We start from the raw sequence: 41,130 nt of genomic DNA on the forward strand, positions 1-41,130 counted from the left end.
TTCAGAAAAGAGCTTTTTACAAGCAGGCCGCAATCAAGTTGCTGCCGGATATGTGCTTTACGGCCCATCAACCATGTTGGCACTGACGACGGGTAAAGGGGTGCAGTTGTTTACCCTAAACCCAGACACTAACGAGTACCTGTTAACTGATCCAGCGATGAGCATCAGCAAAGACACGGCTGAGTTTGCTATTAATATGTCTAACCAGCGTTTCTGGGAAGCGCCAATGCAGACCTATATCAGCGATCTGCTATTAGGGACAATTGGACCGCGTGAAAAAGCCTTTAACATGCGCTGGATTGCCGCCATGGTCGGCGATGTTCACCGCGTGCTTTGTCGCGGCGGAATTTTTACTTACCCAACAGACAACAAGAACCCTGACAAGCCGTTTAAATTGCGCTTGATGTACGAAGCGAATCCAATGTCTTTTCTTGTTGAACAAGCAGGCGGTAAGGCTTCTACCGGTTATGAAACCATCATGGATATTCAGCCTACAGCGATCCATCAGCGTGTTGCCGTGATCTTAGGCTCAGCCAACGAAGTTGACGTTTGTCTTGAATATCACACTCAAGATTACAGCGAAGAGCCGACAATATAAGGTTCTAGAACCGAGGAAGAGCAAAGACGGTACAGGCTAAGATGGAATGGCCGGAAAATCTGAGACGGAAAAGATTAAAGAAGGTGCTAGCTGCTAGGAAGAGCTAAGACGGCACAAGTTAAGACGGAACGGCCGGAAAATCTGAGACGGTAAAGATTAAAGAAGGTTCTAGGCTTGAGCATTAGCAGCTTCTAGCAGCAACTCTAAATGAAAAAGCGCAGTTCCTTTTGGGGATTGCGCTTTTTTTGTGGCTTTAATTTGGACAAAGCTAAATTCTGCATATTGATAATTTGTCCTCATCCAATAACCTGCGGTCGGCCATGTGCAGACGCTGCTGAGACTCGCCGCAGCTCTTTATAAAGAGAGGGTCCATGTGGGCTCAACCAAAATATCTGACCTCCAGGAATGGGGGGAATGCCAAATTATGTCGGTAACATAATGTGCCTTGTTTCCGAAGGCCTCAGTCGCTTCTACACCGAGTTATAAAAGCACAATCATTCGGTATTTAGGTTTTCAATTTAAGAATACAAAAGTCACCGTCCCACAAAAATAACAGAAAACACCTATTCCCCATCGAAGTTGCCGAAGTACGCAGATGAAAATGCCGTGGAACCATCATGGTCTTTCCCGCGCATCCATGCACTTCAAGACATTCAGGCATCCTGCCTATCAGATGATGGTTCAGGCTCGGGGGTACATGGATGTACCATCTGAGCCGTTAGGCGATTTTTATTGGAGTATGAGGCCCGTATCTAATGCATGTAACTTCGTCGGGGCGGCACGGGCGATCCAAGAGGGGATTGCTGTTGATCCCCTTTTGGCCGAGTGTGAGCTGGAAGCTCGCGACTTTTATTAAGCGCAGCTTGATATCTCTAACCCCTTAAGCAACTTATGACAAAAGTTGCACATACAAAAAAGCCCTCATCTATACAGATGAAGGCTTCATATTAAGAGTAACTAAAAGTTAGTTTTTCTTAGAGTAAATCGCTGCGTTCTCACCAGCCATTCTACCGAAGGTGACGATGTCAGAGATTGCGTTACCACCTAGGCGGTTAGCACCATGAACACCACCAGTCACTTCACCAGCGCCGTATAGACCAGGGATAACTTGCTTCTTAGCGTCCATAATTTCAGACTTAGAATCAATCATCACGCCGCCCATAGTGTGGTGAACACCAGGAGTCACTTCAATTGCGTAGTAGTTACCTTCGTTCAATGCACGAGGTAGGTTTGGACGTGCAAAGTCAGTATCTTTACCACTAGTCACAAGGGTGTTGTAACGAGCGACAGTTTCAGTCAGTGCTTTTCCATCGATGTTCTCTAACTTGCCAAGCTTAACTAGCGAATCAGCACTTGGTACAACACCTAGACCGATATACTTATCAATCTTGCTTAGTGACTTACGGACTGAGTCATCAAAGATTAGGAACGCAGACTTACCAGTTTGGTTCAAGATAGCTGCTGAAGCCTTATCACGTGTAGTGATTTCGTTGACGAAGCGCTTACCTTCGCGGTTAACCAAGATTGCACCGTTACCACGTACAGCTTCAGTCACCATCACACCACCTTTAACAGAAAGTGTTGGGTGAGCTTGGATGTACTGAAGGTCAACCGTAGCTGCACCTGCATTTTCCGCAACATCGATACCGTCACCAGTAGCACCTGGTTGGTTAGTTGAAATAAAGCCTTTTAACTTAGGATCAAGTTTTGCTACACGCTCGTTGTTCTTAGCGAAACCACCAGTTGCTAATACAACAGCATCTGCTTTGATCCAGTAGTAGCCTTTATACATGCCTTTAACGAGTAGGCCTTTAACATTGCCTTCATCGTCTTTTAGGATTTCAATACCGCGAGTGTTCATGCGCATATCAATATCGCGCTTAACAGCATTATCGTAAAGCACTTGAACAACGTGAGCACCTACACCAGCGCCACCCGTTGGACGGTGAGAACGGTTAACTGATGCGCCACCCATGCGGCCAACGTCATCTAAATCAGCCCCCATGCCAGTCAACCAGTTAACTGAATCTTTAGAGTGAGATGCAAGTACATCAACCAGTGCTGGATTGTTTAAGTTACGGCCACCTTTCATGGTGTCTTTAACCATCAACTCAACGCTATCTTTAATGCCTTTGGCTTTTTGCTGATCAGTCCAAGCGGCGTTCATACCACCTGCGGCTAACTTAGCGTTACCACCGATGACTGGCTCTTTTTCAATAAGGATAACTTTAGCGCCGTTATCAACCGCAGAGACTGCAGCAGAGAAACCAGCACCACCAGAACCAACAATAACAACATCTACAGTATCACGCGGCGCTGCAGCGAGTGCTGCTTGACGCTCAGACTTGTCTTTCAACAACTCTTTGATGCTAGGTTCATTACGTTCCCATTTCTTTGTATACGGCATATCAAAATCGAAGCTATGGCAAGAATCACAGTAGACCATCGATTTTTCGTGAGCGCTGTGACAAGAGGTACAAGCCACTTCGCCTGGGAAATGAGAGTCATGGGCATTGTAGTGCTCATGTTTGGTTTCTTCAGCGACTTCTTCTAGCGTGCCGTGACAAGATACGCACTGAGCGTTCTCGAAAGTTAAGCTATCGTTTGATAGTTCACCATCTGGCATGTGGCAGCTATCACACTCTTGGTTTTCACCGTGGAATTCTGCCAAGTTGTCAGCGGCAATCGCACTTGCCATAAAGCCTGTTGAGCCGAGAAGTGTGGCAATACACACTGCTTTTTTAAAGTTTTTCATCTCAAATCCTCACCTTTACCCAACTGCATCGCAGCGAACAAAAGTCATCACTATAATTTCGACAATCAAAAGTGTTGTCGTTAATTTTTAAATTCATCACTATATTGCGGCTGATACAGGCGTTGCTCAACTGAATCCCGTGATAACAACGCTAAACTGAACACTTGATCACAGCCTGTAAATCACCTCATGCAAAGATGCATAACTGCATGGTCAGTTATGCAAAAATGCATAACTCTATGTTATCCCGCTCACACATCAATGCCGACAGCACCCAACTATTTTAGTTAATGATAGACAATAGAAACCTCTGCGTAGCTAAATAGAGTGCATAAAGCTGAACACCTAAGGTGATGTATAGCCAAACGATATGTAAATAGGTAGTTAAAGCGAGAATCTCAGCACAGTTATGCTCTATAAGCGCATGCTAAAATTGGCTTATGAAAATATTAGTTAACTTATTCTGCACTCTCAGTCTTTTGACTCTCCCTCTCATTGCACAGGCCGCAGCCCCCCATGAAAAGCAAAGTATTGTCTTTGGAGTTCACTCAAAAACAGCTCCGCTAGAGTGGCGTAATAATGGCGTCGAACAAGGCTTTAACCTGGAATTGATGGATAGGATTGGTCAACTAATAGGCAAGCGCATCGTCGTTAGACGTAAGACATTTCAGCAATTACTTGCCGATGTACACAATCCTGAATCATTGATTGATGTGATTGCCGTGGTGAGTCCGGTGACGATCGATCGCGATCTCAGCCAATCAGATCCCATTTATGCCACCCATGCAAAAGCCTACACCCTGCAAGGAAAGTCATTTATTGACGGCTGGAACGACCTAAAAGGGAAACGTGTCGCCATCAAAAAAGGCGCTTGTGTCGATGTGTACATATCAGGAAAACTGCAAAATTTTAAAAGAGTCGATGTCGATCTTTATGAAACGGGTTTTCAGCTATTAATAAAAGGCAAAGTCGATGTGGTGATTGCCGAAAACTTTGTCGCAAGACGATTAATGCCTTTATATCCCTCAATTCGAAGTTCTAGCGACCCACTCATTTACGGCGCGTTTAATTTTATAAGCAACCATAAAAATGCCGTGTTAATGGATAAAATTAATGATGCATTAAGGCAGCTAAAACTGTCAGGAGAATATGACCGTCTCGTCAATAAGTGGTTTGGTACTGGTCGTGAGAAAGTGGATCTTAACTCTGCCCAACAAAAAATACTGTCGTTGGCTATTTTCGTCAGCCTTATCTCTGCGATAGGCATGTTACTGACGGGTTACATCAGTCTGAACTTACGCAGACGCACCACAGCGCTAAACCTTGAGTTAGCACAGCGAAAAAAAGCAGAAACGGCTATATCTAATCTCTCTAAACAGTTCCAATCGGTGTTAGATGGTATTCCTCATGGGGTCACTCTATTTAATCGAGAGGGTGAGTGCTTATGGAGCAACGACAATAACCAGCTGCTGAGTAATCCTCTGTTTCACTATGAAGATGGTCAACCTTTTACACTTTACCCAACCTTGATTGAAGCACTCGATACGGATAAATCGACCATTGCAGATATGATGATTGAAAATCAGTATTGGCAGTTACAGCTGCATCCTATCGGTGATAATCAAGCGGTTATCTTGCTTGAAGAAACGACAGAACAGCAGCGGCTGCGCCAAGCCAATAACGAAGCCAGTAGGCTGGCCTCACTAGGCGAGCTATCTGCGGGTATCGCGCATGAAATTAATAATCCCACCGGTATTATCGTCCACTCCATTGCGTTTATTAATGATGCCCTTACCGACCTTTCAAGCGCCGCTGATAGCTATCAAAAACAAAATCCATTTTGGAATATTGCCGGCCTAGAACCTACATCCGCCATGGCAGAACTCAGTTTGAGTAGTCAGTCGATCCTTGAAGGCGCCGGACGAATTAGCCGCATCGTAAGTGACTTAAAGCGTTACGCTTTGCCAACGCTCACCGATGCATATCAAGCTATCGCACTTAATGAAGTGGTGCTGGTATCTTTACGCTTAACCGCTAACCAAATAAAACTCTTGAATGTCGCCACTGAACTGCACAATCCAAGCCCAATCATTAAAGGTGATGCACAGCAACTCAACCAAGTGCTGATCAATTTGATTCAAAATGCCTGCCATGCCATTGAACTTGATGCCGAGACTTATGAACATGACCAGCATATCTTGATAAAGACCAGCGTAGAGGAGCAATTTGCTTGCCTAACCGTGATAGATAAAGGCCAAGGAATGGACAGAGCGACACTGCAACGGATCACCGAGCCATTTTTCACCACCAGACGCTCCAATGGTGGCAGTGGTCTAGGTTTATCCGTTTGCAGCCGCATTATTAAAGAACATAAAGCCGATATGCAGATTGAATCACGTATTGGCCAAGGTACGGTCATTACCCTTCGTTTTCCATTGGAGTCTCAAACGTGAAACTTGCCAGAAATATCCTACTTGTCGACGATGAAGCATCTTGGTTGCGCACCTTATCAATTACGCTCAATCGGTTAGTGCCCGAAGCAAAAATTGATACCTGTGTTGACAGCAGACAAGTGATGAACCGTCTTGAGGTGAGTGACTACGCTTTGGTGTTACTGGATCTGACGATGCCATTTCACTCCGGTGAAGAACTGTTGGATATGATCCGCAATGCGTTCCCTAATACACGGGTCATCATTGTCACTGGCGTTAATGAAGTCGATACCGCAGTCCGCTGCATTAAACATGGCGCGTACGATTATTTTATTAAAACCGACAATGTTAATGATCTGGCCAGAACCGTTCGTCGTGCCTTAGAGGTTGTCGGTCTGGAACGCAACTATTTAAGAATAAAAGAGAGCTTTCTAAGTAAAACCTTAAGTCAGCCCGAAGCGTTCAATAATATTCTGACTTGCGAGCCCTCCTTGATCGACCAGTTCCGTTACTTTGAAGCCGTTGCACCCAGCCCAGAGCCAATCTTGATCCAAGGAGAAAGCGGCACCGGCAAGGATGAATTCGCCAAATCAGGCCATCTACTTTGTTGCCCTGACGCGCCATTTGTTAATGTGAACCTTGTAGGAATAAGCACCTCTGCGTTTGAACTGCAGCTATTTGGGCAGATCAAGACCCTCGAAAATGGCCAAGTCAGCGCGCAAGCGGGTGTATTACATCAAGTGCAATCAGGCTTACTGTATTTGAATGAGATTGGTGATTTACCGATAGAAGCACAAGCAAAGCTGGTCGATGTGATTGAGCATAAACAATACTATCCAATTGGCAGTGATAAAGCCTATCCCGTACTGTGTAAAATCATCACCTCGACACAGCATGATCTGCTCGCACTAAGCAAAGCCGGCAAGTTTCGAAACGATCTCCTATACCGGTTACGATCTCACACCATAAAGCTGCCACCATTAAGGCAACGTCGGCTCGACCTATTCATGTTGATTAATCACTTCATCACCCTGGCAGCGGATGAGATGAACTTGTCTAGACCACAACAACCCAGCAGCCTTGCCGCACAATTAGCCGAGTATGAGTTTCCTGGAAACTTACACGAACTTAAGGGAATGGTGTTTGATGCGGTCAGCAGAAGCGATGGTATTCAACTCAACATTACCCCCTTTATGGAAGCCATAAATCTCAATAAAGCCGCTCCCGATGATAAATGCCAGTTGGTTTTTCCAAAAGAGCTGCCGACATTAGCGCAGATGGGCGACGCACTGATAAATGAAGCCATGAGCCGCACAGCCAATAGCCAAACTGCAGCAGCAAGAATGCTCGGCATTAGCCAAAGCGCGTTAAGTCGACGACTTAAGCAAGATAAATAGACTTCACTATTATTGAACATTTATAGCTAATGCTCTCTACTTAGGTAGAGAGCTCTCCGCCTTGTCAGCATAGTAAAATCTGTCTCTAATCAGGTTCAATATCAATCCGTATAGATCCGAACACTCTGCTATAACTCAAACTTCTCAACATTACCCCGATGATTAAATCAACCGTAATTATCTTTTGAAAACACATAACCAATCGTAAAATCACTTCCGATTACTTTAAATATTTCGAGTTCTACGAGGCTAACTGCACATTAACTCTAGTGCTTCACTCAACAACGAGAATTAACAACACAACAACAAACAGCTTCTAAATTACAACGATAAGCCAACTTTCATTTGAATTAGTCATAATTTAAAGAGCTACCAATAAGATACTCACTTTATTTCGTCAAAAATACGACTAACGCCATTATTGTGACACCAACAGCTAGATAACATCTATAACAACTGATACAGTTGCGCCGTATCGTATTTAGCCGAAATTCTGAGTTCTCCTTGCAATATATATTTACCTAATAGGACATCATTTTGAAAACGTTTATGCTTTTACTTAGCTTGTTTATCGTGGTTCCCGCAAATGCAGCATTCTTTGGCGATTTCGTTTTAGAAAGTGATATCCAATCACACCATCTTCAAACGGTACAAAACGGTAATGTATTATTATTTCAATGTGATACAAATAATACAGAGATACAAACAATCTTAGATACTCAGAGTTTCTATGCTTACCATGACGATCCAAGTATTCTAATACTCGAACTCAATGGTTTAAGACGACAGTTGAGTGGTGAAGGTTCAGATTCAATGTTTAAATCCTGTTTTGACTGTGATAATGAACCCTTGCATACGATACTTGATGAAATCAATAGCTCTGTAGATGGCGTACTTAACCTCGAAGCTATATCACTAAGCTCAGGTATCAGCAGTAATGCGAGTTTTAACATTCATCAACTTGACAAAGCGATGCTCGAATTACGAAAAAACTGTCAACAACTTTCAATGAAAAGTTTAAACCGCTTTTAATCACGACTTCCTATATCTTCAAGCTAGATGAAATACAAATGGCATGATTCACCAACATTTTTTATAAAACTAGCGGTTTCTATCGCTTAACTATTCAAATTTATTTCTGCTGTGGTAATATGCGGCGGATTAGAACACGCTCATAGGATGGGCACTTTAAAAATCAAGGATGAATAGTGAAACCTCTCCATATATTAGTTTATATCTTAATCGCTATACCAAGCTTTATGACGCAAGCTGAACCCTATAGCAATTTAATGATTAGCTCATCTGCGTCAAATTCGTCTCTGCTTGTTTCACAAGAAAGTAACACTCTACTTCTTAGCTGCACTGCTATCGATACCACGATTAAAACAATTCTCACCACCAGCACTCCTTATGCTTACTACGCAGATGACAGTTTATTGATTGTTAATTTAAATGGTATTCACTGCCAAATGCGTGGACAAAGCTCAGCCTCTACGTTTGTATCTACCGAAGGCTGTGAGCCAGAGAAAAGTAAAATGCTGCGTAAAGAGTTCCAGTCAAATAACCCTCTACATCTAGGGTTAGAAGCTGTTTCCATGAGCTCAGGAAGGAGTTCGTTGGCAACATTTTATATTGATTCAGAAGCCGCTGAACTAAAAGCCTTTTTCAATCAGTGTCAAAATACCACCCTAGAAAATGCCAGCTAATTACTGACATTTCAAATGTAATAACCTTTAGTATTAAACCATCGCTAATGTCGCTTCAGTGCACTTTTCTGTCTCATCAATAATGGTCAGCACTGCGGTATCGCCAACCATGTGACATGAGTTAAGGACCATATCGATTAAGCGATCTAACACTGCTGTTATAGCAAATGCTTCAACAGGAAACACCAAGATTTAATGGTTAAAACAACTCTTACCATTAGCACTCCTTATGCCTACTACAAAGATGATAGTTTATTGATTGTTAATTTAAATGGTATTCACTGCCAAATGCGTGGACAAAGCTCAGCATCGACGTTTGTATCTAGCGAAGGCTGTGACCCAGAACAAGATAAAAATATGGGGCAAGAGCTTCACTAAAATCCCCCTCTACATCTTGGGTTAGAATCGGTTTCGATGAGTTATGGAAGAGGTACATTGGCAACATTTATATTGATGTTAGAGCCACTGAACTAAAATAGTTTTAAAAAAAAGTAAAAATTTAGCCAAAAAAATGCCAGCTAAATAGCTGACATTTCAAATGTAATAACCTTCAGCGTTAAACTGTCGCTAATTTAGCTTCAGCACGCTTTTCTGTCTCATCAACAATGGTCAGCACTGCGGTATCACCAACCACGTTACATGAGGTCAGTACCATATCGATTAAGCGGTCTAGCGCTGCAACAATAGCAAATGCTTCGACTGGTAAGCCCATCTGATGGATAAGCACACCAATCATCACCATTCCGCCTCCAGGAACGCCACCAGCGCCAACAGAGAGCAAGAAGATGCTAAACAGTAGTGCCGGAAGCTGATCCATGCCGATGGGAGCACCAAACGCGTTTGCGACAAAGAAAATAGCAATAGTGATGTAAATCGATACCCCGCCCATGTTCATGGTGGCACCGAGCGGAACGCCAAATCCGGCAACTGCACGATTAACGCCAAGCTTTTCAGTCAGGGTGCGCATCGTCACTGGGATTGTTGCATTTGAACTTGCCGTTGATAGTGAAAACAGGATCTGTTCACGGGTCTTACTGCGGAACTCTTTCGCCGATACAGGCGTAAACATGCTTACCGCAAATGGGTATACCACAAAAATCCAGAAGAGTAGCAAACTTAAAATCACCACTAGGTATTCAAGCACGCTACCAAATATGGCAGCTTCAAGTGTTGCACCGAGTTTAAGCATTAATGCAAACACACCGATTGGTGCAAGCTGCATCACCACGCTAATCAACTTCATCATAATGTTGTTAGCAACCTGAAAGCCACTGACTGCACTTTTAGCTGTCTCGCCAAGCGACTTAATCACCCCCCCCAGCAGCAGAGCCATAAAAATAACTTGCAGCATATTGCCTGACGTAAAGGCGGCGACTGGATTGCTCGGTACAATGCCGACGATAAGTTGAACTAAGTTTGGTAACTCAGTTGCGACAATATCGACGCCACCATTGCTAGACATATCAACCCCTTTACCCGGAGCCAATAACAAGGCTACCGTCAAAGCCGCAAAAATGGCCACTAACGTGTTGATGATATAGAAGCCAAAGGTTTTTCCGCCCAAGCGACCAAAACTGTTGAGATCTTTAAGCTCGCAAACCCCACATACAATGGAAACAAAAACCAGCGGTACAACTAACATCATGATCATGTTGACAAACATGGTGCCAGCGCCAGAGGCGATATCGACAACAGTGCCAGTAAAGAAGCTGATATCTGCGAGAGAATATTGAATAATCGATCCGAGGATCAGACCGGTAAACAGACCCATAAAGATCCGCGTTGAAAGTGATTTAGTCATTAACTTGCCTTATATTCGACATGTCTTATCGCATGTCTTCTATTGCCTTCAATCATGACGACTTAGTACTAGTCGCCTATTTGTGGTTAGGATAGTGAAACATGCTGGCAATAAATTCAATAAAAAACACCGAATTACTTTACAAAACAAACTTATAACAAATTAGAATACCTACACTAAAGCACTGTATAAAATCAAAAAAAACCCTCAAAAAATACAAGTAACCCAAGAAAATACCTACAGAGGCAACATTCACACAACACTGACTTATTTTTCTTTCAAAAAAAAGCAGTTTAAATCACCTGAAACAGCATAGATCGCAGAGCTAAAAACTACCAATACCATAGCAAGCAAACTAAGTCACTACCCTGTGGTGTTAGGCAGTTTTATATAAAGTGATTACCAGTCTATTTTATACTCGAGCAGCGACTTGGCGCACACTTTAGCGCCGATTACATCGCTAGCAAATGTTGCAGCTTAATACTGAGGTGATGCCGAACGATACAGCCCTATAACGCTAATCAATAATGATAACGTCTTTAAGGAGCCTTCAAGGAGAGGATAGTTATCGCAAGAACATCTCAACAAATAACGGTTAATAGACAACCTTCGTCTACAACGCAAATAGCTGCAACGGCAAATGATGACTTAGCATATGCTCCTGCTTCAGTGTTAGATGTTGCTGATTCATTAACAATAAAGCCAACTGACATTGAGCGGGTAACGGCTGTTGACGGCCCAAATAAAGACGTGCTTCGTTTTGGTTATGCCACTCTTGCTCAATTCCTTCTAACCCTACTGTAATCGCTATCGCCGCCTCACAATCTGCTGGTGACAACCAGTAATCCGCTTGGCTGGTGTAAGCGATCTCAATGCCCTTTGGGTCTAAATCGCTAAAACAGACCAGTTTATAGCTGGCGTTATGTTGCCAACGCCTAAAAAATTGATAGGCAGTTCCGGTTTGCTGGCTGGGCTTTACGTCACCACGGTATACCCACAATGCATCTTTTAAAGCCTCTGGTAGGATGAGCTGCGCCAAGTTAGCCATTAATGTCAGGTTCTCCACCAGCACGATGTATGGGTGTTCAATACTGTCGATTTCGTCAGCTTTTATTGACAGTCCCAATGAAGAAAATGGCGATTTAGCTATCAGTTGTTTGTTGATTTTCAAACCATTGATGCTGTTAATGAGAATAAAGTCACGGCTAACAGGGTAGCTATTTAACTTCTCATTTCTATCGGTCTTTGAATTGTCATGTCGACTTTGTGGTTCTGGATAGGGGTCAAACTCAAGATGCGCGTCCAACTGCTGTTTAACTTTATTAATGAGCCGTATTTTATCAGCGATGGCGTAAGTGAAATAGCCAGCTGAAAACACACCAAAATCATAGTCCGACTTTAGGCGTTTTAAATACTCTTTACTTGGAATCTTGTCACCTGCAGAATATTTACGCAGCAGTTTTTGGGTATCGTTAAACAAGCCTTTTTGCATACATAACCTATATTCAAAGCGCGATTTTCAAACGTTGTTTATTTAGCACTGCTGTCATTCATCGGCAAGGCCGCCGTAACCCCATCCCTGGGGCTTTGCCTTACATCCATGCTGATGAAGACCTACTTTATTCAGATGGATAAAATTCAAACTCTTACAAATTGAACAACCGCAATAGAGAGCACAGCGATTAATTTAAGCCGATCACCACATCGTGGTAGCTGAAGTTATCGGATGTCCCCGCAAGTTGGACCCCTTTCATATTGATGCTAAACGCGGCTTGTTGTTCATTGGTTAGCTTGCAATAGCAGCTAAACACCAATTCAATCCAGGCTTTTGGCTTGATGCTATGAGCATTTTCTTGCCAATCATTCTGTGACTGTCGCCAAAATACTAAGGCGGAGATGGGGGCATTAGTCGTAATGACTTGCTCAAACAGCAATTCAGCTTGCAGATCAAAAAAGTCACTTTGATAGCGCACTCGCTCTATCGGCTTAAGCTCAATGTCTGCAGTCTCTCGCTCCTTCATATCCTGAGCCATAGATTGCTTTCGCAAGGCTTGAACTAACTGAATAAGCGGTGCTTCTAACGCGGTATTACGCGTATCAACATAAGATTTAAGCGCCATCGCCGGGGCTAATTTTAAGCCCTCAGGCAATTCAGGGTGCTCATACAGATTATCGCTTAGATCAAACTCAGGGTGCTGACGTAAAAAACGCGCCATGCTGCGCAGTTGATTGGCCTTTTTCTCATCACGACGTAAGCGAAACAGGCTCAGACGCATGTTGTCGATAATGAAACGTAGCCTTGGCAACACTTGGTTAAACCAATAGACAAAACCGGTAATTTTACGAGCGAACTCATTTGGACACGGCCAGTTTATCCACTCATAACAAGCTTCTGGATCAATTTGTTGCAGCTCGGTCAGTAGATTCTGTGCATGGTTCAAGTAGCGCTCGTTTTGTCTTATCTTGTTCGCTAGGCTACTGACAAAACCAAACTGGCTCACAATACCGTAATGCATATTGTCGAGGTTATTGTTTAAACCATCTTTGGTTTCATATAACAGATCGTCAAGTTGTTCTAAAAACAGATCGGCATCTTCAGAATGATTAGCCTGTACCGACAGTTGATAGTCTTTCACCGTTTCGTCCAGCGCTTCAATCACCTTGCCCATGTCGGTTAACTGACGATAACTGCTTTGCTTGCGCATCAAACGATTAAGCATACGTTTAAAGTCTGTGGTGACCCTAAACTCACCAGCTTCATCATCAGGGCGCAGTAGACCCGCCTTGTGTAAGGTCGAAATGGTTTTGCCATCTTGACTGTCTGCCGCTATCGAGCCGTAGACATAAGCGTTAGCCAATAGCTCATCGTTAGCGCCTATTTTTCTCAGCAGCGCTGCAACCTGTCCTGCATCAAAGCCTGCCATTAGAACAATAACTCATCTTGTTGTTCGGTCTGCTCATCCGGCAATTCGACTTGCTCTGAATCATTTAAAAACTCAATTAAACAGTAAATAAGATCAAACCGCGCCGTGGCGAAATAACGACTACTACCGGGGTTTTTCCTAACGAAATAGTGCATATCTTCGAGCTTATTAAATAAGGTCGCAAGCTGCTCTCTGGTTTCTTCTTTATTGGTTTTAAACGGCTTAATCGAGGTCAACCGTCTAAGTTGATCGCGTAAGGTTTGATCTTGCTCGAACGGTTCGAATAGTGCGTTAATATTAACGACTGATTTTCCATGCAAGGGCAGATCGGCTTGGGTCGCAGTCAGCAGTAAATCTAAGAATTCAACTAACGGTCTAAACACACTGCGCATTTCATTAAACAGCGCTGACAACTCGGCAGAATTACTTTGATCCACTTGCATAAAGGTGCAGTAATAGGCATCCGCACTGTCGAGGTAAGTTAGGTTACGATCGAGATTTGACAAAAAATCACTGACTCGTTCAAACTCACTGTCGACTTTAAGGTAGGTAAACTCTTCAGCAAAAGCGGTTTCGCAAATCACTTCTCCAGTGAGCAGTTTTTGAATCGTCTGTTTAAACATTATAACTCCTGCTTAGCGGTCGCCGTTTGTTGCTGACTGGCTCGGTTTGCCAAAAGTTCATCGAGGCGCGACTGCGGTATTTCAGCATGATAAATTTTATTATCTTTCAACTTATAGTGTCTGTCGTATAAGGATAAAATATGACGATCGGTGGACGGCGAAGCCGATAAAATGTGAATGTCATTATCACTAAACATTTTCAATAACAGATCAATATTTTCAGCCGCCAATTCACCCAGCTCATCCACTGGTAAAATGATCTGACTGCCAAATTGGCTTTCGCCACGCAGCATCCCAAGCAAGCCTGCAAACAACGACAACATCGCCAAATACGATAGACCCGTCGAGCTCACTTTTTTGAGCTGACGTGCATTACGCGCATGTTTAACCTGGCCTTTTTCAGTGATGGTAAATTCAATATCAAACAGATTGCAGTGGTTTAATACAAAACCTTCGCTAGGCAAGTACGTCGCCAATTTTTGCATCGCATAAACAAGATCGTCAGGGATCTCACCAACACCGTCGCTTAATTGATCGCGGCATAGATCATAGGCTTTTGAAAACTCTTTTAACGATCCCCAGTATTCCAACTCTTCTTGCTTCATCACTGTGGTGACGCTGATCTCTGCTAACGCATCAAAATGAGCAAGCCCTGTTACCTTAGTCGACAGCTGCTTACCTATCGTTTTAATTTGTCTAGCAAAGTTCTCAACATGCTGATAAAACTCATTGATCATGGTGGCGTTAACCGACACCAACTGGTAAGTGTTTTTTTGCTTTTGCTGAGCACTGCTTAACAGCTCGACGATCGGCTCTCGGTATTTAAACAAACTTTTTGCGGCACTAAAGTTATCGTGTTCAGCCACCAGCTTTTGCCAGTTATCGTACAGATCGCTGCTGGCATGTTTCTTTTTAAAACCGTCGTTAAACTTATTCAGCTGCTCGCCTAAGCGTTTTTCAATCACTTTAAATTGATTGAGCCAATCGGCGCAAAAACTCACACTAAGATCCGCTTGATTATGCGGTTGACCAGCAGACTCCAACGCTTCAATGCCCTGCTTTTCACAGTGACGTTGGCTGTCCGCTAATTGATTGAGCAACTCCTCGGCATAGGTTTTTTTATCATTCAGTTTTTTAATATCGCTGCGTAGCGCTGTGATGTCACTATTGAGTCGCACGTTAGCATCTTCAAGCTGAGTCTCAATACTCCGCTGCTGTACTAATCGATTCTGATTTTGCTCAACTAAACCATCACGATGACAATAGCGGTCACTCATAAAGTGCTGGTAGTGATGTGCCTTTTGCTCAAACACAGCACACTGCTTCAACGCTTGCTCTATCGCCTTGCGCTCTGTGGTGCGTTTATCGACCTCTCCGTCTGGATCAAGTTTGGCCAGATCGGTGTTTTGCTGCTTTTTCAGATCTTTTAAACGTTGCTTATAGTTCGCGTCACTCTCTGTGCTCTCCTCCACTAGCAATGCCAGCTGGCTATCACGATCGCCTTCTACCACCATACGTTTTTCAAGTAGCTGATTATGCAGTTCATGGCGCTGTTCTTCAGCATCATCTGTATACTGTTGTTGCTGTTTGACTAAGCGCTTCTGTTCAGACTCTAGCGTTTTAAGTTGCTGATTAACAGCATCGGTATAAGCCTTAATCGCCACGGCTTTTTTAACCTCAAAATTCTCTTTTTGCACATTTAGCTGCTGCAAATTGAGTTCATTTTTGGTCAGATCCTGCGTCGCCGTTGCGCAATCAGCTTCCGCTACAGAGATCTCTTTGGTTAATAAGCCAATATGCTCATCGAGCTGTTCAATTCGAGCAGCCTGCTCAGTTATTTTATCCCCCAAGGCTTCACACTTTTCTCGTAGTTGGATCTCATCGAGAAACAGTGAGTCATTGCTCTGTAAAGGCGCTAGATCGAGAGAAAGACCATAAAAACTGTCGCCACCGACCCATGTAGGGGCTAGATCACAACGCGTTAACTGCTCGCTTGTCAGTAAGCGACCAATGTTATCTTTCCAGTTTTTTGCTTGTGCTTCGTTATCAAGAAAATACTGTAACGAGCCATCAGCAGGAATAAGCTGTGCACGTACCTGCTCATATTCCGTCGAGAGCCCCTCTAACTGACGTTTTTCTTGAGCATATTTCTCTAACTGATTATCGCGGCGCTTGATTAGACCGTTATATTGCTGCAGCGCTTGAGAATGCGCTTTATACAAACTGTTTTGTTTATCTTTAGCATCACTTAACGCTTGCGTGTTTTGCTCGATATCTTGCTGCAACTCTGGGGCGAGCTGCACTTGATTGAGCTGCACCTGGGATAATTTTTGCTGCTCTAGTTTAAGATCACTTTCTAGCTGCTGTTTCTTCAGCTGCAGGGCAATATTGCGCCCATTCAGTTGCTGCTCTAGTTCGCGATTTTGTAACCGATCAACATCAATGATTTTAGTGAGTTTTTGGGTGGCAACCTCACGAATACTGGTCACTTTGGTTTGATTGTTGGTTTGATCTTGAAGGTGTTGAAATTTTAATGTTTGGATCAGATCGGCAAATTTTTGCTGCAACTTATTAATATTACCTTCAAAGGCATTAATAATCGCATTGATCTCATTAAGCTGATCTTGGATATGCGGTGCTCTGTCAGCTTGCAGTTGATAATTTGCCGCATCATCACCGTCATACTTCATCTTGTCAGTATCGAGTAGATCAATCCGGCTTTGATCGCCCTCGATATCTGCCTTTAAGTTAGACACCTGCTTACTCAATGCTTGCTTGGTCGTTTCTAGCTCATGTAACAAAGTTGAAAGTTGTTGTTGTGCCTGCCTTTTCTGTTCAGCGCTGGTCTCTTGCTGTTCATTGAGGCTTACTTGATGGGCTAGTATTTCAAAATGCAGGTGCTGAAGCTTGTTCAATAGGCTATCTAGGCTATTAAACTCACCCTGCCACAGACCTATTCTATCCGCTACTTTTTGTACCGCACGGCTCGCTTGAATATCAGCCAACCAACTGCTGATGTCCTCTTTATTGAGGCTTATTTGCTCTTTCTCTTCCGCCGTACCTCGGGCAAGGTAGTCGCTCGCGATAGCCACCAGCATACGTTTCACTGCTTCAAAATCGAGGTTCTTTTCGATGGTGCCGTTAATCACTTTATCGATATGCGGACTAGACTGTTCACAAAAGCTGTAGCGATTTTGCAGTTGGCGTACATCTTTTAATTTTCGGCCGCTGCGGAGGTTTTGGATCACTTGACGGTACTTTTCAACGGCCAGATAGCTGGTTGAGTCACAGCCTATCTGCCGATAAAAGCCTTCAATTTCTTTCATTGATCGACGTTGATGATTATCGCCAATAAAGTGTTCACTGTTATAAGCCGCATCAATAAATTTATACTGCGCGCCGCGACCATCGCTACACACGAGTACCATGCACGTTTGCCCATGGGGACGTTGATACTCATAGATCAACATACTTGAAGCACGTGGCAGATAATAATCGACAAAATTACGTGCCTGATCAACCTTGCTGACAATGTCACTTGGCCGCATGCCATAAAATAATGGCAATAAGCGCATTAATGAAGTTTTACCTGCACCATTGGTTCCCTCTAACTGCGTGTGGCCGCTTAAATCAAGCTCATTAACTTGCCCCTTCCAAAAACTGTCAATGATGATAATACGCAGTAAAGAGTAGCCTTGTTGAGCCATGAACATTCCTCATATGAGCGATTTTTACGCCATTACAACGTAAAAAAGGGTAAGCCGGATAATTTATAAGGATTGAGCTATATTGTCGATAGCCAAGTCCTACTTGAACAGGTATTTGGCTAACTTTATTCCGTTATGCGGCTGCATAAAGGACTTATTTAAGCAATTTAGCGAACGGTGTAGAATTAATGATGCTTAACTCGTTACGCCACGGCACTAACACGAGACATCATAATAAGTCACTTTACTCCCCATAAACGCGCAGTGAAGTGACTTAAAACCCAGATTAATGATGAGTGCTTAGCCCCTAGTGTTTTAGTTCGTCAAGCACAGCAGCGCGACGCTTGGCAAAGTACTTATCCGTCTCAGCAATAATCACATGCCTTAAGCCAATTAACGCGATCAAGTTTGGGATCGCCATCAAGCCGTTGACTGTATCCGCTAACATCCAAATCAGATCTAACTGAATAAAAGCACCTACGGCAATCAAGCTTAAAAAGGTCAACTGATATAGTTTCACGCCTTTTTCACCCAAATAGTGACCCGTGAGGTAATACCAACAGCGTTCACCATAATAATTCCAGCCCAAAATAGTGGTAAAGGCAAAACAAACCAGTGCGATAGTCACCACGTATTGGCCAATAATAGCTGAGCCACCAGCGGCAAATGCGGCACTGGTCATTGCTGCTCCGGCAGTGTCGCCACTCCACACTCCGGTGATAATTAACACCAGCCCAGTCATAGTACAGATTAAAATAGTATCGAAAAATGTCCCCGTCATGCTCACCATGCCCTGCTCAACAGGTTCATTGGTTCTAGCGGCGGCCGCCGCTATAGGTGCGCTACCTAAACCCGATTCATTTGAAAATACCCCTCGAGCGATACCTATTTGCAGCGCCTGCGCCACTGTGGCCCCTAAAAAGCCACCGGCGGCTGAAATTGGGGTAAAAGCCGAGTGCAGCACAAGTTGCAGTGCAGGCAGTATTTGATCGGCAAACATCACTAAAATCCACAGGCAAGCAAACACATAACCTAACGCCATTGTCGGTACGACCTTTTGCGCCACATTGGCGATGCGCTTAACCCCGCCTAATGTCACTGCAGCCACCATTAAGGTCAGCACAATGGCCGTTACCCACGCCGGGACATCAAAGGCGATAGTCATGGCATCACTAATGGCATTCACTTGGGCAAAGGTACCGATCCCAAAGAATGCTACACCGACACCAAATACGGCAAAAATTTTCGCCAGCCATTTAAGGCCGAGTCCGCGTTCAATGTAATACATAGGCCCGCCCGCAATGTTGCCACGGGCGTCGGTGGTACGATATTTTACTGCCAACATACACTCGGCGTATTTAGTCGCCATGCCAAAAAAGGCGGCGAGCCACATCCAAAAAAGCGCCCCTGGCCCCCCAATTTTAATCGCGGTAGCAACGCCGACAATGTTGCCGGTACCTATGGTGGCCGACAGTGCAGTACAAAGCGCAGCAAAAGAGGTTAAGTCGCCTTTGCCTGTAGCGGGTTTAAACAGCAAACTCAGGGCTAGCGGGAGTTTAAAGACTTGAATAAGTTTAAGTCTAATCGTGAGATAAAGACCGGTTCCGACCAGTAGGCAAAGGGTAACAGGCCCCCAAACAATGGCGTTGATATCGGCTAGTAGTGCGTGGTAATTCATGGTGTTCCTCGAATATTAAACAGCGTAACTTGGTATAAAGTTATTAATAATCGGAGGAGAAAAGAAATGGCTGGTGTTGGCCGCTGTTGATCGCAGCGAGCGGTTTATCTAACCCAATAAAAGGCAGAAAAGGCGCAGCAGCAAACGACAGTGACTAATATCGGGTTGATAATAGCTAACACAGTCATCCTCTCCTCTGTCCTTTTGCCTGAGCGTTTCGCGCTAACAATGTTCTGTTAGCACTTTCGCCTTCGGCGCTGTGTGGCAAATAAAGCTTGCAACGCTTATCTGTTCACAGTCTCTCCAGAGGCTCGTCCAGTAACAGTCCTCACCACAATGTGGCACCTGAAAGAGTCCTTAATTTGAGCGCTACGCTATACATTAATATAGTGAAGTAGGGCTCGAAACTAAGTTGCCTCGTCGGTGTAGGTATACCAATTCCATTGAATAGTTGCTCTGAATTGAGCACATATTTATTGGAAGTGGTATTTATCCCTACTCTCCTGCTACCTTCATCCGAACGGATCCACTAATAACCGCATCTAAACACGATCAATAGGGTTAAATAGAATGCGTTATCTCACCGCTAGCCTCAAGTGAGCTAACTCACACTTTAATCACTAAAAAGCCCGCAATCAATTGGCTGCTGATTTAATCAGCAGCCTAAAACAAAAAACCGACTAATCGCTAGTGCGATCAATCGGTCTGAATGCTATGCCCGATAACGGGCCTGTTTTTCTAAGCGCTATAGCTGATTCGGCGCTCTTCGTATTTATCAAACATCTGCTGTGCTTGGTCATCAACGTATGGGCGTAGGCCGCTCATCACCAATGTCTTAATTCCGGTGCCTACCAAAGTGTCACCACTGTGGAGCTCAAACGTTAATGTGACATCGCCACGCTTACCTTGGATCTGTAAATCTTCCTTCACTAACGTGAGCTCAACTTCGGTAAAGTCGAGCGTGGTTAAATCAAAAGACATGCTTTCATAAATAACTAGCGGCCTTGCGGGGTTGATCATCATTTGGCGCTGTTTCATCATCGGCACCAAAATATGCATAAAGTTAAGGCCTGAAAATGCGACATATTTACGAATAAATGATTCAATCTGAACATCACAATGTCTAACATCACCGCTGCGATGTACGTTTAAATAGCACTTTTCTTTGTCATCGTGAATATCGAAATCTTCATCTACGGTAACGGGAAACTGTAGCTTTACACCTTCACCAACCATGCCGGCAAAATTAAACGTCATTTTTTGGCTAAGACCGTATTCATTCAATACCAGAGAGAAAAGCAGATCGCCTGGTACACAAAAGCGCTTTGCGGCAACGTCATGAATAGGATTGAAATCTTGTGCAACGCTTTTAGCAAACTCACTAGCCTGTTCAGGAGCGATTAAAATAGACTGGTTTGTTTTTTTAAAGAAAGAACTTAGAAACATAATCACTCAACAATCTTGTTAGCCTGTAAAATGGGCAAGCATTGTATACCACGATCAAAAATTGACTCACCCGATGACTTAGCATGATGGCCCCACACCCCCAATTAGTCTAGGTTTTAACACGTTTATATCACCATAAACGTTAACAAAAAATTCGCTACTTTAAGAATCTACAGCTCAAAACATCACTAAAACCTTACTTTTACTATGCCTTTGTTCCATCTGTTTAGCTTAAACCAAGCGTATCAATTTCACACATTGAGTAACGTAAAGAAAAGTGTAACAGCAAGCGCTCTCCACAACAAACACTCAAGCCACTGTTTTAATAGATATAAAATCAAACATTACAAATATCGAATACGGACCACTGATACAGTTTATTTACAAACCTTGATCTTAATCATAATTTGAATGAGAATAGTTTGCATTATGTTACTCAGTTGATAAACTCCTCACAAAATTTATAACCCGCTCTAACAAAGGGACCGAATGATGATGAAAAAAACGTTACTTGCTACTGCGCTAATTAGCATGTTTGCGGCTCAAGGGGCTTATGCTTCGGATGAAACTGCTGAACTACGTAAGATTATTGAACAACAGCAGAAAGTCTTACAAGATCTTGAAAGACGTCTTGATGAAACTGAGAAGCGCGTTGAAAAAACGGCTGATGTTGTTGAAGAGTCAGCTTCTGAATCTAAGAGTGCTACAACGATTGGTGGTTATGGTGAACTTCACTATAACAACATCACTAATAACAAAACTGGCAAAGATAAAAAAGAGTTCGACTTCCATCGTTTCGTGCTTTTTGTTGGCCATGAGTTCAATGACAGCACACGCTTTTTCTCTGAGCTAGAAGTTGAGCACTCAATCTCTGGTGAAGGACAAAATGGTGAAGTGGAGCTAGAGCAAGCTTACATTGAACATGACTTTAACGACATGTTTACCGGTAAAGCGGGTCTATTCCTAATGCCAGTCGGTATCATTAACGAAACTCACGAGCCACCAGCGTTTTACGGTGTTGAGCGTAATCCTGTTGAGAAAAATATCTTGCCAGCCACTTGGTGGGAAGCGGGTCTAAACCTAAACATTCAAGCAGCTCCAGGTCTTGCATTTGATGGTGCAGTGACCTCAGGCCTGTACGTTGATGAGTCATACAGTATTCGTGGCGGACGTCAAAAAGTGTCTAAAGCAAAAGCGGAAGACTTAGCTTATACCGCACGCATTAAGTACACCGCCGTACCGGGTCTAGAATTAGCCGCTACAGCTCAGTACCAGTCAGATCTAACTCAAGGCCGTGCTGGTGTTGAAACTGCATCAGCAACATTGTTAACGGCTCATGCTATCTACACTATCAAAGGTTTCACTGTTAAAGCACTATACGCTCAGTGGGATATCGATGGTCAAGAAGCAGAAACCTTAGGTCGTGATGATCAAAACGGTTACTACATTGAACCTTCATATCGTTTCAACGAAAGCTTTGGTGTGTTTGCTCGTTACAACGAGTATGACAACAATGCAGGCAACAGCGATGATACTAAAGTAGAGCAAACCAACGTGGGTATTAACTACTGGTTGCACGAAAACGTGGTATTTAAAGCCGACTATGAAAAAGTGGGTGGCGCTAAAGATGCTGACGGATTTAACTTAGGCGTTGGCTACCAGTTCTAATGTAAACTCAGCTAAAAATGAGTGCTCAAATTCGAGCACTCATACATTTACCACCACATGAGCTAGATCAACATGAAACTACCTCTCGTTATATTATCTGTCTTATTAAGCTGCTCATTGATGAGCGCTGCAGTAAATGCTAGAGGGACCTACCAAAAGCCAGAAGAGTTTATAAGCCAAGCCTTTAATGCTGAAGTGCCTAAAGCTAAAGTATTCTGGATTGACGAACCCGCTCAACAAGCAATTGAATCTATCCTCGCCCATAGCTATAAAAAAATGCGTCTACGCTACTGGCAGCAAGCTAATGAAAGCGTTTGGATTATGGATGAAATAGGCAAAGAATCCGCCATCACCGTCGCCATTCATGTCAAAGACAGTGCGATTGCCCAGACAAAAGTACTGGTTTATCGAGAAAGTCGCGGCGATGAAGTCAGGCATGACTTCTTTACTGATCAGTTTAAATCAGCCAAACTCAAGCAAGACTTGCAACTCGATACACATATCGATGGCATAACAGGCGCAACGTTATCCGTTCGAGCGTTAACAAAGTTATCTCGAATAGCCCTGTATCTAAACGACTATGTGATTAAAAAAGATAAAGAATGACGCGAAAACATCCAAGCTTAAGAGTAAAACTGTTACGACAATTACGCCCTTGGCACCGCAGAATAGGTATTTTTTCGACCTTATTCGTCATTTTCATGGCCGTTTCAGGCGTACTGATCAACCACAGTAATCACCTTTCCCTCGATACCGCTCAAGTAAAACAAAGCTGGCTGCTTGATTACTACGGCGTAAAAGCACCAAAAGACGTTAATCTTTATCAGCAAACGCCACACAAACTCATTAGTGCTGGTAACCAAGTTTGGCTTGATGAGCAATTAATTCTAGAAGCAAATGCATCCGTATTAGCAGTTGTCAGTTATAACGAGATGATTGTGGCTGTCGATAGTAGCCACCTCTACTTGCTTTCTCAGCAAGGTGAACTACTGGAAACCCAAGATAGCGCGACAGGTTTGCCCTCTCATATACAAGCACTTGGGTTGCAAGACAATCTGTGGCTAAAAACACCATCGGGACTGTTTGTCGCTGATAACGATCTTATTGATTGGTCACAATCTCAACCTCTTGCCGCTATTCCTTGGGTTAAGACCTTAAATAATACCGATAGCAATGACATAGCGGAGCAAATACGCGCCAGTCGCCTGCATTGGGAGCGGGTATTACTCGATCTACACAGTGGCCGTTTCTTCGGTGCGTTAGGCCCTTGGCTGATGGACTTAGTTGCCATCGCCCTTATTATCATGTCATTGACTGGCTGTTATATTTGGCTGCAGCAGAAACCAGTAAAAGTTAAGCGACGTAAAAAATAATTGGCAGTAACCCTGGATGAAAAGCAGCCAAGTACAAGCAGCCCTGCTGAAGTCCAATTTCAATTGGCCGTTATCTTAAGTAGAAAACCTTATACAGAGAGCTTTAAGCTAGAGCCTTGCAGATAAATATCTTATATGTGCTTCTTGACCGACTCACTCCACTAATCAGCTTTTTTGGCAACAACAAACCGCACACTACCTCGTTTTTCATGGCTATTTGAGCCAAGGTTGGATAGTAAATCAACGCAGAAATCTGAGTACTTGTCACCCAGTAGTTCACTCAGTTTTTGCATTCGGCTTAACCTTGCTGACCAGCCTTGAATAACATCTAGGCTCGCTGCGCCTGAAAAATTAAGCTCGGGATCGGTAACATTATTATCTACATGGATTATCTCAAATCCGGCTGCCAGCAACATACTCTGCATTTTGTCACCAAAATTAAAGTCATATAAGCCCGATTGATATGACGCTAACTCAAACTGCCGCACCCTTTCATAATAGAGACTGTCTTTACTTAGATTTCCAGAGATAAAGCAAGCGACATCTAATAAGGCTATCCAACCGTCAGGCGCTATTATTGAATGCAACTGCTTTAGATACTCTTCTGGGCGAGTTAAATAAGATAGTGAGTAGCTTGCCCAAATGCCGTTAACTAGCCCTAAAGACGAATAATCAACATTCAGAAAGTCACTATGAATGAAAGTTTCGTTATTGGTTTTGCTTGCCTGACAAAACTGTACAAACTCCTTATTGAGATCGATACCGACCACACGTTCGACCTGCTCTGAAAAGGTACGCGACACGTCTCCTACAGAACAACCAAGATCAACAACAGCATCACTCGACGTTAATGGTATGAAGTTCAGATATTGCGGCCAATCTCGCCATAATTGTTGTTTTTCGTATTCTTGAAAAAGGTTCAATAGCGACTCCGTAGACTTTGCTAAAACATAACCACACTACGCTATGTCATTATTAAAATTAACTGCCAATCAGCTTTTTCCACCACGGCAATGGCTCGCCGCAATTAGCGGCGGGTTGGTAACTCTCCCGCAATGCTGGTACACGCATGACATTGCCGCAATCAGCTTCTTTTGCCACTCCGGTATCACGTTCAAAGTATCCCTGTACCACGCCATCGACCGGCGCCATCCGCAAGCTCAGAGGTGGACGATTCTTCAAGAAAGCTTGGTATACCGCCATCGCGCCACTACTACCATAGAGATTAGTTTTTCCGTTATCATCTCGCCCCACCCAAATAGCTGCGACATTACGCTCATCAAAACCAGCAAACCAAGAGTCTCTGGAATCATTACTGGTACCGGTTTTACCCGCGAGAGTGGTACGCGGAAAAGCATTGCCTAAACGTTTAGCGGTGCCAGCTTCTACCACTTGAGTCATCGCATATTTAACCAAGTAGTTACTCGCTGCTGGAATAGCTTGAGTGGCGTTAGGTCTTGATGCTACCAGCGGCTGGTTGTTAGCATCCAATACCGTGGTCACTGAATTTAGATGGCGATAGCGACCATTATCAGCGATGGTTTGAAAGACTTGCGCCACCATTAAGGGCGAACCATTAACCGCACCGAGTAACATTGACGGATACTCTGGGATCTTATCTTTCCAACCAGCGCGATCGAGCGTCGTTGCAACGCCTGCCACACCTATTGCCATACCAAGATTAACCGTGGGTACGTTCATCGACTTTTTAAAGGCTGTCAGCAAAGGCACTTGACCGCGGAATTTTTTATCCACATTTTGTGGTGACCAGGTTTTGCCTTGACCATTTTTAAGGGTAATTGCCTGATCCTTTAGTGGAGTGGCAAGTGTGTATTTATCGGGTTGATTGAGGGCGGTGGCGTAAACAAACGGCTTGATTAAAGAGCCTATTGGTCGACGGATCTCAACGGCGCGGTTAAAGCCCTGGTAACTCGGCACTTTATCGCCAACCATGGCGGCAATACCGGCGGAATATTTATCAGTAAGCACCATGCCGACCTGTAAGGACTTGTTGTTTTTACCTAGCTGTTCAAGGGTTTGTTTAACCGCTTTTTCAGCGGCTTCCTGCGCCATAGGATCCAGGGTGGTATACACCTTAATCCCTGATTGTTGTAACAGTGCATCACCATATCGCGTTGCTAATTCATGCCTAACCACAGCAAAAAATGCCGGCAGTTTTTGGTGCACTGGTTTATTTGATTTTCTCAAGCCTAATGGCGATTCAACCGCGGCCTCATACTGCGTCACATTAAGTTCACCCGCCTCCATTAACAAGCGCAATACCAAATCACGTCGTTTCTGTGCCCGCTCGGGATAACGCCAAGGGTTATAGTAGGATGGTCCTTTAATCACTGCGACTAAAAAGGCTTGTTGTGGCATTGTCAGCTCAGCGATTGGGCGGCCGAAATAGAATTGCGATGCCAGCCCCATACCGTGTACTCCACGAGACTTATCTTGTCCCATGTAGACTTCATTGAGGTAAGCCTCGAGTATTTCATCTTTTTGATAGCGAAAATCGATAATAATCGCCATGAGTGCTTCGCGCAGTTTACGGATAATCGAACGCTCGCTCGACAGGAAGAAGTTCTTCGCTAGTTGCTGAGTGAGAGTTGAGCCCCCCTGTACCGTTCGTCCAGCACTAATATTGACCATAGCAGCACGTACAATCGCAAACGGATTGACGCCGTGATGTTCATAAAAACTGCGATCTTCAACCAAGATAAGTGCATCGATAATCGAATGTGGCATCTTTGCCTTTGTCACAAATAACCGGTCTTCGCCATCACCGGTGATCATTCGGTCCAATAAAACCGGCTCTAGGTGAAACACGGCTAAATGGCGTTTGTCGCTACTTCTCGTCACCGAGCTCACACCATTCGAGTCAAAGGTGAGCATCACTCTTTGTTCTGCTTGATCACCTTGAGGATGTAAGAAAGGTCGGCGCCAAAGATCAATTTTGGTTTTAGAGGCGGAGAATTCACCCACTTGACGCGGATTAGCCACTTTACGGTAACCGAGTAACTTAAGCTCAGACATCAGTTGACCATGACTCACGGCCGCTCCAGGATACAATGCCATCGAGCGACTAAACACTTGCGCCGGTAGGTGCCACTTTTGTCCTTCAAATTTACGTGCAATAATTTGATCTAAATAGATGCCATAAGCTGCAACAGCCACCGCGCCAATGACTGCTAGTTTCCAACTGATAGACCACAATTTACGGCCCCAAGTGGTTTTATTCGATGATGGTTTTTTGGGTGTTGCCTTTGTCGATTTTTTAGCGCCTTTAGCAGCTGAAACTCGTTTAACCGGCGCTCGTTTTGGCGCTTTTTTCGGTGTAACTTTTGGTTTAGGTGTGGCTTTATCTGTCATGACGGTTCCGCGGCCTAGCTCTAGATGATTTAGAGCTGCAGGTCTTTATGGGTAAATATACTCGGTTGCATTATGGCGAGGGCATCTGGCCAAAAAGACTTGGCAACAAATGATTGAATTACGCTATACCCTCTTACTCACATTCATCTCAAATGCAAAATATCACAATAAGCTGGCAACCAAGAAAATGAAAAAATGAGACTGGATTCTACTATATCTTCGGCACAAGAGCATGCGATACCCATTCCATTAGATACGTTTTTATGGGTTTTACGGGAGTAACTCTTGCTTTATAAAATCTAAAAACACTCTTATTTTGGGTGAAACAAATTCTCGGTTTTGATAAATGGCATAAGTTGAGGTTAACTTTTCTGATGGGCTAAAAGTCAGTGAAGGCATGATGACCGATAATTTTCCCTGCTTAACATCTTCTTTAACCGCCCAGCGTGGGATAAGCGCGATACCGGAATCATTGATGATCAGTTGCTTTTGACCATTAACAGAGTTTATCGTGATGCGATTAGACAAGGGGATTGGCTGTGCGGCATCGCCTAACAGATACCACTCTTTCCAACCCGCGAATCCATAGCATAAACACGTATGATCTATTAATTCATTTGATGACAGAGGTACGCCGTATTTTTTCAAGTAGATCGGGCTGGCACAAAGTATAAAATTATTATCCTGCAGATGTGTCGCAACCAGATTAGAGTCATGCAGCAGTCCGCTTCTAACCGCGATATCGATATTTTCATCGACCATATCCACTACACGTTCAGTGAGCTCAAGCTCCAACTTTATTTCCGGGTATTTTTCCATAAACCTAGTGACTAGCGGTAAGATCACCATTTCACCAAATCCAACGGTCAAACTCACTCGAAGAACACCCCGAGGTTTATCCTGCAAATCGCTAACGGCTCTTTTCGCCGAGTCAATCTCAGAAATTATTCTTTGGGAATATTCGAAGTATTTCCTTCCGGCCTCCGTTAGCCCCAAATTTCGTGTATTTCGGTTTAATAATCTCACCCCCAGTTCTTTTTCCAGTACGGCTATTTGTCTCGATATGGAAGAAGGCTGAATATCATAAAAATTGCTCGCGGCTGAAATACTTCCTAATTCGGCTACCGTATTGAAATAATGAATTCTGGTGAGTTGACTCATTTGTTAATAGCCTTTTAGACAAAACTAAATTTACTTTAGCTATATGGTAAACCTTTTTAATCAAAAAATAGTAGCGACATTCAATTTAATCGGCGGCGTAAAAAATGCGAACATCGATGATCAATGCCACGAGGGGGGCTGTTTTAAAAAAGTAGAACTTGGCAGAACAGATCCGCCAAGTTACTTATTTCAAGCCGCTTGATTAATCCGCTAATTTGCTAAACAACTGGTTAAACTTGTTTAACCCCTCATAGATCAACTCGTCAGATATGGTCAAAGCAGGCAAAAAGCGGATCACGTTGCCATAAAATCCGCAGGCTAGCAGGATCAACCCATGCTCTGCAGCCTTGGCAATAATCGCTTGCGTCAGCGCAGGGTTAGGCTGTTCACTGTCAGCATTGCTCACCAACTCGATGGCAATCATAGCGCCTTGATTTCGTACTTCACCAATCAAATGCGAATAGCTTGATTGCAGTAACGTTAGCTGTTCATTAAAAATTTGGCCTATCTGATCTGCGCGCTGAACCAGCTTTTCCTCTGCAATGATCTCAAGCACAGCAAGTGCTGCAACGCAGCCAACTGGAGAGCCACCGTAAGTGCCACCAAGACCGCCAGGTAAAGGAGCATCCATGATCTCACTCTTACCAACAACCGCAGCAATAGGAAAACCACCCGCGATGCCTTTGGCCATGGTGATCAAGTCGGGTTCGACATCGGCATGTTCAAAACTGAACATTTTACCGGTACGGCCAAAGCCCGTTTGGATCTCATCGGCAATCAGCACGATGCCATGTTGATCGCACAAACTGCGTAATGCCTGCAAAAATGCTACAGGGGCGATATAAAAACCACCTTCGCCTTGAACTGGCTCGACAATAATCGCCGCTACATCGCTTGGCGCAATATCGACTTTAAACAAGTTATCTAACGCTTTTAGTGACTCTTTAACCGACACATCATGATAAGCCATTGGAAAAGGCGCATGGTAAATATCACCAGGAAACGGACCAAATAGATGTTTATAAGGGCTTATTTTACCCGTCAACGCCATGGTTAAATTAGTCCGCCCATGAAAGCCACCATTAAAGGCAATGACGCCACGGCGGCCAGTATGGGCTCTGGCTATTTTGACGCAGTTTTCAACCGCCTCCGCCCCCGTGGTGACAAATATGGCTTTTTTGTCACTATCACCTGGCGCTAGCTCTGTTAATTTCTCAGCCAGCTCAACAGCGGATTCATAGGGGTTAATCATTACACAGGTGTGGCTAAACTTATCAAGCTGCGCTTTAACTGCAGCCACCACTTTAGGGTGACTATGACCCGTATTACAAACAGCAATACCGGTACCGAAATCAATATAGCGATGACCTTCAACGTCCCAAAGCTCAGCATTCAGTGCCTTGTCCACATAAACGGGGTAGACATTGCCTTGACCACGGGCGATAACCTTCACTTTTCTATCTTGTAAGCTGCTGTTTGTCATTACTACTATCCTATTATCGAAACTGCCTGTACTAGAGGTCTAACCCACCCATGCACGGATATTTGATTTCCATCATTAACGATCTAAGCCGTTAGCGGTCTAATCCACCCATGCACAGATATTCGATTTCCATCATTAACGATCTAAGCCGTTAGCGGTCTAAGCCACCCATGCACAGATATTTGATTTCCATCATTAACGATCTAAGCCGTTAGCGGTCTAAGCCACCCATGCACAGATATTTGATTTCCATATAATCATCCAGGCCATATTTAGAACCTTCGCGACCATTTCCCGATTGCTTAACACCACCAAACGGCGCCGCTGCATTTGAGATAATCCCTTCGTTTACACCGACCATGCCGTACTCCAATGCTTCACCGACGCGCCATACTCGGCCAATGTCTCTGGAATAGAAGTACGCCGCTAAGCCGTACTCAGTGTCATTGGCCAATTTAATAGCCTCTTCTTCGGTATCGAAGGTGATAATGGGGGCTACTGGTCCGAAAATTTCATTACTTGCCAATGGCATATCATTGGTCACATCCGTTAAAATAGTCGGCTCATAGAAGTTATTACCTGCAGCGCCATGCTTGCCTCCAGCAATGAGTTTGGCACCCGCCGCGATAGTTTCTTGCACCAGTTGATGTACGCCAGCCAGCGCTTGTGATGTGATCATCGGGCCTAAATTGACGCCCTCAGTAAATCCATCCCCCATCTTAAGCTCAGCCACTGCACAGGCAAACTTATCGGTAAACTCTTGGGCTATGCCCTTTTGCAGTAAAATACGATTGGTGCACACACAGGTTTGTCCAGCATTTCGATATTTAGAGATCATTGCCCCCTGCACCGCCGCATCAATATCGGCGTCATCAAACACAATAAAGGGCGCATTTCCACCTAGCTCCATAGAGATTTTTTTCACTGTGCTAGCAGCTTGGGTCATCAGTATCTTACCCACGGCAGTCGATCCCGTGAAGGTAAACTTGGCGACATCAGGGTGCTGAGTCAGCACTTTACCCATGCCAACAGCGTCTTCACCCACAACCACATTCAATACCCCTGCAGGCACACCAGCACGCTGTGCAAGTTCTGCCATCGCCAGCGCCGATAAAGGCGTAATAGGTGATGGGCGCACTACAAAAGTGCATCCTGCAGCCAGCGCCGCCGCCGCTTTACGAGCAATCATGGCATTGGGGAAATTCCAAGGTGTAATAGAGGCCACGACGCCAACGGGCTGCTTAATCACTATGATGCGCTTATCACCCGCGGGTCCAGGAATCGTATCGCCATAGACACGTTTACCCTCTTCCGCAAACCAATCAATAAAGGCGGCACCATAGGCGATTTCACCTTTGGCTTCGGCTAAAGGCTTGCCTTGCTCCAACGTCAAGATTCGACCGAGATCATCTTGGCTTTCCATCATCAGATTAAACCAACGACGCATAATAACCGCGCGTTCATTGGCTGACTTCTTAGACCAAGCAGGTAGCGCTTTTTTAGCGGCTAATACCGCTGCTTTAGTTTCTTCGATGCCAGCATTACTGACTTGTGCCACAACTTGGTCATTGGCAGGGTTGATAACATCAAAACGCGTAGCCCCTTCAATCCATTGACCGTCAATGTATGAGCTGAGCTTAACTAATCCAGAATCGTTAACTTGTTGCATAATCACTCCAGCGGGCTGTTTCATCTGATGGTGGCACCCGTTTGTTCATTAAAAATGAAACGGATACTAAAAATTCATATTGCTATTGAATAGCAAAATGAACTCAGGTTAAATACAAAACAATAAACCTTATGTTTTACAGCTATCAAACATTATATTTCTGTAGGTGATCATTTGATTAAGACGACGCATAAAAGCTCCATCATTCCAAAAGCGGTGACTGAATATGATCTACGTTTGCTGCGTATTTTCAGAACCGTGGTTGAGAACGGCGGTTTTTCAGCATCGGAAGTTGAACTTGGTGTGACCCGCTCAACCATTAGCGTGCATATGTCAAACCTAGAAAGTCGCATGAAGCTTAAATTATGCAGTCGAGGCCGCGGGGGGTTTGCATTAACGGAAGACGGTCAGGCGGTATATCATGCCTGCATCGAGCTATTTGATTCGCTGAATGATTTTTCAAGGCTCATTAATGGCTTAGGAGAAGAGTTAAGTGGTGAGCTCATTATATTATGTGCCGACCAACTCGATTCTCGCATGCAGATTAAGTTAGCCGAAGTGGTGAGAAGGATCCATACCACCCAACCTCAATTGCACCTTGTACTCGACAATGAAGCGCTTAAACATATTGAAAAATGCCTACTTAAAGAAAAAGCCCATATCGGTTTACTGCCCAGTTATCAGCAGGTCGAAGGGCTAGATTACCAAACGATTTACAACGAACCTATGTACCTTTGTTGCAGCGACTCTCATCCATTTTTCCAACTTAGTGACACCGAGATCAGCGCTGAAATGTTGGCGTTAACCCCCGCAGTTCACCCCGGGATTGATATTGATTTGGAGGGTAAAGAGCAATTAAAACGGTTAAATTTATCAGCCAAGGCTTATCAGTTTGATACCCGTAAAACCTTAATACTCTCTGGCTGCTATATCGGCTATCTGCCACTCAGTTACATAAAACAAGAGTTAGCAGCCAACCAACTGAAGATTATTCACCGCAGCAGCGCCCGTTATCAGTTCAGCTTATCGATGGTGTCCAAGCACAATCCACGAGAGACCAGTAAAATCGAGCTATTAAAAACAGTGTTTAATGAAGTCTTTAGCCAAGAGGGTTAGAAGTCTTTAACCAAGAGAGTTAGGGGCCTTTAACCAAGAGAGTTAAAGGTTATTCGGCGGCGAATTTTTTCTTCTCGATGCAGGGTTTGATGATTGTTAGATACTGTTTTTGGAGAGTTGCTAAACACGTTTTTCAACAAAAGTGCGTTAGAGCATTAGTTCTAGTTAACCTGACATTGATTAGAAAAAGTAACTTAGTTTATGTTAAGTCCCTAATCTGCAGGCCCCTTCTGTATCGTGCAAAATACAAAAACTGACCCCAAAGTACTTGCTCAACTCTCAATTGTTACTTTTATTCTTTCAACTAGAAAGTCTACTGCCGCTTTTACTTTTGGAACTAAGTAGCGCTGTTTTTGATACAACAGATAAACGGCCATATCAGCATTTTGATTGATAGCTAACTCATGCTCAAACTTAAGTTCATGTAATTCTCCAGACTCTAGATATGGCGCTAACGCCCATCGAGTAGACATTAAAATACCCTCACCGTTACAGGCTTTTTTTGCCAACCAAGGTCCGTTATTTGAAATCGCGACCGCTGGCCCTGAAACATCATGCCATTGACCGTTCATATGACATAACCAAGGCGTTGGCCCTGATGGCGCTTTAAAGTAAAGGCCATTATGTTGCTTTAATTCCATCGCATTATTAGGCACTCCGTACTTCTCTAAATAACTTGGTGAAGCGACAGGAATAAAACCATTGTCCATGAGTCTTATCGCTAACACTCGTTCATTTGGAGCGTAACCACCGCGAATAGCAATATCCACATCGTCACGTCCAAGTGTCGATAGCTCGTCACTTAAACTGACATCTAATACAATTTCAGGATATAACTCACTGAATTCATCTAACAAAGGAAGCAATATCTTGTCACCAAAACCCACCATCGAACTGATACGTAAACGCCCCATCGGCGTTGTTTGGTAACACCGAACCGTTTCATTGCTTTGTTCTAGTTGATTCAATATTTGTTGGACATCGTTATAATAAATTTGCCCCACCTCTGTCAGTTTCACGATTCGAGTCGAACGCTTTAACAGTGTCGCTCCTAGACTCTTTTCGAGATCAGCAACTCGTCTCGACAACGAAGATGGCGGCACATTGAAAGTGCTTGCAGCCTTGGTAAAGCTACCCGTTTCGACGACTTTACTGAAATAGCGTATTGCACGTAGATGATCCAACAGGCTTCTCCATTAAATGAATATCTGAGTATTTAATTATTACCGCTCATTATTGTCTTTAAAGCAATAGTGATTGGTATTTCCCCATATATATAACCTGATTAAAACAAGTAATAATAGGTTTAACTTAAACATTGCAACCATGACCTTGTTGCAGCGTGATAAAGACTGGACGTTAATTGCGCTTTGCTGGCAAAAGAAACCACCTTTACGTTTATGACGGAAACTTATTTATGATGACTTTGCACGGTTTTGCCGCTAGCAACTATTACAACCTAGTGAAACATGTACTGCTACACAAAGAACTGCCGTTTGAAGAAAACCTGATTTACGGTGGTAGTGATGAGTTAATGGCAATCAGTCCTGCCGGCAAGGTTCCTGTAGTCACAACGTCTGAAGGCCTTCATATTTCAGAGTCGAGTGTGATTTGTGACTTTATTGAAGAGACGTACCCTGTCAGCCCTCTCTACCCTGTAAATGCCACAGAACGTGCGGTTGTGCGTCAAATAATGAAAATAGCAGAGCTTTATTTTGAACTGCCAAGCAGACGACTAATACCTTATGCGTTGTCAGGCACGGCAGCACCTGACGCAGTTAAGGTTGAAGTTCGCCAAGTATTAAACCGTGGAATTACGGCCTTAAGTCGCTTGTGCCAGTTTTCACCTTGGATAGCAGGTGAACAATTCACCATGGCTGACATCTACGTTTATTACGTAAACACCATCGTTAGCGCCTTTGGCTCTAGCCAACTTGATTGGGACATACTTGCAGAGGTTCCTGGAATGAAAGAGTGGAACACCTCAATGAGTCAGTCCGCCATTGCCCAAAGCGTAGAGGAAGATCGCCTAGCAAACATGCCCGAGTTTCTCCAAAAGGTAAAAGCTCAGTTTCAAGCAGCAAATGCACAATAGTGCTTAGCGATAAAAACAACCAATACTAAAATATTGACTTAAATTAATTACGAACAAATTACGGCCAATACAATCACGTTATTGGTTCAACTAATTTAGTTATTTGCAGGAGCAAAACGGCATGAAAGATACCAACATTCAACTGACTTCAACAATCAGCCAAGATAATAAATTAACACTGGCTTTAAAAGACATCGACATGCCACAACCTTCTGCCGATGAAGTGGTTATTCGCATTGAAGCAGCACCATTGAACCCGTCAGATTTAGCCGTTTTGTTCAGCGCTGCTGATATGACAACAGCGACACAATCAGGCTCTGAGCAAAGCCCTGTCATTACAGCTGATGTTCCCGCTAAATTCATGCCTGCGGTTAAAACCCGTGTGGGTAAAGCAACTCCAGTTGGCAATGAAGGTGCTGGAACTGTAGTTGCAGCAGGTTCATCACCTGCGGCACAAGCATTAATGGGTAAGACTGTTGCAGTGATTGGTGGTGGGACTTATCGTCAATTTATATGCGCTAATGTGCAAAGCTGTTTAGAGTTAAAAGAAGGCACTACGGCTAAAGAAGGCGCATCTTCTTTTGTTAACCCGCTTACCGCATTAGCGATGGTTGAAACCATGCGAGCTGAAGGCCATAAGGCCATCATTCATGCGGCAGCAGCGTCTAACCTTGGTCAAATGTTAAACCGTATTTGTATTGCCGATGGCGTCGATTTAATTAACATCGTACGTAAAGCAGAACAAGAAACGCTGTTGCGTGATATGGGCGCAAAATATGTTGTTAACTCAAGTAGTGATACCTTTCTTGCTGACTTAACCGCGGCAATTATTGAAACGGGTGCAACAATTGCGTTTGACCCCATTGGTGGCGGTCAATTAACCAGTGACATTCTTAACTGTATGGAAGTTGCTGCTGCACGTGATATGACAGAGCACAGCGTATATGGCTCAGACATTTTCAAACAAGTTTACATCTATGGCGCATTAGACCGTAGACCTATTACGCTAAATCATAACTTCGGTTTTGCATGGGGTATCAATGGATTCTTGTTATTCAATGCACTCGGTAAACTAGGAACTAAAACGGTGATTGCGATGCGTCAACGCGTTGCAGAAGAGATCAGCACCACTTTTGCTAGCCACTACACACATGAAGTGTCATTAGCAGAAGTATTAAAATTACAATCGATAGCGTCTTATTCTAAACAAGCGACAGGTGAGAAGTACTTAATTACACCTCAAGGATAATCACGCACTAACTGATTGAATAAAAGCAGAGGACGATTATAGGACTCTGCTTTTTATTTGGTAAGCCCTCTTTTCAGAGCACGACACCGATTAGAAAAAGTAGTTGAAATGCCTAGAATTGAAATGTGATGAGCTAAGACTCTAACTTGGAAAGGGGCATAAATGCGTTAGCTGCTGACCAAAGTGGCTCCTATGAACTGCGGTCTGCGTATGTACAGACGCAGCTGAGGTTCGCTGCAGCTCTTTATAAAAGAGAGGGTCCCTGAGGCTCAACGAAAACATTTAACCTCCATGGACGGAGGGAATACCAAATCCTGTATGGAACAGAATACGCCCTGTTTCCGAAGCCCTCGGCCGCATCTACACTGAGTTTGAAAAGCACAACAGTTCACCATTTGAGTTCTCAATTTAAGAATAAACAAATCACCGCGCCGCAAAACTATCAGAAAACATTGATTCCCCATCGAAGTTGCCGAGGTCATTGAAGATAATCACGTGATTGAGGCATGAATGCCGAGATAGCCTTAGGTGAGCCATGGATAGCGAATATGAGGCGATAGGGGTTTTCGAAAATGACGGAGGATAAACAACTTCGTCGGGGCGGCACGGGACTTCTTTTGTAAGAATTAGGCAAGAGGGGATTGCTGTTGATCCCCTTTTGCCCGAGTGTGAGCTGGAAGCTCACGACCTTTATCAAACGAAGTTTGATTACTTCTGTCTTTGATGTAGGCAAAACGTTCTCGGCCGCGAAGCCGCAGTTTTATCGTTATCAAACAACACTGAGTTAGAAATTGACACTAGAAATACCGATCACTCGCTCAAAAGCCATAAAAGCCAAAATTACTTTTGGGCGAACGTCTTCTTCTTGGTAAATTTAGTCGGCTGAGTATTAGCCGGATCATCTGGCCATAGATGCCTAGGATAACGCCCTTTCATCTCTTTTTTGACATGTTCATAAGGCCCTTGCCAAAAACTGGCAAGATCAGCTGTTAACGCCAAAGGTCTACGTGCTGGAGACAATAGCTCCATAGTGACCACTAACTTGCCCTGCGCCAGTTTAGGACTTTCCTGCATACCTAAGGCCTCTTGTAGCCTAACACTGAGTCGCCCACGTCCGTCGCTGTCGTATTCAATCTTGGCATGGGTACCTGTCGCCATAAGCCACTTGGTCGGCAATAAAGTCTCAAGGTGCTTTTGAGTAGCCCACGGCATTTGGTTTAGCAGTAGCGTGTAGCAATCGACTTGCTGCAATTGCGTCAAATTGCGCACATCATCTAAATAGGGTTTAAGCCAGTCATCTAACTGAACGATTAACGTATCATCATCAAGTAATGGCCACTCGTGCGACGTATCCAAATTAGCGGCGATAGCCACTCGATAGCGTAACTGCTCAATGCGCTCATCAAACTTAAGTAAGCCAAGACCGTTAAGGCTGATTTGTTCCACAATAGCGTTTTTAATAAGCCGCTTGTCGAGATTTTTTATCGGCGTTTTACTCAGTAAAATTTGTCCCACTTTTCGCTGTGTTTCAGCAAAGAATCGGCCTTTACTGTCATCCCAACCACAATATTCTATGGTTTCAACTAAACCTGACAGTTGGCCTGCCAATAATTGTTCATTCAACGCGCTAGCGAGATACACTTTACCGTGGCTGCGGCCTTCAGTTTCTTGAAAGTCTGCAATCACTAACCAAGCTTGCCCAGAGAGTGCATCATCAGCGGCCAATTCAACGCCTGAACCGCTTGCAAGTTGGTAACCACTCACTCCGCGCCTACAGGCTACTCTGTCTGGGTAGGCGAACGCCAACAGCAGTGAAATATCATCACTCGCTGCCTGTCGTGCCACAGTCGTTAGCGTGTGGTTTGATCCTACAGAAAGACCCAAAGTTTTGAGCCATTGGCGGATCTGCTTTGCAGATTCAGAAGCTAATGCTTCGGCAAAATAATGGCTAATATCACAGCCTTTGCGACTGCGACCTCTAGACTCTAATGTGCCCGCAATAATGCATGCCAATATTGCTAAATCATCGTCACCATTTTGCACTGATAAGCTTTTAGCCTTCAACAACATATGCGCTAAACGCGGCTGGCAGCCCAACTCGTAAGCGGCCCTGCCATGAGCGGTTATAACGCGTTTGCTGTCTACCATTTCAAGGGAAGTGAGTAACTGCCAACTAATATTCTCATTAGCCTTGGATGGCAGTGTCAGCATGGGGAGTTCTTTTAGGGACTTAACGCCCCAATAGGCGCCATCAAGCACCATCGAGATTAGGTCGGTGTGGACGATCTCGGGTTCATCGGCTTGGATCAGCCTGCCGTGCTCCTCTTGGCTCCAGAGTCGAGTACTAAAACCTGCCATTAAACGTCCTGCACGGCCACTACGTTGCGCAGCAGAGGCCTGACTGATCCGCTTAAGCGACAGTCTTGTGCCGCCCGTTCTAGGGTTAAAACTGGCTTGCCGTTTATAACCAGAATCGACAACTTGTGTTATGCCTTCAATGGTCAAACTCGATTCGGCAACGTTGGTGGCCAGTACCACTTTACGTATCCCTGAGGCTGGCGGTGCAATCGCCAGATCTTGCACCTTGGCAGGCAAGCTGCCATATAAAGGACAGATGCTAAATTTAATCGGGTCCAAACGAGGCGTGAGCAGATTTTGTAATCTTCTGATCTCACCTTGCCCTGGTAAAAATGCCAGTAAAGAACCTGTCGTTTGCGACGCTAACGCCTCAAGGATCACTTTGGCCATATGATCTAGCCATAAAGATTGTACTGGCGCGGCGCGATAGCTTTGCTCGACCGGAAAACTGCGGCCTTCACTGCTCAGCGTGGTGGCATCAGGCATGAGCTTAGCAAGTGGTAACCCCGACAAGGTTGCTGACATCGCCAATATTTTTAAGTCTTCGCGAAAACTCGATTGGATCTCCAACGCCAGCGCCAAGCCGAGATCTGTGGTGAGATGACGTTCGTGGATCTCATCGAAAATAACCAATGCGATCCCAGTGAGCTCAGGGTCACGCTGGATCATCCGAGTGAGCACGCCTTCTGTGACGATTTCTAAACGAGTATCACGGCTAATCTTTGACTCACCTCGTACCCGATAACCCACTTCACCGCCCAGCGTGCAGCCACGCTTGAGCGCTATAAACTGGGCGACATTACGCGCCGCGACTCTGCGCGGCTCTAGCATTAAAATCTTGCCGTCAATTTCATCCCAATCTAGCATCGCTAGCGGCAGTGCTGTTGATTTACCCGCACCTGTCGGCGCCTCAAGTATAATTTGATTACACTGATTAAAGGCGGATCTGATTGGTTGTAGTAACGTTTGAATGGGTAATGAAGTCACAGGGTTCTTTTCGTTATGCGGCTCAATATGACACTTTAAATCATGGCATATTGAAGTAATAATTATCCCGCAGTGTACGCTAAAAGCCTCTGCAGGCTAAACTACCCATAGATCTTTTCTCTCAACAAAACACAGCGGATCTAAAAAATGGCAGATAAAAGAGTATTTTTAGGCTTCTCATTGACGCCGAAACAAGCTCAGTATATTGAAGCGATACAGCAGCAACTGCCGATAAGCATTAGATTGGTGCCTCGTGACAACTTGCACATGACCTTGGCTTTTTTAGGCCAAGCCAGCAATAAAACCATTGATGCACTGATCTTAAGAGTTGACGCCCTCAACAAACCTTGTTTTAAAGTTACACTCGATCTTATTGAGCATTGGCAAAAGCCCAAAATACTTTGCCTTAAAGGAACTGCATCTGATCCTAATCTAATGGCGCTGGCTAAGACAGCGCAATTGATTGCTCAGCAGCACGGCCTTCATCAAAGTGAACATCACTATAATCCACATATAACACTGGCTAGAAAAGCAAAAGTCATGGTCAATGATGTTACGTTTCAACCGATATTATTACAGCCAACGGTACTGCACCTTTTTGAATCGTTTGCGGGTACAAATGGCGTTGAATATCCGATACTGCATTCTTGGTCACTGAGCGATATCAATTCTATTAAATAGTTGCTCATTCAGCGGGAACAAGTATTAATCTTTCTCGCTTTCGCAAAGTAAGCTAATCTATGCCGCATCAGCGTCAATAGGGTTAAATCATGACAACATCGCAAATTACTAAAGTGCAACTTACCGATCTTTTATCATCTTGGAAACTCGGGAAAATTTCAGCCGAAGAGCTGCAAAATTGGATGGTGACGCATTACGATCCACCAGAAGTGGTTATTGGTAAAGGTGAACCGGAATGGACTCAAGAAGCGATGAATATCGTGATGAACGAATATGAAATTGCAAAAACGGACAAATTTCGCTTAGACAATGCCCAGCACGCTATTGATTTTGTCAATTGCAGCGAAGCAAGCTTCAATCAAACTAAGCATCTATTTATCCACGATGGTTTTCTTGATTAAACATTAGGGGCTGTTGATCTTTCACGGTTGTTTTTGCCGCCGTTTATTGGCTATTTTGACAAGACGGAGACTATGTCGTTTAGTCATTCTCCACAAATAGCCTACAACACCGTAAAAATAGCCAAGAAGCGCGGCCCTTAGGGTTAGTTTCAATGCTTTTAGTCTTTTATGACTAGAACGCGTTACGCGCTTTTCGCTTAGCTAGCAATCCTTGACCTAAAATCATTATTCTTTACGGGAAAGAGTCGAACAAAAACTAAGCTCGAAAGATCAACAGCCCCCCTAGATTAGAGAGTTAATGCGGTACTGAATGAGCGACTTAAACAAGTACTGAACATTAACTTTTTTGCAAAAAAATGCCACCTATATGTAGGTGGCTAATCGAAGAACTGTGAAAACTTTTCATTTAATGGTCAGTAACTTTTAAGACCATAGAAGGGTATTAGGAAG

At 44.0% G+C, this 41,130-nt stretch carries 30 protein-coding genes and 1 riboswitch; of the genes, 14 read left to right on the forward strand and 16 right to left on the reverse strand.

Annotated elements, in window-relative coordinates; genetic code table 11:
- Positions 1-598 (forward strand): class 1 fructose-bisphosphatase (locus CXF82_RS16955; RefSeq protein ID WP_102044626.1); only part of this gene is annotated, 598 nt, incomplete at its 5' end.
- A gap of 964 nt (positions 599-1,562) precedes the next feature.
- On the opposite strand, the gene CXF82_RS16960 is transcribed toward CXF82_RS16955, so the two are convergent.
- A complete protein-coding gene (locus CXF82_RS16960) occupies positions 1,563-3,353 on the reverse strand; it encodes a flavocytochrome c (RefSeq protein WP_102044627.1) in 1,791 nt (596 codons plus the stop codon).
- A 440-nt stretch (positions 3,354-3,793) separates the two neighbouring features.
- Between CXF82_RS16960 and CXF82_RS16965 the strand changes: the two genes are divergently transcribed.
- The 4 genes from CXF82_RS16965 to CXF82_RS16980 all read left to right on the forward strand — a co-directional run bounded on the left by CXF82_RS16965 (position 3,794) and on the right by CXF82_RS16980 (position 8,888).
- Positions 3,794-5,806: an ATP-binding protein gene (locus CXF82_RS16965; protein ID WP_101091602.1), complete on the forward strand. Its 2,013-nt coding sequence runs from the start codon at positions 3,794-3,796 to the stop codon at positions 5,804-5,806.
- A complete protein-coding gene (locus tag CXF82_RS16970) occupies positions 5,803-7,182 on the forward strand; it encodes a sigma-54-dependent transcriptional regulator (protein WP_101091603.1) in 1,380 nt (459 codons plus the stop codon). Before CXF82_RS16965 ends, CXF82_RS16970 begins: the two co-directional genes overlap by 4 nt.
- 537 nt (positions 7,183-7,719) lie before the next feature.
- Positions 7,720-8,214 (forward strand): hypothetical protein, encoded by a 495-nt coding sequence (locus CXF82_RS16975; RefSeq protein WP_101091604.1) that lies wholly within the window; start codon positions 7,720-7,722, stop codon positions 8,212-8,214.
- 176 nt (positions 8,215-8,390) lie between these two features.
- A complete protein-coding gene (locus CXF82_RS16980) occupies positions 8,391-8,888 on the forward strand; it encodes a hypothetical protein (RefSeq protein WP_102044628.1) in 498 nt (165 codons plus the stop codon).
- Positions 8,889-8,921: 33 nt separating this feature from the next.
- Here the strand turns inward: CXF82_RS16980 and CXF82_RS16985 are convergent, their stop codons facing one another.
- A complete protein-coding gene (locus CXF82_RS16985) occupies positions 8,922-9,074 on the reverse strand; it encodes a hypothetical protein (RefSeq protein WP_374702376.1) in 153 nt (50 codons plus the stop codon).
- 9 nt (positions 9,075-9,083) lie between these two features.
- On the opposite strand from CXF82_RS16985, the gene CXF82_RS16990 reads away from it, so the two are divergent.
- A complete protein-coding gene (locus CXF82_RS16990; RefSeq protein ID WP_102044629.1) occupies positions 9,084-9,266 on the forward strand; it encodes a hypothetical protein in 183 nt (60 codons plus the stop codon).
- A 178-nt stretch (positions 9,267-9,444) separates the two neighbouring features.
- Here CXF82_RS16990 and CXF82_RS16995 read toward each other — a convergent pair whose 3' ends face one another.
- The 7 genes from CXF82_RS16995 to CXF82_RS17025 all read right to left on the reverse strand — a co-directional run bounded on the left by CXF82_RS16995 (position 9,445) and on the right by CXF82_RS17025 (position 21,067).
- A complete protein-coding gene (locus CXF82_RS16995; protein WP_101091607.1) occupies positions 9,445-10,689 on the reverse strand; it encodes a dicarboxylate/amino acid:cation symporter in 1,245 nt (414 codons plus the stop codon).
- Positions 10,690-11,302: 613 nt separating this feature from the next.
- On the reverse strand, positions 11,303-12,181 hold the full coding sequence (locus tag CXF82_RS17000; RefSeq protein WP_101091608.1) for a DUF7281 domain-containing protein: 879 nt from the start codon (positions 12,179-12,181) through the stop codon (positions 11,303-11,305).
- 190 nt (positions 12,182-12,371) lie between these two features.
- Positions 12,372-13,613, reverse strand: a complete 1,242-nt coding sequence (locus CXF82_RS17005; RefSeq protein WP_101091609.1) for a hypothetical protein — start codon at positions 13,611-13,613, stop codon at positions 12,372-12,374.
- Positions 13,613-14,236 (reverse strand): hypothetical protein, encoded by a 624-nt coding sequence (locus CXF82_RS17010; protein ID WP_101091610.1) that lies wholly within the window; start codon positions 14,234-14,236, stop codon positions 13,613-13,615. The genes CXF82_RS17005 and CXF82_RS17010 overlap by 1 nt, the downstream gene beginning before the upstream one ends.
- Positions 14,236-17,943, reverse strand: coding sequence for an ATP-binding protein (locus CXF82_RS17015; RefSeq protein WP_102044630.1), 3,708 nt, complete (start codon positions 17,941-17,943; stop codon positions 14,236-14,238). The genes CXF82_RS17010 and CXF82_RS17015 overlap by 1 nt, the downstream gene beginning before the upstream one ends.
- Before the next feature lie 307 nt (positions 17,944-18,250).
- Positions 18,251-19,621 carry an alanine/glycine:cation symporter family protein gene (locus tag CXF82_RS17020; RefSeq protein WP_102039295.1) on the reverse strand — a complete coding sequence of 457 codons (1,371 nt, stop codon included), beginning with the start codon at positions 19,619-19,621 and terminating at the stop codon, positions 18,251-18,253.
- Positions 19,622-19,807: 186 nt separating this feature from the next.
- Positions 19,808-19,938, reverse strand: a riboswitch (glycine riboswitch).
- Positions 19,939-20,359: 421 nt separating this feature from the next.
- The gene (locus CXF82_RS17025; RefSeq protein ID WP_101091613.1) at positions 20,360-21,067 is read right to left on the reverse strand and encodes a DUF3581 domain-containing protein; all 708 of its coding nucleotides are present in this window, start codon (positions 21,065-21,067) and stop codon (positions 20,360-20,362) included.
- A gap of 489 nt (positions 21,068-21,556) precedes the next feature.
- Between CXF82_RS17025 and CXF82_RS17030 the strand changes: the two genes are divergently transcribed.
- The 3 genes from CXF82_RS17030 to CXF82_RS17040 all read left to right on the forward strand — a co-directional run bounded on the left by CXF82_RS17030 (position 21,557) and on the right by CXF82_RS17040 (position 24,108).
- Positions 21,557-22,735: a porin gene (locus tag CXF82_RS17030; RefSeq protein WP_102044631.1), complete on the forward strand. Its 1,179-nt coding sequence runs from the start codon at positions 21,557-21,559 to the stop codon at positions 22,733-22,735.
- A 72-nt stretch (positions 22,736-22,807) separates the two neighbouring features.
- Positions 22,808-23,341, forward strand: coding sequence for an FMN-binding protein (locus tag CXF82_RS17035; RefSeq protein ID WP_101091615.1), 534 nt, complete (start codon positions 22,808-22,810; stop codon positions 23,339-23,341).
- Complete coding sequence (locus CXF82_RS17040) at positions 23,338-24,108, forward strand: PepSY-associated TM helix domain-containing protein (protein ID WP_102044632.1); 771 nt, start codon at positions 23,338-23,340, stop codon at positions 24,106-24,108. The genes CXF82_RS17035 and CXF82_RS17040 overlap by 4 nt, the downstream gene beginning before the upstream one ends.
- 161 nt (positions 24,109-24,269) lie before the next feature.
- On the opposite strand, the gene CXF82_RS17045 is transcribed toward CXF82_RS17040, so the two are convergent.
- From CXF82_RS17045 to CXF82_RS17065, 5 genes are all read right to left on the reverse strand, one after another.
- Positions 24,270-25,031, reverse strand: coding sequence for a class I SAM-dependent methyltransferase (locus tag CXF82_RS17045; RefSeq protein ID WP_101091617.1), 762 nt, complete (start codon positions 25,029-25,031; stop codon positions 24,270-24,272).
- A 58-nt stretch (positions 25,032-25,089) separates the two neighbouring features.
- Positions 25,090-27,480: a penicillin-binding protein 1B gene (gene mrcB, locus CXF82_RS17050; protein WP_102044633.1), complete on the reverse strand. Its 2,391-nt coding sequence runs from the start codon at positions 27,478-27,480 to the stop codon at positions 25,090-25,092.
- 270 nt (positions 27,481-27,750) lie between these two features.
- The gene (locus CXF82_RS17055; protein ID WP_101097984.1) at positions 27,751-28,641 is read right to left on the reverse strand and encodes a LysR family transcriptional regulator; all 891 of its coding nucleotides are present in this window, start codon (positions 28,639-28,641) and stop codon (positions 27,751-27,753) included.
- A gap of 202 nt (positions 28,642-28,843) precedes the next feature.
- Positions 28,844-30,124 carry a 4-aminobutyrate--2-oxoglutarate transaminase gene (gene gabT / locus CXF82_RS17060; RefSeq protein WP_102044634.1) on the reverse strand — a complete coding sequence of 427 codons (1,281 nt, stop codon included), beginning with the start codon at positions 30,122-30,124 and terminating at the stop codon, positions 28,844-28,846.
- A 211-nt stretch (positions 30,125-30,335) separates the two neighbouring features.
- The gene (locus tag CXF82_RS17065) at positions 30,336-31,793 is read right to left on the reverse strand and encodes an NAD-dependent succinate-semialdehyde dehydrogenase (protein WP_102044635.1); all 1,458 of its coding nucleotides are present in this window, start codon (positions 31,791-31,793) and stop codon (positions 30,336-30,338) included.
- A 174-nt stretch (positions 31,794-31,967) separates the two neighbouring features.
- Here CXF82_RS17065 and CXF82_RS17070 point away from each other — a divergent pair, with 174 nt between their 5' ends.
- A complete protein-coding gene (locus CXF82_RS17070) occupies positions 31,968-32,909 on the forward strand; it encodes a LysR family transcriptional regulator (protein ID WP_102044636.1) in 942 nt (313 codons plus the stop codon).
- A 272-nt stretch (positions 32,910-33,181) separates the two neighbouring features.
- On the opposite strand, the gene CXF82_RS17075 is transcribed toward CXF82_RS17070, so the two are convergent.
- On the reverse strand, positions 33,182-34,093 hold the full coding sequence (locus CXF82_RS17075; protein WP_102044637.1) for a LysR family transcriptional regulator: 912 nt from the start codon (positions 34,091-34,093) through the stop codon (positions 33,182-33,184).
- A 233-nt stretch (positions 34,094-34,326) separates the two neighbouring features.
- Here CXF82_RS17075 and CXF82_RS17080 point away from each other — a divergent pair, with 233 nt between their 5' ends.
- Entirely contained in the window at positions 34,327-35,004 is a 678-nt protein-coding gene (locus tag CXF82_RS17080) for a glutathione S-transferase family protein (protein ID WP_102044638.1), read from the forward strand.
- Positions 35,005-35,125: 121 nt separating this feature from the next.
- Positions 35,126-36,253: a zinc-binding dehydrogenase gene (locus tag CXF82_RS17085; RefSeq protein WP_102044639.1), complete on the forward strand. Its 1,128-nt coding sequence runs from the start codon at positions 35,126-35,128 to the stop codon at positions 36,251-36,253.
- 840 nt (positions 36,254-37,093) lie between these two features.
- On the opposite strand, the gene hrpB is transcribed toward CXF82_RS17085, so the two are convergent.
- The gene (hrpB, locus tag CXF82_RS17090; protein WP_102044640.1) at positions 37,094-39,598 is read right to left on the reverse strand and encodes an ATP-dependent helicase HrpB; all 2,505 of its coding nucleotides are present in this window, start codon (positions 39,596-39,598) and stop codon (positions 37,094-37,096) included.
- A 147-nt stretch (positions 39,599-39,745) separates the two neighbouring features.
- Between hrpB and thpR the strand changes: the two genes are divergently transcribed.
- Together thpR and CXF82_RS17100 are read left to right on the forward strand one after the other, a co-directional pair.
- Positions 39,746-40,279 carry an RNA 2',3'-cyclic phosphodiesterase gene (gene thpR, locus CXF82_RS17095; protein WP_102044641.1) on the forward strand — a complete coding sequence of 178 codons (534 nt, stop codon included), beginning with the start codon at positions 39,746-39,748 and terminating at the stop codon, positions 40,277-40,279.
- Between the two features lie 89 nt (positions 40,280-40,368).
- A complete protein-coding gene (locus CXF82_RS17100; protein ID WP_101092322.1) occupies positions 40,369-40,680 on the forward strand; it encodes a hypothetical protein in 312 nt (103 codons plus the stop codon).
- Positions 40,681-41,130: the final 450 nt, after the last annotated feature.

Origin of the sequence: Shewanella sp. GutDb-MelDb, assembly GCF_002836075.1 — a bacterium.
Classification (GTDB): Bacteria; Pseudomonadota; Gammaproteobacteria; order Enterobacterales; family Shewanellaceae; genus Shewanella.

Coding starts and splice junctions, on each gene's coding strand:
- CXF82_RS17020 (WP_102039295.1), bottom strand. CDS start 19,621: ATGAATTACCACGCACTACTAGCCGATATCAACGCCATTGTTTGGGGG.
- CXF82_RS17000 (WP_101091608.1), bottom strand. CDS start 12,181: ATGCAAAAAGGCTTGTTTAACGATACCCAAAAACTGCTGCGTAAATAT.
- CXF82_RS17040 (WP_102044632.1), top strand. CDS start 23,338: ATGACGCGAAAACATCCAAGCTTAAGAGTAAAACTGTTACGACAATTA.
- CXF82_RS17010 (WP_101091610.1), bottom strand. CDS start 14,236: ATGTTTAAACAGACGATTCAAAAACTGCTCACTGGAGAAGTGATTTGC.
- CXF82_RS16965 (WP_101091602.1), top strand. CDS start 3,794: ATGAAAATATTAGTTAACTTATTCTGCACTCTCAGTCTTTTGACTCTC.
- CXF82_RS16990 (WP_102044629.1), top strand. CDS start 9,084: ATGGTTAAAACAACTCTTACCATTAGCACTCCTTATGCCTACTACAAA.
- CXF82_RS17100 (WP_101092322.1), top strand. CDS start 40,369: ATGACAACATCGCAAATTACTAAAGTGCAACTTACCGATCTTTTATCA.
- CXF82_RS17015 (WP_102044630.1), bottom strand. CDS start 17,943: ATGGCTCAACAAGGCTACTCTTTACTGCGTATTATCATCATTGACAGT.
- thpR (WP_102044641.1), top strand. CDS start 39,746: ATGGCAGATAAAAGAGTATTTTTAGGCTTCTCATTGACGCCGAAACAA.
- CXF82_RS16960 (WP_102044627.1), bottom strand. CDS start 3,353: ATGAAAAACTTTAAAAAAGCAGTGTGTATTGCCACACTTCTCGGCTCA.
- CXF82_RS17035 (WP_101091615.1), top strand. CDS start 22,808: ATGAAACTACCTCTCGTTATATTATCTGTCTTATTAAGCTGCTCATTG.
- CXF82_RS17030 (WP_102044631.1), top strand. CDS start 21,557: ATGATGATGAAAAAAACGTTACTTGCTACTGCGCTAATTAGCATGTTT.
- CXF82_RS17085 (WP_102044639.1), top strand. CDS start 35,126: ATGAAAGATACCAACATTCAACTGACTTCAACAATCAGCCAAGATAAT.
- gabT (WP_102044634.1), bottom strand. CDS start 30,124: ATGACAAACAGCAGCTTACAAGATAGAAAAGTGAAGGTTATCGCCCGT.
- CXF82_RS16995 (WP_101091607.1), bottom strand. CDS start 10,689: ATGACTAAATCACTTTCAACGCGGATCTTTATGGGTCTGTTTACCGGT.
- CXF82_RS17025 (WP_101091613.1), bottom strand. CDS start 21,067: ATGTTTCTAAGTTCTTTCTTTAAAAAAACAAACCAGTCTATTTTAATC.
- mrcB (WP_102044633.1), bottom strand. CDS start 27,480: ATGACAGATAAAGCCACACCTAAACCAAAAGTTACACCGAAAAAAGCG.
- CXF82_RS17065 (WP_102044635.1), bottom strand. CDS start 31,793: ATGCAACAAGTTAACGATTCTGGATTAGTTAAGCTCAGCTCATACATT.
- CXF82_RS17080 (WP_102044638.1), top strand. CDS start 34,327: ATGATGACTTTGCACGGTTTTGCCGCTAGCAACTATTACAACCTAGTG.
- CXF82_RS17005 (WP_101091609.1), bottom strand. CDS start 13,613: ATGGCAGGCTTTGATGCAGGACAGGTTGCAGCGCTGCTGAGAAAAATA.
- CXF82_RS17055 (WP_101097984.1), bottom strand. CDS start 28,641: ATGAGTCAACTCACCAGAATTCATTATTTCAATACGGTAGCCGAATTA.